Genomic DNA, 57,671 nt, shown 5'->3' with positions numbered 1-57,671 from the left:
CGATTGTGATGATTAGATTATCGCCTGGTAGCGTGTTTTCTTCCAAATAGCTTGCGAGGTCGTCGCCGTTTTTGATGCGGGTCATATTCATCGCGATTATTGTGTCGTTGGCTTGTAGTTTTCCATCCGATGGGCCACCCGGTATGACTTCGGCTATTAGCCATCCGTAGGTTACGTTTATGCCCATTTTTTGGCTTGTTTCGTAGTTCATGTCTGTTCCTCTCACGCCTAAGTAGGAGTGCCCGTCATAGGTACCGTTAGTTACTAGCGAGTAAATTTCTCGAAGGATAGTGTTTGATGGGATGGCGAAGCCTAAGCCTTGAGACTCTGCGACTATTGCGGTTGTTATTCCGATAACCTTGCCGTTATAATTCAATAGTGGACCCCCTGAGTTTCCGGGGTTTATAGGCGCGCTTGTCTGTATTATGTTTGCTATGCCGAAGCCGCCGGTGTATTCCTCGGTTATTGTCCTTCCCAGAGCGCTTATCACTCCCGTGGTCATTGATCCAACTAAGCCGTAGGGGTTTCCTATTGCTATGACTGGGTCGCCGACTTTTAGTGTTGAGGAGCTTACGATTTCGATGGGTTTGAATTCTTCCTGTGGAGCGTCAACCAATAGAACAGCTAAATCCGCGTACGGGTCTGTTCCGTTTACTTCAGCCGCGTAGCCGTTTCCGTTCGAAAACGTTACGCTCACGCTTATTGTGCCATGGACAACGTGGTAATTCGTTATTACAACAGGCAAACCAGAGAAGTTATAGACAAACCCTGAACCTTGTACACTTCCTGAACCTGTTGTTCCACGCACTAAAACAACAGAATCTTTTACGCGTTCATAAATTTCTGTTAAAACCGTGGCGTTTTGATAAATTGTAATATTTTGGTAAGTTACGTTCTGGAAACCCCACAGTTTGGAGACTTGATTTTTGAGATTTGCAATGTCATTATTTAGATTCTCAACTTGCTGGTAGGCTATTAGGTAAGTCGCTAGTCCGCCAGCAATCAATCCCACAATAAGCATTAGCAGTACGAATGTTAAAGAAAACCTTACACCACTTTCGCTGGAAATGCTCAACTGTTTCACCTCTTTTAAACGATAACCGAATGTATTGCAGAAAAATAAAAGTTCCGCAAAACTTACCCTTGGCACTTTTTTACGTCTCAAAAGCTTTAAAAAATATCAGCAAGGATAGGAAGAGTGTTGCCGCCACGGCTATGATAAACAAGTAAGATTGAGAAAAACTGTAGAGAACGCCGCCGACGTAGGGCGCCACGAAAGAAGTGAAAATGCTGACGGTTTGAGGTATGGAAATCCATCGTGCCCTCATATGTTCTGGAGCGAGTGGCCCAATTATGGCGCTCATTAACGACCATAGTATGTAGGAGCCTCCTATTAGGAAAAAGGCGATTATTAGAATGTAGAATTGGCTGAACAGTAAGAGAAGAATTAATGACAAGCTGCTTAGAAACATAGCTATGGCAAGAGCAAACGATTTTCTCCATCTATCTCCAAGCTTGCCTAAGAAGATGCCCAAAACTGCTGAGCTGAAAAAGGAAACAGAACCTAAAATGCCTATTTCAAACTTGCCATAATGATAGACGTCCGCAAGAAACTTGGGGATGAATGGACGAAACATGAGTGTGACGAAAATTAAAGAAGCAAATAGAATCGAAAGTTTAAGCAACCTCTTTGTTTTTAAAAGCTTGAAGAAAGAGTAATTCTTTTCTGGGGGCTCTTGTGTTAAGCGAGTTGCACGTTGACTGTTTATGAAGGCTAGGACTAAGCCTGCGAGAGCATAGAAAATGAAGGCTAAATAGAAAACGGCATGCATTCCGACAGTTCCAGCTAAATAGCCTCCAATCGCCGGAGAAAAAATGTAACCAAGTGACCACGCTGAAGAAATCAAAGTGAAAGTTAATGTTAACTTAGTCTTGTCAGCGGCTGTTACAATGTATGCTGTGTTTGTTGGTCCGCCAAGCCAAACTCCCCATAAAATGATGCCAGGTAATGTTTGAAGCCAATTGTTTGCAATGGAGAAAACTAACGGCGCGGGCACCCATGCTATCCATCCGGCTATCATGATTTTTTTGCGGTCATACTTGTCTGCGAGTGTTCCAGCCACAAGCAGAGTTAATGCTGAAGTCAAAGTCACTATGGCATAGAGTATGCCTACTTCTACATCGTTGGCTCCGAGGCTTTCAGTTAAGTAAACTGGTAAGAGAAAAGCGTAAAGTCCGTCGCCAAAAGAACCTAACAGGTTAGAGGTAAAAATTAATCTCAAGTCTTTGTTTAACACTTCAAACGGAAAGCTTGACCTTAGAATTTTTCTATAGTTGGTTGCTGTCAACAACTTTACTTCCAATTGCTGGAATTTTACTTTAGTATAATTGTTGATGCTTTATGCCTTTCTGCCGAGAAAAATCTGTTTATCTAAGAGTTATCAGGATTATTTTCTTCTGTCAATTATGTCTAAGGCTTCTGGCCCAGTGCCGATTAGCACGACTGGAATGCCTGTGGATTTTTCAATTTCCTTTATGAACTGCTTAGCGTCCTTTGGAAGGTCATCGTATGTTTTCGCGCCTTTGCATGCAGGAAAAAGAACGTCAAGTTTTGTGACTGCAGCCTGAGTTGCGCCATTAAGCGTAACAGCTTTCTTGGCAAGTTCAAAATTGAATGGAGCAGAGCGTCTGTCACGGCCTGTTCCAGCAGCAGTTTCGAACCATCCGCGTTTTATGGCTTCTTCTTTTGTTATTTCTCCAGGTAGTGGGCCTGCGCCGACACGGGTCATGAAGGATTTGAACACTATTAAGACTTCGTCAACTTTTGTTGGGCCTACTCCTGCTTCGGAGCAGATTGCTGCTGCGCTTGTGTCTCGTCCTGTCACGTAGGGGTATGTTCCGTGATAAAGCGAAAGTAGCAAGCCTTGTGTTCCTTCGAGCATGACGTTTTTGCCTTTATCTATTGCCTCGTTAGCCTCTTTAGACACGTCTGTCAAGTATGGCTTGAGTTCTGGAATGTCCCTTGCAAGTTTTGCTGTTCTGCGGACGCGTTCTTCGATTGCTGGGCCTACGCCCCTGCCGGTTGTGCCTACAACTTGTTTGAGATGCGCGCTTGCTTTGTCTTGCATTGAGTGTTTTTCTTCGATTATAGAAGCTTGAGCGTCTACGCCTATGCGGTTTTTGGTGCCTGTCTGTTCTATTTCTTCGAGTAACTGTTTAACTTCAACATTTGAACCCGCGCCAATCAGCAAACGGCATTTCTCATAGACAAAGGCTGCGGGAACCATATGCAACGCGTAACGGTTACCTTTATACCATACTGTGTGGGCGGCGTTAACAGAACCCGTTCTCACGCAAACGTCAAGTTTATCTTTTAAGGCTAGGTAAGAGATTATTTTTCCTTTTCCTTCGTCTCCCCAGAAGGCTCCAGCTATAACTGTGCACGGCATTTTTATCGCCGTTTAGAGAGTCTGCCGAGAATTATTTAAGGTTGTTTAACAACCTCGTTTAAAAACTATCCAAAAAATAGAAGCCTATTACGGCTGCGCCCTAATTGTTATCGCCAATGAGAATCAAGTTGAGATTCAAAAGTTCAGCCCATGCTATGCTCTTTAATGGTATCTTGAACTCGTTTTCTTTCTTGTAGGGCACACATTTAACGAAAGTTACCCTTCCAAACTCGTCTTTTAGAATCTCTGAAAGCAAAACATTCACTATAACTGAACCGTCTTTCAAGTGAAGGTTTACGTTTTTTCCGAGAAAGGACCTCGCCGTGTTCATACTGAATCTTTCCATCAGTTTTCACCACTCCAACTCCTTATCCGAAAGCCTACTCCAGCAACGTCTGCAGATGGGTGTTTTTTCTCCTTTGAAGAGAATGTAAACTTCAATGTTAGGGTTCTTACATTCTTTATTCCACGGGTTTTTACAACGCTCCATACACGCGCACCTCCACTCGCAAACTGCAGTTAAAACGCTTCGCATTTTCTGCTTTTAAAACACTCTATGAACCGACACTCCAACATTCTGGAGAGAGATAAGTTAAAGTGAAAATCTTATACCGTTAGTCATGTTTACTATTAGCTACGGTGAAGTTCGTGGATTTGTTTGTGGCTCAGGTTAACCTTGTCTTTCAGATTGTTGTTTTGGCTGTATTTTCTGTAAGTCTTATGTTGAAAAGTAAGAGAAAGTTGTATTTGCATGGAATCACGATGCTGATTGCGTTGGTTTTTAATACGGCTTCGTTTGCAGTTGTGATGTTGCCTTCTTCTTTAAGACTAAATTACAGTTTTAACCTGTTCTCTCTTGTCACAATAACGCACGTAATCTTAGGAGCTTTGGCTGAGAGCTTCGCTGTTTGGCTTGTTGCTTCATGGCATTTACAATCATCCTTTCAGTCTTGCATGAAAAGAAAGAAAATAATGAGAGTTACTATGGTTCTATGGCTAATGGCATTGCTCCTCGGCATTTTGGTCTATATATTTCTCTACACAAATCTTATACCTTAATCTTGATGGGTAAGAATCAGAAGGTGGAATAATTGAACAAAACAAAAAGACTCATTTACATAATAGCTTTAGGCATGATAATTTTGTACTTCGGGAACTCCACGCCCCGAGCATTTGCGGGAATTCCAGCAGTAACAAACGTGATTGTCTGGAACGACGGCGGTGACACCGTTTTGAACGTCACGGTTTCTCATTCTCCACAGAGCCAAACTATCCCACATTATCTTGACTCCATAGAAGTAAACGTTGACGGAGACATCCAAACTTTTACAGTGAACTTTCGATCAGAAACAACCTTTACAGTCCCCTGCAATTTAGGACCTATTTCTGGAACACTAACAGCAACAGTTCGAGCTCACTGCAATGTTGATGGATATGGTTCATGGTATGGACCAGTGCAAATTCCAGAATTTCCAAATTTCCTGTTGCCATTGATGTTACTCTTTACCCTATCAATTGCAATAATGACTCTTCACAAAACTGGTAAATCCATTAGTTCAATTTTTTCTTACAAGGAGTCGGAAGGTTGAGTCAACACACTATTGAAGAGATTTTAACAAGATACAGAACCGTCGCTGTTGTTGGATTGTCCAAAGATCCTTCAAAAGATAGCCACAGAGTGGCTGAATACCTAAAAGATCACGGCTTTCGCATTATACCAGTCAACCCCTTTGCCGATGAAGTCTTGGGAGAGAAAAGCTATAAGAGCTTGTTAGACATGCCGGCAGAAGTGCAAAAAACTATTGAGGTTGTGGACATTTTTAGGCCTTCCTCTGAAGTTTTGCTATTAGTGAAGCAGGCAATTCAGTTAAGGAAGTTGTATGGTGTGCCGTATGTGGTTTGGATGCAGTTGGGAATAGTCAACGAGCAAGCGGCTGAAAAAGCGAGAAAAGCAGGCTTAACTGTGATTATGGATAAGTGTATGATGCAAGAGCACCGTCGATTAATTGAAAAGCGAAAACTTGCCTAAATCTGAACTATCTCCGGTATTATTTTCTCCTTTGTTATTCTAAGCAAAGCGACAGTGGGTTTGTTAATGAAGGGCGGAATAGGGTTGGTTGGGCTTCCAGGGTTTATGAAAAGAGTGTTTCCTTCCCATTTCATGTTAGAACTGTGCGTATGCCCATAAACAAGCACGTTAAATGCGTTCCGTTCAGCGATCTCACGCATTTTTGCTGAGCCGAAAAGCGCGCCTGGATTGTGCATTACTCCTATTTTCCAGTCGAAAACTTTCACAGAGTTAAGTTTTGGTAGTTTTCCGCGGATTTCTGGTCCATCCATGTTGCCGTAAACAGCCAAGACAGGCGCGAGCTGTTCCAACTCGTCGATGACGGAAAGCTGCACAAGGTCTCCGGCATGCACGATGAAGTCGACTTTGTCGAAGACTTCGAACACTTTTTTGGGAAGTTCTCTGGCTCTTGCCGGAACGTGTGTGTCAGAAATTAAGCCGGCAGTTTTTGTCGGAGAAAACTCGCGAAGTCGAGAGATTATTTCTGGTTGCTGGCTAGCCATCAACAGCGCCTCTCTAACTACTTTTTATGGCTTTCATAAATAAGAACCTTAACATGTTTGCATGTTAGTGTGGCTTGTTTGGATTGTGAGTGTTTGATGACAAGTTTTATAAGCGTCTGTGTGGTGGATGATTGCGTTGTGCAAGAAGCGATTTTTGCACGATAAACGCGTAAGGAGTTGAAATAGTATAATGTCAGAGAAAGAGATGCACAAGGCAGTTTGTGCTGATTGTGGACAGGAATGTGAAGTTCCCTTCAAGCCTGACCCAAATAGGCCCGTTTACTGCCGAGAGTGCTGGTCGAAAAGAAGAGGCCAAAGAAGAAGATATTAGGTTAAGCTAATAGCTTTAATTCGTAACCTAGTTTTCCCACGTTTTTATTAATTTAGTGTAAACTTTTTTCTATGCTTCTTGATGGATTTTGGTTAAGTTGGTAAGATTATGGCAAGGATGACATCCTTATTGTGTACGCTCAAGTTTGCTTAACTTTTATCTGTGTGAACTATCATACTATAAAGTTGAAGGGGCAGTTGTGAAAAGACCGATTGGCGTGACAATAGTAGCTTGGCTAACTTTCTTGAGTGGAATAGCTTTGCTTTTTATTCTCATATTGTTTTGGGTAGTTGCTGTTGTTGGTGGACCATATTCGTCTGGGGCATCCCCTTACCTTTCACCAATATTTTATGCTCCGCTTGTGCTCGCGGCTTTTGCTTTCAGTGTTTCGTTTATGATGCTTGTTCGGGCAAGGTACGCTTGGCACAGCTCAATGATATTTTGGATAGTTTTTGTTTTGTTTTTCATATGGTATTACAGTTTTATGGGAGTATGGCGTTACATGCTTTATTTGGAAAGTGGCGACTCTTGGTATCAATATCTAAGCATAGCAAGAATTCTATTTTTGCCCTTTCCTTTCGTTTATGCTATAGGATGCTCAATCTATTTTTTGACCAGAACACCTAAGGAACACTTTTTGCGAGAGGCAACGACATAGTAACGCACACAAAAGCAAGCAAAGATTTTCTATGCCATTATTCTATGGTTTAGGTATGTGTTAAAAAGAGGAAACAAACTGTATTTACTAAAAATTATAAGCGAAATTCCCATTTGCACCATAGGTTCTTAGGGTGCTTGTCTGGTGGGCAGACGATGCAGTTTACTTCTACGTTTGGGTTGAGCGTCTTCGCGAAGTTTTTTAAGTAGCCGAATCTGACTTTTTTGCATGGAAACTCGCTTAATCCTTTGCTTAAGCGTGTTTCTTGCGTTCTGCAACGGTCAACGCTTAAAGTGGCTCTTTTACTGCTTACTTCAACAGTTTTGAATGGTTGGTCTAAAGCCCAACTTGACTTTCGCAGTAAATCAATAACTGTTGGAACGCCCGGATTTTCGCTAACATTGAACATTTTTTGCAGGCTTTTTGCTTCTATGGCGGCCATTGTTTCCCAAACTCCAGCGTCAATCTCTGTGGCTGCTTCGGTGCCAAACTTTTTCTCTATGCCGAGAAAGTATAAGCCGTCAACTCTCCATAGGTTTCGGATTTGCAGAAAGAAGTAGTCAAGCAGCTTTTCCATGGACATTTTAGCCAGCATTTCACGGTCTTCGCGGCTTCCAAGTGGATACTCACTCATGCGCTTACACCAGCATTGAAGAATTAATGTGTTATATGAATTAATCTTTTAAACGTAACTCGAAAATACAAGAAAGGAGAGCGGCGATAACCTTTGGGTCTTGTGGAAACAGCAGTTCTCGGCACAATACAAGGCTTAACAGAATGGCTACCAATCTCAAGCACTGGACACTTGAAAGTAGCCGAACATTTTCTGCATTTTCTCGACACACAGGATTCTCTGCTTTTCGAGTTTATGCTGCATATTGGAACATTGCTCGTAGTACTGTTCTTCTTCAGAGAGGACATCAAAAAAATCATTGCAGCTCTGGTTCATTTGGATTTCAAAACAGAACACGGCAAACTATTACCTTCAATAATCGTGGGAACAATTCCCGCTGTGGCTGTGGGCGTTTTACTTAAAGAGCCCGTGGAACAAGCGTTCCAAAATCTGCTGCCAATTGCTGTAGCGTTCGTTGTTTTCGGTTTAGTGCTTTACTTGTCAAAGATGGGAAAGGAAGAAAAAGATGGCATAGACTATTTGACTGCGGTAATTGTGGGTGTGGCAGAAGGCTTAGCCATAATTCCAGGCGTTTCCAGAAGTGGAGCAACAATCGCTATAGCACTGTTGTTGGGAATAAAACGTGAGAAAGCCTTCAAATTCTCATTTCTGCTTTCGATACCAGCAATAATTGGCGCCATCGGATACACGGCATACAAGGATTACGGTGCACTTGCAACTGCGGGTTTAGGATGGACAGAAATCCTCGTGGGAGTCGTTGCTGCAATGATTGTTGGCTATTTAACAATAAAGTTGCTCTGGAAAATCCTTGCCCAAAAGAAGTTTCACTTTTTCGCATTATACTGCTGGCTTTTTGGCATTGCATTAATAGCATTGAGCCTAAGCGGGTTCTAACCATTTTGGTTTGCCCGAAAGAAATTCAATTAGAAACTCTGCAAACTCGCTATTTTTGCCGTATATCTCAGCTATTTCTTCGTTTACCAAAACCTTGAAATTATTCTTCAGAACCAGCGAAATTTTTTCAGCCACACCGGCGTTTCTTCCTCCATCCTTCAGCTTTTCCTTAAGCAATTTACGCACGTCAGTGTATTTTCTTTTAAGCTGCACAGCCAATCGTCCATCTGCAATGTATGGCCCAGAGACCACATTAGAATCCCGCATGTATTTTTCCAAAAAATCTCTGCATTCACGTTCTCTCTCTAAAGGAGGACCAAGATGTCTCTTGACTGATGCAATGTGGTGGTTTTCAAGTTCGAAGAGAAAAACGTTGAGGTTTTTTTCGTCGCTCCATGTGGTATCTCTTAAAATTTTGAAATCGTTTAATTCAATAAGCTTGTGGAGAGAACGCTGAGACTTGTAGAGTTGCCCCCATAAAACGTCTGGAACAGCGTTGACGTTTCCAAAGGTTACGAGGACAATGGCGGAGCCACGCTTCTTTAATGTTTGTTTCAGTTCTTTCGCTGTTAAGGCTGTTGTTTTTGGCGGGTAAAAGAAGGCTAAGTGGGGTTTTTCTAGGAAAGCTCGTGCAGCGGCTATGAAAGTGTAGAGTTTCTGCGGCTGTACTGCTGAAGCTACGTTTCTTCCTTTGTCTACTGGGTCGATGATTACTAACGGTTCCGTGAATAATAGTGGTAACTCGTTTTCTCTTTCTTTGTAGTAGCCTTCTATGTCTATGACTTTTCTTTGCTTATATTGCGCGAAGGCTTTGAGTGTCTCTGCAAAGGATTTGTAGTGCAAAATTAGAAGTTCGCATAAGTAGCCGCTGAATCCGCCGACTTTTATTTCAGCGCCATAAACGTCCACTCCTGTCATAAACTTTTTCAGTAAACGCACTTCAGCATGCATTGGCACTTTCAAATGCTCTTTAACATAATCCGTGTGGTAGGGCGTTCGGTCTGTGGCGCTTAACCATTCTCCACGCTTAACGTTATAACAAGGCACAATGTTCACTCTGACACCGTCAATTATCGCCTCCAAATACGGATGCTCAGCAAACCTTTCAATCTGTTCTGCTCCTTCAGTGGCTTTTCTGGCTACTTTCAAGCAGACTTCTCCAAGCGATTTACGCGGTATAGTGGTTGGAACACGCATGAAAACGTCTATGTCTGGCTCTTCGCTGAGCCAAGTGTCTTTAGCAACAGAGCCTTCCACGCGCACCATAGCTTCAACACCCAAAGCTTTTGATGCGTTGGAGACTTTCTTCTCCAGTTTTCTAGCTAAAGCCTCAATTTCAGCACGTCTTTTCTTGTCTGGCGTAACACGTTTTAGAACAGCTTCGCAGATATCCGCCATCTTTCTCTGCATAAACAATGCCCTTTTTCTATTTCTGTGGACAAACCTCTTTAAGTGTTGAGTAAATTGGGCCTTTCGGCGTCAAATCGCTCCTTTTAAGCCTTAAACATTCAGCCCGTACAATTCCAAACTCACAATTTGCATTCTCATTTAAGAATTTGGCAAGTTCAGCCTTGTTTCTCCCAGACTTTACACGGGCAATCGTAAGGTGAGGACTGAAGCCCTTTTGGTCAGGCGTAAACCCTAAACTGCGTAAACGCGGTTCTAGCTGGCTGAAAATGCTTCTCAACTGGTCGGCGCCTTCGGTTATTCCAGCCCACAAAACTCGTGGATAACGCACGTTTGGAAAGGCGCCAACTCCACGAATTTTAATGTCGAAGGGAATGAACTGAACTTTTTTCATTTCTTCAAAAATCTTGTCCACCATGGGGAGGGTTATGTTTCCGAGAAATCGGACGGTAATGTGAATGTTCTTGGGTTCAACAAGTTTTAAGTCTGCTCCAGTTTTGATTAGAAGAGATTGGATGTCTGTGATTTTTTTTAGAACCTGTTCGCTGTCCATGTCAAAAGCTATAAAACTTCTTATGGTCTCAGACATTACGTATTCCTTCGCTTACTTTTCATTTAACTTTCTCATAAATGCTTTTAATGTAAAAGGCTATCTGTTACTGACAAAGTCTATCCAGAGGGAAATGCAAGGTGACTGGCAATAAATTTGTTGTTGGTTTGGCTGGTATGCCTGGAGCTGGAAAATCCATAGTGGTTTCTGCCGCTAAAGAGATGGGTTATGGCATTGTTGTGATGGGTGATGTGGTGCGAGAGGAAACAACGCATAGGGGGTTGGAGCTGAACCCGCAAAACATTGGCAGAGTGATGCTTGAATTGCGAGAGAAAGAGGGAAAAGGCGTCATAGCAAGAAGGTGTATTCCAAAAATAGAAAACGTGCCAGACAGCAAAATTCTTGTGGATGGCATACGCAGCTTAAACGAAGTTGAAGAATTCAAAAAGCATTTTCCAAAATTCACACTCATAGCGGTTCATTCATCGCCTGAAACAAGATTCAAAAGACTTTATCATAGACAAAGAAGCGACGACCCAGCCAATTGGGAAATCTTCCACGAAAGAGACATGCGCGAGTTAAGCGTTGGTTTAGGCGAAGCCATAGCAATGGCTGAACACTTAATAGTAAACGAAGAAAAATATGAGTTTGTAAAACGGAAAGCCAAAGAAGTTCTCGGGAAAGTCGAACAAAAATGGACAAAATAAAAGTCTGCGTGGAAGCTGAAATCAACCCCACAGAAAGCGAAGAAAAAGTAAAACGCGCCATCGAAAACATTTTCGGCAACATTCAAACTAAGGTTCAACCTATATATAAGGGGGCTATAATAACCGCAGAAGCAACAGAACGCGAAGCCCTCACTAAACTTTACAATTTACTCCGCAGAGAACGCATCCGCGACGCCGCAAGAGCAGTATTATTCGAAGGATTAAGCGGAAAGACTATAAACTTCTACCTAAACAAACAAGTCGCATACGCTGGACATGTATCCTTCTCTAAAGAAGTGGCAGAATCACCCTTAGGACCAATAAAAGTCAAAATAGAATGCGAAAACCCCAGAGAATTAATCGACTGGCTCGCGCCCAAAACCACATGACCGGTGCACAACCTTGTCCACACAAGCCACAATAACAGAAACTGGCGCTGTACTTCTAGGAAAACATGTCGCATGCGACGCCTTCGACAAAACAAGACCATTAAGAGTTGTCACTCACGCCCACGCAGACCACATGACCGGCTTAAAACAAAGCCTCCGAACATGCGAAAAAGTGCTGATGACAAAAGCAACAAAAGACTTAATCGATGTCATGATGGGACCACTCTTCCTAATGGAAGGCAACGTGGAAACACACGAATACGGCAAAACCTTCCAATACAACGACGAATACATAACACTTTTCGGCGCCGACCACATCCTAGGCGCAGCACAAGTACTCGTAGAAGACAAAGAAGGAACAAAAACAGTTTTCACAGGCGACTTCAGAATCGACGGAACCCCAATTTTAGACGCAGACACACTCGTCATGGAAGCCACATATGGAGGCCCAACATGCAAACGCTCCTTCGCCAAAGACATCAAAAACCTCCTAATCTCCGTCATAGAACATGGACTAGAACAAGGCACAGTTTACGTTTTCGGCTATCACGGCAAACTCCAAGAAGTAATGCAAATCCTACACAAAGCCAATGTAAAAGCACCCTTCGTCGTGCCGGAAAAAGTCTTTCACGTGTCAAAAGTTTGCGAACAACACGGCATGCGCCTTGGACATTTAATACTCTCTGAAGAACGAGAAGCCAAAGAAATGCTGGAAAAAAACGCGCCTTGCATAGCCTTCTACCATATGGGCTCACGAAGCAAAATAGGTCCCAACGCCTTCAGAGTTTACGTTAGCGGTTGGGAATTCAACTCTCCATGCCGCGAAATAAACGAAAAAGAATACATCATAGCCCTAAGCGACCACTCAGACTTCAACGGACTACTCGAATACGTCAGACGCTCAAAACCCAAACTCGTCATAACAGACAACTACCGCGTAGGACACGCAGAAATCCTTGCAAAAGAAATCCACAAACGCCTTGGAATCTCCGCCATAGCACTGCCAAAAAAATAACCCACAAACACACTCATCTGTCGCATTGACGCTTTTACTGTGTGTATTGCACATTACTATACAACAGATTATTTTCCATTTTCACGCTTTCTATTGTAGAATTCGGATTTGAATTCCGAATTCATATGTCTTAAATAAAAAGAAACCAGACTTTCGGGTGCGGTACCGAAATTGCCTTCCCCACTACAACCAGAGTTCTTCGCACTGCTGGGCATAGATCTTTTTCTAGCCGTAAGCTTGCTAACATGTCTACTGGACCGGCATTTTCCATGGCACCTACCGTACTTGTATCAAGTTGCGGCTTTGGCTGGGTTTGGACAACTAATCGTAAGCAAAGAGTTCATGCTGTCTTTTGGCGAGTACATGCGGTTCTGGTACAGCCTATTGTATCTGGTTGTAGCCTTGGCAAACATCGTCGCAGTCAACGCGTATCTTGGAATAGTAAAGAAGCTTTTGAACTACGCTAAAGTTTTCATGTTCACCGTCACATTGCCCTCCATAGTCTTAGCCACTTTCTTCGTAACCAACTACGCCGACATCGCCGTTCATCCCTTAGTGATGCTTCCACACATGACATGGGAAACAACCTTCATAGCAATAGTCGCGTTCGACACGCTTGTTGTGGGGTTAGGCACATACATATTCTTCAAACCAAAATGGTGGTACATAGCCCTAGGTGCAGGCACAGCAATAACAGGCGCAAGCGTTTACGCAGTTCTTAAGCCTTCTTGGGGGGAGGCAGCCTTCGTAACTTCAGCAGTAGCCTTGGCAATAGCCTGCATCCTCGTTTTGGGCGTAAGCGTCTACGTGCTCGCAAGAATATGGATAGACACGCTTAAAGAAAGAAAAAGAAGAAAAGGAGGTGAAACAACAAAATGAAAATAAACTACAAGAAAAGCCTGAAATTCATAATATTGCTAATATCAACGTTACTCATAGGAACTGTCAGCGCCGCAATCTATTACTCCTTGAGTATTTCAGGTTCTTTGACAACTGCGGTTACTGTGTGCTTCGACCATGGAGTCGATTGGCCATCGGGATCAGTTATGGGAACAGGTAACACGTCAGTTACCTTATCTCTTAAAGCCTATCCTAACACTACTTTGACTTACGAAAAAGCTGTGAACGTGAGCAACACTCAATCTGGCACTCCATCAGTTAGATTGCGTCACATATCAATAACAAACGGTACGGCAGACGTGGCAAATTTCACTTTCCTTAACATTGTCTTGCTCGATGACACAGGTGTACAGAAGGGCTATCTCAACTATACCGTCTCTGGGAACTACTTCATATTAAGTGAGAGCACTACTTATCGGCAGATGGATTCCAACGATGAGTGGACTATTCGAATCGAAACCAAAGCTGTAGCTGATGCGACAGCAGGCGTAACTGCAAGCTTACAAATAGCCATCGATGTACAAGAGTAACACCATTTTCCCCTTTTTATTCTATATCCTTTGTTTGGGTTGAAAAATGAACAGACTTGCTAATGTTAAGAAAATTAGACAATTCGTTTACCTAGTTTTGGCTCTATCTGTCTTATTAGAAACACAGCACACAGTCGCCGGTAACACATTTTTTATTATGACAAAACAAATATCAATGCCCATTGATCCGCCATTAGTAGTTCTTCAAAATGTCACTGCTAATACGGTCATTTATACAAACAGTACAAGTGCTAAAGTCGCAATTTCCAGCGGAACAACCAATTCAGATGTTTTAGAAATACTCAATCAAACAACCGATGACTGGCAGCTTCAGTTAATTAACTCTAATAGTACGGACATAGCCCGTTTAACTAACTGCACAATTTGGTTCCGCAATGGAAGCACAACAAGTATACAAATCGAAATCATTAATGGTAGTTATAACCAAACGAGCGGAGCCCTTTACGATTTTGTCTTGGGTAGTAACAATTACATAAGCATCACAGCATCAGCAAACGCCACAGGCACATCTCTTATTTATACATACTTAAAAATTCTTAAACCTAGCACATCAACTTACATGCTCTACATAATTACGTTTGAAATCACGTAAAAAAATGCAGACTCTAGAAGCATTTTTATTTCCTTATTTCTTGATAATAGGAAGTTGGTGAAAATGCATGAGTAAGTCATCTTTGATTTCAGGTTTTTATAAGCTTAGTCCGAAAGAACGTTTGCAATTTGTCAAAAAGTTCGCTAGTTTAACAGATGAAGAAGCTGCTTTGTTGCTGAATACTGGTTCTTTGTCTTTGGATTTGGCTGACCGCATGATAGAAAACGTTGTCGGTGCAATTCCCATACCTTTAGGCATCGGCGTAAACTTCCTCATAAACAAGCGTGACTATCTGATTCCAATGGCTATCGAGGAACCCTCAGTTGTCGCAGCAGCCAGTTACGCAGCTAAAATGGCACGCGACGGCGGAGGCTTCCACACAAGCAGCACACCACCAATAATGATCGGACAAATACAAGCAGTCGGCATAAAAGATCCATACGCAGCCAAAATGCGCGTTTTACAAGCAAAAGAAGACATCATAAAAAAAGCAAATGACCAAGACCCAGTGCTCGTTTCAGTCGGTGGCGGCGCAAAAGACTTAGACGCAAAAGTAATCCACACAACCCAAGGACCGATGCTCATCACAGAATTGCACGTTGACTGCCGCGACGCCATGGGCGCAAACGCAGTTAACACAATGGCTGAAGCTGTAGCGCCATTAATAGAACGCATAACAGGCGGACGTGTTTACCTGCGAATAATCTCCAATTTAGCCGTTAAACGTTTAGCCAGAGCATGGTGCATAGTGCCGAAAGATTCGGTTGGCGGAGAAGAAGTCGTAGACGGCATAGTAAACGCATCCGCCTTTGCAGCAGCAGACCCATACCGAGCCGCAACCCACAACAAAGGCATAATGAACGGCATAATAGCCGTCATAATCGCAACATGCAACGACCACCGCGCAATCGAAGCAGGAGCCCACGCATACGCAGTAAAAAACGGACACTACACGACGCTTTCAACGTGGGAGAAAAACGAAAACGGCGACCTAGTAGGCTCAATTGAACTGCCAATGGCTGTAGGCTTAATCGGCGGAGCAGTGCGAACCCACCCAATAGCGAAAATAGCAATAAAAATCTTAGGGGTAAAAACCGCAAACGAATTCGCAGAAGTCTTAGCAGCCGTTGGTTTAGCACAAAACCTTGGCGCATTACGCGCATTAGCACACGAAGGCATACAACGCGGACACATGTCACTTCACGCAAGAAACATAGCCGTAGCAGCCGGCGCAACAGGCGAACTAATCGATTTAGTAGCCGAAAAAATGGTTGAAGAACGCAAAATCCGCATGGACAGAGCAAAAGAGCTCATCGAACAATACAAGGCAACTGGAAAAATCTAAAAAGCCAAGATAACCGCACTCTTAACCGCGGCGAACAAAATGAAAATAATACCCGGTCCAGCGTCAAGAGAACTAGGCGAAAAAATAGCTAAACTCTTAGACGCAGAAACAGCTCCGTTGGTTTCTAAAACTTATCCAGACGGAGAATCCTACGTGAGATTAGAAGGTTCAGTGAAGAACGAAGAAGCAGTCATAATCCAAACCACAAGCCCGCCACAAGACACGCGTCTAATACAGCTAGCACTTATTGTTGATGCAGCCAAACGTCATGGTGCAAAAAAAGTAACCGCGGTCGTGCCTTATCTTGCTTACGCACGCCAAGACAAAATTTTCCTTCCAGGCGAAGCAGTAAGCATAGACGCCATAGCACAGATGCTTAAAGCTGTTGGAGTTGATAGCCTAATAACAGTGAATGTACACCAAGAAAAAGTGTTGAATAGATTTCCTTTTCAAGCAAAAAACGTTTCAGCCATTCCGCTCTTGGCAGAATATTTTAAGCAGAAAGGTTTTGCAAAAGCGTTTGCGCTGGCTCCAGACATGGGTGCAATTTACATTGTGGAAGAAGCGAAAAAAGTTCTCGGCGGAGAATGCGGCTACTTAGAAAAGCATAGAGACCGCTATACTGGACAGATTAGCGTTGAAAAGAAAACATTCAACGTTAAAGGAAAAACCGTGATAATCTTTGACGACATAATCAGCACCGGCGGCACAATAGTTGCTGCTGCAAAAATTCTGAAAGAGCTTGGAGCAGGAAAAGTGTTTGCCGCGTGTGCACATCCACTTTTGATAAGTGATGCAGAAAAAAGAATTCTTGAGGCTGGAGTTGAGGAGATAGTAGGCACAGACAGCATTCCAAGTCATGTTAGCAAGGTTTCTCTAGCGCCCTTAATAGCTAAACATTTGAAGGAACGCCAAAGTGGCTAAACTTTTCTTTCTGCTTTCAGGCGAACATGAGACTCTGCCAGTTGCCGAGTTAGAGGCAATACTTGAAGCGGAAAATTTCGCCTTTAAAACGTTGGAGAAACTTGACCAGATTCTGAAACTTGAAGTGGATTCAAAATGCGTCGAAGCCGTAAAGCATAGAGCAGCTTTCACGAGACTTTGCGGGCTAGAATTATTTACTTGCAAAGCCGAAACAAATATGATACTGAAAAATATGCGCATTGTGAATTTGAAAGAGGTTTTGAAAAACGGAGAAACCTTTGTCGTCCGCGTGCACCACGTAAAAGACTACTCACCTAACATTGACAGCATGTTTCTTGAAAGAAAGCTCGGAGAACTCATACTTAATAAAACAGAGAGAACGAAAGTGAACCTTAAAAATCCAAATAAAACCTTTACAGGATTCTTAACTGAAGAAAAATTTGTTTTCGGCGTAGCACTTGCTGAGATTCCGCCAAAACCATTCGTTGAAAGACGACCAAAGAAAAAACCATTCTTCCACCCATCAGCCATGCTGGCAAAACTCGCCAGATGCATGGTAAATTTGGCCAAACCAAAAACTGGAGCGCTCGTTCTTGACCCTTTCTGCGGAACCGGAAGCACACTGATTGAAGCTGCGTTCATCGGATGCCGCGTTTTAGGTTTGGACATTCAAAAGCGCATGGTGAGAGGAACCCTCAGAAACTTAGACTATTTCCGAATAAAGCCCGAAGGAGTAATCCTTGCGGATGCATGCAACCCACCCATAACAAAAGTTGACTGCGTCGTAACTGACCCGCCTTATGGAAGGTCCTCAACAACCCTTAAGCGTTCCACAAAGCAAATAGTTGAGGAAGTATTGGCGGCTGTTCACGGCATACTTAGCAAGGGACAACGAGTTTGCATGGCTGCACCAAAAACGTTAGGCATTAAAAAAACTGGTGAAACTTTAGGCTATAAACATTTAGAATCCCATTTCGTTTATGTTCACAGAAGCCTAACAAGAGAAATAGCAGTGTTTGAAAAGGTGTAGACACATGAGTTTGCATGTTGTTTTCCTAGGCACAGCCGGAAGCGTTCCAACACCAAAAAGAAGCCTACCTGCTGTACTTATTCAACGCAAAGGCGAACAAATAATGTTCGACTGCGGCGAAGGCGTACAAAGGCAAATGATAAAAGCTAAAGCAGGGTTTCACAAAAAAATGAAAATTTTCGTAACACACATGCACGGCGACCATGTTCTCGGCTTGCCCGGGCTTTTGCAAACCATGGCGTTGCTTGACAGAGAAAAGAAACTTGACATTTACGGACCATCGGGAATCAAGCGGTTCCTAGAGAATATTAGGGAAACAGTTCAGTTTGTTTTGACATTTCCAATTGAGGTTCACGAGATATACGAGGCTGGTGTTGTATGCGAAGAAAACGAATATGTAATTCAGGCAGTGTGGGCAAACCATGTAATCCCAAGCCTAGCCTACGCCTTTATAGAAAAGCCTCGACCTGGAAGATTCTTTCCAGAAAAAGCCAAAGCGTTAGGTGTTCCAGAAGGACCTTTATGGTCTAAACTGCAACATGGGCACAAGGTTAGATTGCCAAATGGCAAAGTGGTAAAGCCAGAAGAAGTTACTGGGTTGCCTAGACCTGGAAGAAAAATTGTTTACACGGGCGACACAAGACCGTTTAAAGGTTTTGCAAAGTTTGCGGCTAATGCAGACTTGCTTATTCATGATGCTACTCTGGATGATGAATTGGCTGAAAGAGCGGAAGAAGATGGACATTCAACGTCGAGCCAAGCTGCCAAAAACGCCAAGAAGGCTAAAGTAAAACAGCTGGTTCTTACACATGTTAGCGCAAGATATGAAGACACAAGCAAACTTCTAGCGGAAGCACGGAAATTTTTCAAAAACACGCTAGTAGCGGAAGATTTTATGAAGATAGAGATTCCATTGAAGGAAACAAGTTGAAGTCATGTAAGTAACTGTTTCATTTTTTGCACACTTTCATTAACATGCATAACAGATTCGATTACAACAACTTTGTCATAAGATATTTTTCTCAGCGTTTTTGCAAAGTTCTCCCAGTCTACAGTTCCATAGCCGATGCCTAAGTGTTGGTCGCTTTTTCCATCATTATCATGCGCGTGAACATGCACAATTCTGCTTGCAAAAGTCTCCATGAAACGTTCTATTTGACCATTAATGTTTGCGTGTCCAACATCTAAGACTAAGCCTATGTCTTCGTTGATTTCTTCATAAAACTTGGTAAATTGCTCCACATTTTTCATTAGGAAGGGATATGGTTCTGGCACGTTTTCTACGGCTATCTTCACGCCGTAATCGTTTGCAGATTTGAAAAGCAAACGTACTGTTTTAGTGTTTTGATGCCAGTCCAGGTCTGGATAGAACATGCTGATACCCGTTTTTAATCCAGGATGGAAAACCCACATGTAAGCATCCAAAGCATGTGCATAGGCTATTGATTCTTTCAATCGCTTACAAACAGCTCTCACTATTGGTTTGGATGGCGATGCAATGTTTATGTCTGCGAAGGGTGCGTGCACGGAATATTTCAGGTTGTGCGAGTCTGCAATGTCTTTTAGTGTCTTGATTCGTTGTTTGTTTAGTGTGTGAAATCCGTCGTCAACAATTTCCACGCAGCTTGTTTCTGTTCTTGTAAGATGCTCAGCCATTTTCTCGAAGGGCTCGCTTAAACAGTATAACATGGAAAGCCCGATTTTTGGTTTTGTCATAGACTAATCCCATTTGTGTATGGCAGAAATTTAGACTTCTAACTTCTGGTTTATAACTTAACTTGTTTTGTAATGAAAGTTTCTGTCAAGAGAAACATATGAGGTCCGAGTTGGATTCCAATTATGCATTATTACTAATAATTCAGACTTCGCTTTCATACAAGTTAAATGTAACACTCAAAGAAACTTGAATGAAAGAATAGCATTTACTATGGAAGCTAACCTCATGGCTGCGCAGTATGATGGTGCAAAAGATGAAAATTCAGATAGAATTCTCTTCAAATGTGAACAAGCATTTCGCAGTCTGGTCGAAAATGCATTTGTAGGCATCGCCATTTCAGATTTGAAGGGAAGATTGAAATATGTAAATAAAGCCTTGGCTGATTTGCTGGGTTATTCCGTTTCCGAGTTGCTAAATCAACCATTCAAAAATTTTATACACTCTGCTGATCGAGGAAAAGTAATGCGTCTATTTTTGCGCATTATTGTATTACGAAGAAAACCTGGACATTTAGAGTTTCGGGCAGTAAGAAAGGATGGTAATGTTCTCAATCTTTGGAGCAAGCCTTCACGGTTTACAGTTAATGGAAGGACCGTGGGTTTTCAAGCAATAATCGTAGACATCACTGAGCCTAAGAAAACGGAGAAAAAACTGAAGGAAACTAACAGAAAACTGGAAATGCTGTTGGAAACGGCAATGGAAGGAATAACCATTGCTGATGCAAATGATAACTTATCTTTTGTGAATAAAGCGTTTGCTGAGATGCTGGGTTACAAGCAAGAGGAGCTTATTGGCACAAATTTACGTAAACTCGTAGACGAAGAAGGCTTCGAAAAAATTAGAAAAGAAACAGAGGCTAGAAAGAAGGGCAGTATAAACCGATACGAAATTAAGTTGTACTGTAAGAACGGTGAACCACGTTTTGTTCAGGTATCCGCGTCACCGTTTTGGGATGAAGATGGAAACTTTGCAGGTGCTCTTGCAATTGTCATGGATGTGACGGAACGTAAGCTGATGGAAGAGAGACTACGTGAGTCTGAGGAAAAATTTAGAGGTATGGCGGAAAGAAGTTTTGATGCAATAGCCCTTGTTGATCTTGAAGGAAAAATCACGTATGCTTCTCCTTCTGTAGGAAAAGTTTTGGGTTATCCACAAAGCGAAGTTATTGGCAAGTCTTTTTTAGAATATTTCCCTTCAGACTCGCTTTCCACTGCATCACAATTATTCGCAGATTTAATGCAAGGCAAAAGTTTTGAAGGCTTGCAGCTGGGGCTTCCTAGAATAGACGGAACCACAGCTATTGTAGAGATTAACGTTGCTCCCGTAATCATGAACGGTAAGATAACAGGTTTCCAAGCGGCTTTCAGAGACATTACAGAACGCAAAAAAATGGAGGAAAAATTACGAGAATCTGAAGAAAGGCTGAGTTCATTGATAGAATATGCACCTGATGCAATTTACATTAATGACCTTAATGGAAAGATTTTGGAAGGAAACAAACAAGCAGAAATTTTGACAGGTTACAAGAAAGAAGAATTGATTGGAAAGAGTATATTGGAGGCTGGTCTTCTTCCAGAACAATACGTGTCAAAAGCTATCGAAGCTATACAAAAGAATCTATGTGGACAAAGAACTGGACCAGACGAGTTTGAGCTCATAAGAAAAGATGGAAGCAGAGTTTTTGTTGAAATCTCAACTATTCCAGTAAAAATTGGACAGAGAATCGAAATTTTGGGCATAGCTAGAGATATTACAGAAAGAAAGCAAATGCAGAAGAAACTGGAAGAGTACTCTCAACAACTTGAAACACTTGTTGAACAAAGAACTAGACAATTGAAAGAAGCTCATGAGAAACTAATAAAATCTGAAAGGCTTGCCGCCATCGGAGAAGTAGCAGCCATGGTTGGTCATGACTTGCGTAATCCGTTAACAGGAATAAAAGGCGCTACATATTACTTGAAAACGAAATTAAGCTCCCAAATGGATGCAAAAACAAGAGAAATGCTTGAGTTAATCGAAGCTGACATAGAATATGCGAATAAAATCATAACTGACCTATTGGAATACTCGAGAGAAGTGCACTTGGAATTAACGGAAACAAACCCAAAAACTATCATGACAGAAACTCTGCGTCTAATTAAGGCGCCAGAAAACATTCAGATAATAAACCAAACAGAACCAGAACCCAAAGTAAAGATTGACATAGAGAAAATGACCAGAGTATTTCACAATTTAATCACTAATGCGATTGACGCCATGCCCAATGGTGGCAAACTCACAATAGCAAGCCACAAAACAGATGGCAACGTAGAATTCATTTTCAAAGACACTGGAATAGGAATGACAAAAGAAACAATGGAGAAAATCTTCGTACCGTTTTTTACAACGAAAGCCAAGGGAATGGGATTAGGCTTACCAATATGCAAACAAATTGTTGAAGCACACGGCGGAAAAATTTCAGTTGAAAGTGTAGTTGGCGAAGGAACAACTTTCACACTTACACTTCCTAGAGAACCAAAAATAAAAGAAGAAGGTGAAAAAACATGGATAAACGTGCCAGAATCCTTGTCGTTGACGACGATGAAGGAATCAGAAAAGTCTTAGCAACAATTCTAGAAGATGAAGGATTCGCGGTAGACACGGCGGAAAACGGAAAGACAGCAATTAAGAAGTCAAATGAGAGATTCTACAATTTAGCTCTAATAGACATAAGACTACCAGACATGGAAGGAACAGAACTTTTAACAAAACTAAAAGACACAACGCCGAAAATGCGCAAGATAATGGTTACGGGTTACCCATCCTTGCAAAACGCTGTCGAAGCCCTAAACAAAGGTGCACATGCTTATATAGTGAAGCCCTTTGAGGTAAAAAAGGTCATAGCAGTCATTAGGGAACAGTTGCAAAAACAGCAAGAAGAAAAAGAGTACAGTCAAGAAAAAGTCAAAGAGTTCATTGAAACACGAGTAAGAGAATTAGAAGAAGAAAAACCGGCAGCAAGCAAAAAGTAGCATTGAAAAAGCCTCTTTTATTTTTCGTTTCTAAATATGTGAATAATTAAATCTTCTTTAGAATAACCTGAATTGTTTAGGATGAAAACTGGTTCTTACAAAACTTAAGTCTACAGTAGTCTTTAACTGGTTGTTGCGTGTTCCCAATGCGATTTCTACAAACTCTTTTAATGTATGCTCAGAAAACTCTACTGTTGGTCTTCCATATCTCAAGCCACTACACGTAGAATCAGCATATACAAAAAGTTGATGTTCACCATAACTATAAACCGCATCGTTTGCATATCCATACTGTGGTTTGCCAAGAATTTTAAAAGGCCAAAGCTTGCATGCTTTAGGTTTCATGTGTTGCAAACCGCATAAGTAAATGCCAGATAGATTGTATAGAAAAATGCAAGAACCGTCACTTTTCCTTTTAAGAAACAACTTATCCAAGCCTGAAACTGTCGCTTCGACACCATAATTCTTTACTATTCTCAGCCATTCAGGAAATTTCAGAACTACACTATAAGCTCTGCAACAGATTCCGCAAGAGTTGCATTTCCAATCAGCTAGGTACTGCCATGGAACAAACAACATTTCTGTTTCGCTAAAAATTCTAGGAAAACTTTTTCTTAAAAATTTATTTGCAGAAAGGCTTCAGTTTTTCAATGATTTCTTTTGGAATTTGCACGGCCTTTTCCATATGCTTATCGGCTGCTACAATCACTACGTATCCCTTAGCCAACAAAATCGCTGATTCCTTGTTGAAAATTTTAAACTCGTATTTTATGGATTTTTCCTTTAACTCCTCAATTGTCAATTCCACTTCGATTAGGTCGCCGAATCTTGCTGGTTTTTTAAATTGGCAGAAAGATTCAACTCTTGGAAGCCAAATTCCCATTTTGTTAATGTCGGTGAAGCTGAAGCCTAAATGTCTGTAAAATTCTTCTTCTGCTCTTTCGAAGAATCTGAAATAGTTTGAATAGTGCACGACTTGAGCAGCGTCCGTGTCTGCCCATGTGACTCTAAAAGAAGTTTTAAAAGTGGTACGCGGCATGTCTATCACTAAAGAAGGCAACATTAAACTTTCTTATACAAATAGATAGTGTGCGAAGGATACCCTAATGTTTGGTTTTCACAGAAATTCAAAACCTTAATGGGTTTCCAACCAACGATTTCGTAATCGTGAGAAACCACGCGAACTCCCTTTTTGAGTTCAGCTTCGAGTTTCGGCTTAACCTTTTCATTGGCGCTTGTTGTTAAGTAGAGAAAGACAACGTCCGCCGAGGTTAGGTCTACGTTAAACATGTCACCGTTTACTATTGTTACTCTATCTTGCAGTCCTTGTTCGTAAATGGAGCTAAGCGCTTTCTTAACAAGGTCTTCTCGCAACTCAACACCGACAGCCCTTGCTCCAAAGTCCTTCGCAGCCATAATGACTGTTCTGCCGTCTCCTGCGCCTAAATCGAAGAATATTTCGCCGGGTTTTAGTTCGGCGAGAATGAGCATTTGGCGTATTACTTGTGGCGGACTTGGAACGTATGGTGCGATGAACAGTTCATTTGCCTCCGTTTAAACTCAATTGTAACCTATGTTTTGTAATTTTAAAGGCTTTTGCGCTGTTTAAGCGACGTATGTGGCTTTTTTGGGTTGCGGTCTTCTGGCTTCTCCGCATTTCATGCAGCTTTGCGCGCATAGTTCAAGGTATTTTGCTTCGTCTTTGGAATTAACCGCTTCAGCTGCTTTGCGGCATAGTTCGCTTTGTTCTTCGCATCCTTCTTCTTTGCATAAGCTAGATATGTAAGAGCAGATGTCACGCACGTCTTTGGGTTCCAATACGGCTCTGTTTGTGCGAACCAGAAGGCATAATTCTCTGGCTAGAACACAAGTTTTAACGTACTTTATTCTTTCAAGAACTTCTTCGCGGAGTTTTTTTCGGCTTATTTCCAAACTTTTAATCTCCCTAATTAGCAAGCAGATGGTGCTTAGGCAAAATAGGATAAGCCTTCATTTAAAAGTTGTTGTATGTCTTAAAGTGTTACCAGAATCTTTTGCTTAGGGCTTTGCGTTCTGCTTCAAGAACGAGTTCGTAGAATCTGTCGTTGAGTTTAGGTTCTTCTTCGAGAACTTCTTTAACATCGGAAGGCTGAACCTTTCGAGCACATAAGGCTACAGCTGCAGCTTTTCCATATTTGGTTATTAACTGTGCTGTTTGCGTTGCTTGTTTGTGCAGTTTTTCCTCGCTTTTCGCTAGTTTTTCGCCTTTCTTTTCGATGAGTGGCATAGCCTTTTCTTCTTCTACTTTTAGTAAGCCTATGGCTGTTGAGCCGCATCTTGGACATTTGGGCTTGTCTGGCAAGTCTTTAGCGCGTATCATTTCCATGTAGTTCCAGCAGTTTGTGCAGATGTAATTGCATGTTTCGTTTAGTAATCGCGCTTTGGTGGATTCGATGAGGACAGCGCGCATTCTTTCTGGTGGAATCAAGTCGGTTTTCATGCTTACACGTTCGATGCCGACACGCGCTATTGGCGTTGCGTTTCCGCCTGTTTCTACTTTCTGCAGTTGGATTTCGCCTTCTCGGATTTTTCTTAAAACAAAGAGTAGTTTTTCCAAGTCTAAGTCTTTTGTGAACACTTCTTTTAGGGCTTCTTCGTAGATTGGTGTTTCTTCGAAGCTTTTTATTAGACGTTGTGGACTTACGCTGCTGAAGTCTGCCCATTTTTTGAGTGCGCCGAAGCGTCTTGCAACGTGAATCATTCTGCGTTTGAAGAGTCCGGTTTTTACGGCTGCGCGTGTTAGTGTGCCTCTTATTGTTTGGTCTGGCATGGTGCGGATTTCGTTGAGTAGTTCGATTGTTTGGTCTGCGTTTGTGGCGCCCATGGTTTGGATGAATATGCGGTAGGGGTCGTGTTGGACTACGATGCCAGAGCCGATTTTTTCGGAGAGTAGTTGACCGAGTAGCTGTGCGAGGGCTCTGTTCGTAAGTGAACCGAAGTTGGCGTGGATTATTACGAATTCTTTCCAGTCTTCGATGGTTATTCGATTTTGTGTGGGCACTGGAAATCTTGCTGAGACTTGTTCTATTGTTTCTGTTATTGCGCGGAGTATCGTGTCTTTGTCTGCTGGGTATTCTTCGCTTAGTTTAGTGGCAATTTCGTCTGAGGATGCGCCTTTCTGCAGTTGTTCTTCGACAAAGCTGCGGATTTTGCCTACTTCTTGTGCGACTTCGAATGGGACGGGGATTTCTTCTCCTATCCAGCTTGGTATTGCGCCTGTTGGGTCGTCGACTGGTTTTACGTGAACCTTTTCTTCAGAGACGTGTTGGATTCGCCATGGTGTTCCGCGGATTATGAATTTTGTTCCTGGTTTGCCGTATTCTGCCATGAAGGCTTCGTCTAATACGCCTATCGCTGCGTCGCTTGATTCGTCTACTACGAGGAACTGTTTTTCTTCGGGTATCATTGATAGGTTTTCAAAGTAGTATTCGAAGAGTGCTTTTGTTCTGCGTGGTTTTAGGACGACTTTGTCTTCGAAGGAAACCCATGCTAAGCGTGGGAAGCGTTGGTGCATGTAGCGTAGGATTTTTTCTATGTCTTCTATTGTTAGGTTTTCGTATGGATAGGCGTTTTTGAACATTTCTAGGATTTCGTTGAATTCTAATCTGCGGTTTTTAAGTAGCAAGCCCGCGATTTGGTGTGCTAGGACATCGTAGGGTTTGGGTGGAATGTCAACGGGTTCTAAGTCTTCTTTTAGAGCTTTTTTTGCTATGGCTAAAGCTTCTAGTGTATCGTCGGAGTCCATTGCGACGATTATTCCTTGGGCTATTTTGCCTATTCTGTGTCCGCTTCTGCCGACGCGTTGGATTAGGCGGGTTACTTGTCTTGGGCTCATGTATTGTATGACGAGGTCTATTCTGCCGACGTCTATGCCTAGTTCTAGACTGCTTGTGCATACTAAGCCTTTTAGTTCGCCGTTTTTTAGTCCTCTTTCTGCGGCTATGCGTGATGGTTTTGCTAGTGAGCCGTGGTGTATGGATACTGGATAGTCGATGTCCCAGACTTTGAATCTGCTTGCTAGGACTTCGGATATTGCGCGTGTGTTTGTGAATAGGAGTATGGATTTGTGTTTGCTTATGTAGTCGCGGATTATGCGCAAGCGAGCGGCGACTTCTGGATGCGTGTAAAGTTGGTCTGCGAGTTTAGCGTCGTCTTCTTCTGGTTTGGGATAAACGGTTTTTAGGTGCATTGTTCTTGCGACTGGGACGCGGATGATTTCGACTGGTCTGTGGTTTCCTACGAGGAACTGTGCAACTTTTTCTGGGCTGCCGATAGTGGCGGATAAGCCTATGATTTGAAAGTCTTTACCTATCATTGCGCGCAGGCGTTCAAGAGCTAGGGCGAGCTGACTTCCGCGTTTGCTGTCTGCCATTTCGTGTACTTCGTCGATGATTACCCATTTTACGTTTTGTAGGTGTTGGCGCATTATCCAGCCGATGAGTATTGCTTGTAGTGTTTCTGGAGTGGTTATTAGGATGTCTGGCGGGCTCATGCGTTGTCTTGTGCGTTCTTTTGTTTCTGTGTCGCCATGTCTTACAGCGAGTTTTATGTCTAGGTTGTTGCACCACCATTCGAGTCTTTCAAGCATGTCGCGGTTTAATGCGCGTAGGGGCGTGATGTAGAGGACTTTTATGCCCGGAGTTCCTTGTTGTCCTTGGAGGAGCATGCTTAGGACTGGTAGGAATGCGGCTTCTGTTTTGCCTGTGGCTGTTGGCGAGATGAGCAGAACGTTTTTGCCTTCAAGGATTTTTGGTATGGTTTTTTCTTGTGGTTCTGTGGGTTTAGAGAATCCTCTCTGCTCAACAAGCCTTCGAACGGGCTTGACAAGAAGTTCAAAAGCGTTTTTGGGGGAATCTTTCAATGGAGGTTATGCCTCGATGCTGAAGGAAATAAGCATTGAAACAAGGGTAAAAGCGTTTTGCATTAATATAGTAGCAACATTGCATTATCTGGGCATTGTTGACGTTTTCTTTTTAGGCTTGTGAAAGTTATAGCTCCCCTTATAAATAGGTTCAACCCAGAATACTCGTTGGTATATAAGCGAAAATTTAAGATTTTGCTAGAAGATAAAATCGCAAGTTTTATAAGGCGATTTTCGATTAGTAGTTTTATTGAACTTTGCGAATAATGTAGAGGAATACTATTTGGAGATTCCAAACTTTAAAACTTGGAAAACTGTGGTTTTGCTGTCAATAATAGTGGTGCCGGTGGGTTTGTTTGTGGCGTTTAAATTGACAGAGAGAACAAGCGAAGCGCCGACAATAGCGGAGACGATAACGTTGGAGCCGGTTAGGTGGGAGTTTGAGAGACCCAGTTATAGCACAAAAATTACTGAAAACGTCACGTCGGAGAACATTACAGGCGTATACTCTAGCGAAGATTTTTTGATGAATTCAATAATAACAATTGATTGTTGTAGTGGAGATTGGCGTGATGGTGAATGGTGGTCCGCGTTTGGTTCTCAATATTTAACAATGAATGTTTCAGCAACGGCTTTTGTTCCCGTGGGCTACATGGTCAGTGTGAACGTGAGTTTTCAAGAGGATTATACGGCTTCGCAAGTGGGCCTATACGGTAATGAGTGGAGTTTTAGTTTTAACAATCTTTCCCTCATTGACTACACCTCTGGCCTAGTTGGAACGCAAAAAGCCTTTTTCAACATGAAAAGCCTAAACAACCCAGCACAAGCGAGTTTCTGGAGACTCGCCGAGTGGGTTTTGCGCAGCCTCTATAACCAGTCACATTTATTGAGGATAAACGTGGAATTTACATATTTTAATGGCACAGTCTACAAAAGGGTTATTCAGCCTTTCGTGCTGAAGGTTTTTCCAGACGATAACAACAGCTTCGAAACTGCTGAGGAATTAAGCGTAAACCAAACCCGCAGAGCCTACATAGGAAGCCCAATTGACCCTTTTGATCAAATAGACTATTATAAAATTTGGCTGGAAGAAGGCACCACAGTCATACTCAATCTTAATTATTTAGGAGGCGGCGGGATTGAGACATACGTTTATGGTCCAAACGGAACGCTTGAGGCTTGTCTGCTTAACAGAGGAAATTCTTCGTTAAAACAACTCATGTTAAAGATAACCAAAACAGGCTGGCGGTGCATAAAACTAGCTGCACCAGATGGGGGCCATTTCATATACACTGTTACAGTTACAACGCAAAGTGATGAAGCGTGAAAAGTCGCCATAGAATATCTGCCTTTACCATAATCACAATGCTTCTGTTACAAGTATTGCCCTTAACGTATGCGGCTGTTGAGTTTGAAAGACCGCATAGACCCATCGAGCTAGGGGACCAGAACGTTTATGGTGTGAATTCGGATGACAACGCTTCCATAGCCTTAGGTGCTTGGTTGACTAGTTATACCGCGAATGATTTGAGATATGGTGGCTCTGGTCATGATTGTGTGCGTTTTAATGTTAGTGTGATGGCTAATTCGCGTAGGCTTGATTATTTTGAAATGTGGGATACTCCATATTTTTGGATAGACGAGTCTGATTATGACCAGAAGGTTGTTTACACGGGTGTGGGCGACGAGTGGGGCACGTAGCTTAACCTTTCAGTGTTCTGGGGCGTTTTAGGCAACGATTTCAGGTTCAAGTTTTACCACGCCAAGTACAGAAGTGTCGAAGCGGATGGCGAGTGGACTTGCGTTTGGATAAGCAGCAACGGGTTCATAAGCTTTGACGTTTCAGAACATAAGGGTGGCGAGCCTGCCTCGCTGTCTAATCCGCAAGCGCCGAACGCGTTTATAGCGCCTTTGTGGACAGACCTTGTGGTTGACGAGCAAGCCTCAATAATTGTTGGTTATCACTATCACGTTCCGCCCTACCCGCCGATAAGTTACAGAAACTATTTTGTTGTAACATGGAGAAACGTGCGTGTGAAAAACACAGCAACCCGCCTAACATTTCAAACCGTTCTTCTGATGTACACAGCTTGGGAAGATGAACAAGACCGCCAAGGACTCGAGACATCAGTCAATGGCCTAGTCTACTTCAACTACAACCACGCAGAAAACATTAACCGCCCATTCACCTACGGCATCGAAAACCACGACGGCTCCTTAAGCAAAGGCGCAGGACGCCTCGGCGGATCCAACCTCGCAAGCTTCAACGGAAAAACAATAAAATTTGAAGCAGAAGGCTATTACAACTTCATAAAAAATCTATACTTGGAAGCGCAGGATTCAAATCCTAATTCACGATGCGGCATACCAGACGCTTTTGGTTTCCCCAGAGGACACAACGTTAAAACAAAAACTGATCCTCCACCACAGCCAGACGACACTGGCAGTTGGTACAGATTGCTTGCCAGCACAAGCAATTGGCTGTTGGGCTTTGGCGGCTACTTAGCGCAGAGATGGGAATTGATAGAGTTTAGCATCACTCCAATAACGATTCCTGTAGGCGCGGTTATATTAGCTTGGGGATATTACGACCAATTTGCAAAAGCCCAATACAATTCCACCGATGTTGTCGAGCGCATGGATGGACAACGCGCTTACATCAAAGTTCCAGCAAACCATACAGATGGTTACCCATCATACGTTCAAGACGCCACCTTAGATGTAATCCTCTATTGGTTGCTTACCGACTCTGCGAGAGACCAGCCTCACACTCTAACAATAAAAGCCACCGTAGAGTATGGTTACGCCGCGTATTCATGGAACCTAACCACAACAATAACCGATATCAAAGTAAACCCGGACAAAGGCAAAAACTCTTTCGACCTAGCAGAAGAAATACATGAAGGAACCTATAATTGGCTCTACATAGATGACCCCCACGACCACGATGACTACTATAGAGTCTATGTTCCTTACTATAGACGTGTATGCGTAACTGTTGCACCAACACTGCCGAACAATACAAATTACGACCTCTACCTTTACAATTCAACTCGCCACATCATTTCCATATCTGAAAATCCAGCAGGACAAGCAGAACTCGTTCAAGGAGACGAGTTAAGAGAAAGCAGCTGGTGGTATATAAAAGTCAACGCGACAAACGGAGGCTTCGGCTTTTATAGCATGTCGGTAAGCTTTCAGCAGTTGAGACAGTTAAATGTCAGCGCCTCTGATGGTGGCACAACCAACCCGCCTCCTGGAACATACGCGTATGTGGAGGACGCGTATGCAACGGTCACTGCTTTTCCCGACACAGCCAACGGCTACTATCTTAAATGTTGGGTTCTGGACGGCACTGCCTACTACAATTTTAGCAACACCATAAATGTTCTGATGAACACAGATCACTCTCTAACAGCGGTCTTCAGCAACTTCACTGGAGGCGGTCCAAGCGAACCGTGTCCAACCTTGTTTGTTTGGAATGGCACGGCATGGATAGATTACGGCGTCATAGACATTCATAATCCAACCGGTGAGGATGTGGTCCGCGAGGTGCAAGTTTCAAAGGAGGACGTTGGCGTAAGCAGTTATACGGTTAAGTTTCGTTTGCGAGAAGGCTGGCTGGGTTTGAACTTTTCTGAATCCGTCATAGACCAAGTGAAGCTGTACGCCATTATAAATGGAAGCCGCTACCTATGCCCGCTCATAAGCGCAACACATAGCACGCAAGGAAACGTCTGGTTAAGGCTAATCCTAAGCGATGATTATAAAGCGCAAATGCTTCTTCTAGAAACAATAGACCTAACCTTTCTAATGCCCTACCCAACAAGCCAAACACAAGCCTATGTCTTCACAATCAAAGGATGCAACATGCTAAAACAATGATTTCCAGCATAAAGATTTAATGAACAATCATAACTGTTTTAGAATAAAAAAAGAAAAACCGTTGGGTTCCAAGAAGTGAACAAACGTAAAAAATCTATAAAAAAGCCTAAATCAAATATCGAAATCCGACAGATGACCTTGGAAGACGTTCCGAGTGTTTGGCATTTGGGCGAGAAAACTTTCACTCCGTCAAGTTTGCAATATACTTACAGAACGTGGAACACTGACGAGTTGCTTTCGCTTTTCAGCAACGACCCGGAACTGTGCCTCGTAGCCGAACATACCAAAACAAACAAAATAGTCGGCTTTGCTTTGGGAACAATTTTGAAACGTCCATTTAGTCCGTGGACGTATGGCTATTTTGTTTGGGCTGGCGTGCAGAAACGCTTCCAGAAAACTGGTGTGGGAAGAAGACTCTACAGAGAACTGGAGAAACGTTTCAAAGAGAAAGGCGCACGCATCGTCATGGTTGACGTGGAAAGCAATAATCCAGCGGGAATACGCTTTATCAAAAAATTAGGCTTTAAAGAGGCACAAACCTACGTCTGGTACAGCAAAAACCTTGAACAATGAAAGAAAAAGAGAAAAAGGCTAATCTATTGGTGTAATGTGCGCTTTTGTACGGATTACTGGCGTGTGCGTGTAGTCTCCCCAGCCGCCTGCAACAACCAGTTTATCTGAAACAGCGTCAACATTCGCCAGCATGCTCAGCAAATTATCCAGTAGTCTTGACTTCGCAACAGCACCTACTATTTCGCCGTTCTTCACAGTCATCAAGCCCATCCGCAGAATACTCGTAAAATCGCCACGCGTCGGATTCGTCAACCGCGTATAATGAAAACGTCTAATAAGCAAACCATTCTTTGTCTCTTCCAAAATTTCCTCTCGCTTCCATTTTCCAACTTCAAAATAGGCGTTTCTAGGCACTGGAACATTCTCGCAATTGTAGTTTTTGCCTGGAAAACTGCTAACGCCAACAGCCAGCGACGCCCGAACAGCGCTTGCGGTTGTTCTTTTCTTTTCCATAGTTCCATAAAAACTGTCGTATACGAAAGTTTTCAGAACGCCTTTATCAATTATAACATTCTTTTTGGACGGCGTTCCCTCATCATCCACAGGCGCCGAGCCTACACCGTTCGGCATTAAAGGGTCATCAACCAAAGTCAACTGTGAACTAGCCACTTTCTTGCCTACTTTGTCCAACAAAAGCGGAGAGAAAAGCTTCGCAAACAATGGACTAACCAGCATGGAAAGATAGCCGATTAATGCGTGAGTTGGCTCATAATCCAAAATCACCGTATAAGTGTCCGCCTTTAACCTCTTCGCCTTTAATCCACAAACAGCCATCTCCGCCGCTTTCTCGCCGACGCCTTTTGGCTTAAGCTCTTTTAAGCTTCGCCCGGCAGTCGCATCTGAGCCTTCAGAAACGTCTTTTCCACTTTTAGCCGTCGCACTTAAGCTAGCCTCAAAGAATGTTCCACAGTTTTCTGCAGAAACCCCATGCGTGTTCAAAACGAGCGTTTCATAATTCACGATGTTCAGTACACCAGCATTGTCCACAACCTTCTTGCTATACCCAAGCGACGCCTCAACCATATCATACGCAAGGTCAACAGCTTTCTCCGAAGGAAGCTCAGCCAACCGCTTATCATAAACTCCAGAAACCTTCGGAACCTTGCTTGGCTTAGGAAAAGAGTATTTGAACGGCAATTTTCTGGCTTTCGCAGTAGCCAAAGCCGAGTCAACAAGCTTCTCCAAAGACCCTTTCGACAAGTCTGCCGTAGAACTAAAGCCCAGCATATTGCCCTTAAGGACGCGTAAGCCAACACCAACATCATGCACGCCCTTAGACTCAAAAACCGCATTATTCACAAGCCTAACAGTTAACACCCTGTTCGAAACAAGAAAAGCCTCCGCTTCGCTTAATCCTCGCTTCTCAGCAATCCTCAAAACAGCTTCCCCAGCTTCCTTCAAACAATCCAAAGCAGACGCCATAATCATTGCACCCCCAAAACAGTGGCAACCCCACGAATGTAAGGACCACCATTCCCCACATACAACGCTTGCATCGGGTCGCCTTTGCCACATCCAGGCAACGGCACAAGCTCCACATCTTTGGTAGCAGCGTTTATACTTTTGAAGAATTTAGGCGCAGTAGACGTTAAGGCTACGTCCCGCAAATGCGTTGTTAACTCGCCGTTCTTTATCTCATAAGCCTCCTGCGCACTAATTGTCCAGTTATACCGCTTATCATCTATGGACGGATGCCGCATACACGAAATCAAATATCCACGCTTAGTGTCCTCAATAAGCTCATCCCTCTTCCATTCACCCTCGCCCAAAAAAGTGTTAGACATGCGAATCAACGGGATATACTCGAACGTTATCGCCCGCATCCCCGCGTTCGGCTCAACACCAAAAATGGCAGCGGTCTCGCGGCTGTGCATGTGCCCTTTTAAAACACCCTTTTCAATGAGCACTTTCCGCTTGGCTTTCACGCCTTCGTCGTCGTAAAGAAAGTAGCCAAGAGTGCCAGCAACCGTAGGGTCATCATACGCCGTGAAATAGTCTGAGCCTATTTTCTCGCCAATCTTGTCAGCCCACCATGTTGTCCCAGCCCAAGCAGCCTCACGTCCAAGAACTCTGTCCGCCTCGCTTGGATGCCCAACAATCTCATGCGTAAGCAAAGCAACATAATTGCTGTCTAGAACAACCACCGCGTCCTTCTCTGTCTTGACAGCCTTAGCCTTCAGCAAACTCTCTGCTTTTCTTCCAGTCTCCGCGCTTATTTCTTCCATGTCTTTTTTCTGAAATATTTCATAACCGCCAGAATGCCCCGTCATTTTCTCATAAAACTGCGTCACATCGCCTTTCTTAGCGTCAGCCTTCAAACCAACCCACGCTACAGAATTAGAAAAACGAATGTTTGCGCCTTCACTGTTCACGAAGACTTTGTCAATTTTTATTCCCGTATAGTCAACTGTGCCTCGAACAATTCTTTTTGAAGTGTGCAGTTTTTTCTCCCATGTCATCATCTCTTTAAGCTTATCCTCAAAAGCCACATTTTCCAAGTCAACCTTTACCTTAGTCTCGTAAGAAATCTTGTACGCTTTGGTAGGCGCAAGCTTGACTGGCGCATGGACATGCCGGCTTGATGCTTTTGCTATTTTGAATGCAATTTCCACCGCTTGCTTAACTCCATTTTTACTTAAATTTGTCGTTGACTGAAAACCCCATGCACCATTAACCAGCGTTCTAACGCCCAATCCACGCTTCCGATTAATGACTCCACGTTGAACCTTGCCATCAGCAACGGTTATAAGCTCATTATAATGGTCTTCAAGCCTCACATCCACGTAATCCGCGCCAAATTTAACCGCATAACCCACAGCAAACAGCGCCAAATCTTCTTCCATAAGCGATTCCAACCAGCCACGTACCCATTTTTAGGCTTTAATTTAAAAGTCTTTGCCAAATCATCACCATGCTTTTGCAATAAAAATGTTTAAACAAAATGTCCAAGCGCAACTTTTCTATCCGAAAACAATGGAAAGTTTTTTATCTACCATCATATGAAACCATGGATACTGAGAATATTGGAGGAAATTAAATGGCTAAATGTCCAAAATGCGGAACCGTCGTCTCATCGCCAAAGAAGAAGTGGACAATGGCTGGACGCCCAGACAAATCAGGAAAAAGAATGCAGTTGGAAATCGGACTTTTCGACTGCCCCAAATGTAAGAAACCATTCCGAGAAGTCCTAAGCAAGAAGAAAGTTTAAACTCCACTCATCAGCGCTTCGCACTTACCCCCTCCTCCCCCCTATTTTTCAACTGCTTAAAAAGCGGTAAGTTTTAAAGCATAGAAGCCTAAAACAACAAGAACTCCCAATACAAAGAAGGCACAAAATTGGCAACGGCAACACTCAAGAAACTGTGGAAAAACGAGTATGTCCAAACTATAATAACGATTCTCTTAATGTTGGGCATAGTTTTCGGGTTCTGGTATGGTGTACAGTTTGCGCTTAACACTGAACACCCCGCATTAGCAGTAGCCTCCACAAGCATGCTGCCAACACTAAAGGTAGGCGACCTAATAATAGTCCAAGGTGTACCACCAGAACAAATCCACGCCAACTACCTCGACGGAGACATCGTCGTCTTCAGAAACAAATCTAAACCAGAAGACCTTATTGTCCACAGAGCCGTCAGAATAGAAAACACCAGTAGCGGCTACATCATCTACACAAAAGGAGACAACGTTCCCGGAGAAAGAGACCAATTTTCTCCTTGGCCCGCATCCCTACTTGTTGGAAAAGTTGTGGGAAAAATTCCTTGGGTTGGCAATTTAGCGCTGCTTATGCAGTCGAAGGCAAACATGTATCTGTTCACAATTGTAATCATCATTATAATTGTGTTGTTTCTGACGTTTCCCTTTGAAAGTGAAAAAGAAGAGAAACAAGGTGAAAAGACAGTGATATGGAAAGAGAAGAAACTGTTTGGAAAAATCAGCCTAAACATGGTTTATCTTCTTGTCATAAACATGCTAATCATAACTTTTATAGCCTTTAGTTTATGGGGAGCCTTCACTTTTTGGCAGCCCGGAGCCAACCCAGCGCAAAATGTTCCAATCCAGGGAATGTATCCTGACGTAGAGTTTCACGACAACTTCAGCAACGTTCACGAAGTTTATCTTATTTCCAACTTCCTATCCTACACAATCAATGCCAACGTAAGCGACGGTGCACATGAGGGAATACGATTGGGTGTTCCAACCTTCTCGTGGGCTCAAGCTGCAATAATTCTCTTGATAATGGTGGACGTTTGGGAACTGGTGAAATTTCTGAGACGTAGGAAAAAGGTGGAAACCGTTGTTGAGGCTCAAAAGCCTATATTAACAAAATAGTACACTTAGGAATATGCAGTCAAAGCCACGCAAACTAGGTTTTGCAAAACTTCAAGACGTCTGCAAAAGAAGACTTCTAAAGATTGTTATATTCCTTTTAGTGTTGACTGTTGGACTTTTAGGTTTTTGGTTCGCATTAAAATTTGCGTTGAACACAGAGCAGCCTCTGCTTCTTGTTTCTTCAGGCGACATGTGCGCTGTGCAAGGCTCATGTGATGGTTTTACGCATCCGTTTGAACATACGCTGCATAGAGGAGACATAATAGTGGTTCAAGGAGTAAGCGCAGAGAACGTTAACTCTGAATATCCAAACAGCGACATCGTAGTTTTTCGTACACCACAAGCTGGTTCTTCTCAAGAAAGCGGAATAATCATAACACGGGTTGTAGCTAAAATAGAAGTGGACGGCGTAATCTATTTTCAGACGAAAAGTGACGGAAAAGGAATACACAAATGGCCTGAACCGCTGGGCGAAAGGGAATACGACGTTTGGTCTGATTACGCTGGAAACTGCACTTGGAACGGCATGATTTCGGAAAAGCTTCTGGTCGGTAAAGTTATTTTTCGAATTCCTTGGATTGGTCACATAGTATTTTTTGTATCTAACTATTCGGGTGTGTTAATAATAGTGGTTTTGATAATTCTTTTCATAATTGTTAAGTTTTGTATTCCCAGATTCAAAAAGAACATGAAACCACACATTAACATTATTCAGAAAGCACTTGCGTATTCTCTTCCATAAATATTTTTTAAAGACAAAAATGCATACAATAACCAAAATTATTATTGGAGTGACTATTCTGGAGTCTTCATACCATGGCTTTTCTATTGTGGAATTATATGGGATATTTGACCATAAAATGAAAGCGGTTGTTTCAACATTCGTATCTGAATAGAGATCTTCAGACCAAAGTTTATCTCCAGAGCGCCTGTAATGAGTGTGGATTCCTCCAGTAGACGCATTTTGTTGTCTCCATACCATTGTGACAAGTTTATCTTCAAAAGGCAGAATAGCATAGTCTAAGATGTTTTTTGCAATGTAAAGGAGACCTAACTTGTATGTTTCGTAGTGGTGATTCATTTGGTAGATTTTGTCTGCGATGCCGTAACCGTCCCACATTGAGATTACACGGTCAACGTATTGTCGGGCTTTGGTGTCGTTGCCTTTAAGGTGCTGGTCTAATGCTTCATAAATGCACAGGTCGGCATATTCATCCCAATCATTTATTATTTCTGTGGAGTTTGCAATATCATGTTTTATTTCATAACCAGATTGATTGAAAAGACTAATTTGAATGGAAAAATTAAATCCATTATGACTTGGAAGCGGAACACCAAAAATAGGGTCATGCTTGTAAGTTATGGGGAGTTTACAATCATCCTTTGGAAGATTATAGGTTTCAGTTATATTCTGAAGTTGGTTTCTTATTTTGTATGCAATGTCTGGTGCATAAGACAAAAGGCTGAAATAGGCAATCTTGTTATCTGTAATCCAAACCCATTTTGGGGCTACAGTAGGAGCATCGAAACAAAAATTTAATTCCGATACAAAACACCACTGCAGATAAGCAATGCACCCTTCTTTTCCACTTAGTGACGCTGAATGTGCATGATTTGGAATTAGTGACAAGACTAGTAGAAAACACCATAAAGGGGTTACTTTGAGCATCATAGCAGTTCACTCAGAAGCAACATTGTTTTATGAACTTTAATGAAAATCCAAGCGTAGTAAACACCATAGTCATTAGATTCCATTTTAATCATCACTAGACATATCGCTGGATACTTTGCAAATTGATACAGTTGTATGAGCATTTAAAAACATTGGGATTTTCCGAATCTCAAGGCATAATTTTCTCGAAGAATTGTTGACAAGAAATAGGTGTTTCCACTTTTCAGAACCTAATGCTTTATAAAGGGTATTTAAGCATTCACTATAAGAAGTGATGTTCATGCCGAAAGTTAAAGCTCAAATAAACATAGAAAACGTGGTTGCCTCCGCAACCTTAAACCAGAAAGTAGATTTGAACGCTGTTGTGAAAGGCTATCCAGGCGTGGAATATCGCCCAGAACAGTTTCCAGGGTTGGTGTTTAGGCTTAAGCGGCCGAAGACGGCTACCTTGATTTTTAATTCTGGAAAGATGGTTTGTACCGGAGCAAAATCAGAGAAGGAAGCGCGCAGAGCTGTCATGAAAGTTATTAAGGAACTGAAGAAGGGCGGAATAATAATCATTAGCAAGCCGGAGCTGAAAATACAGAATATTGTGGCTTCTGCAAGCTTAGGCGGAATGATTGACTTGGAGAAGTCAGCGTACACGCTTGGCAAGACAATGTATGAGCCTGAACAGTTTCCAGGGCTCATTTATAGGATGGATGGGCCGAAGGTTGTTATATTGTTGTTTGCAAGTGGAAAGCTGGTTTGCACTGGTGCGAAGAAAGAGCAGGACGTTTATGACGCGGTGCATAAACTCCATAATATACTGGAAGAGCAGCAATTAATATTCTACGAGTAAACCATTAAAAGCTACATTTTTTGACTGCTTTTTTATCTCTTTTTAATTTGCTTCAGAATGGTTTTTAGTTGTTCCTCATCTATTGCGCCGGTTTCATATAGCTTGTTAGCTATTTCGTGAATGGTGATAAGCGAGTGCAGTTTTATTCCACTTTTCGCCAGTTTTTCTTTTCCGCCTTCTTCTCTATCCAGAAGCACAACAGCATCAGTCACAACACCACCTTCAGCAGTTATGGCTTTTGCCGCTTTCTTTAAAGATAAACCGGTCGTGATTAAGTCGTCAACCAACAGTATGCGGTCTCCAGGCGCTAGGATTCCTTCGATTCTTCTTTGTCTTCCGTGTAAGCGTGCGCCTTTACGGACGTAAATGAATGGTTTTTGTAAACTGTAGGAGATTATGGATGCGAATGGAATGCCTGCTACTGGAATGCCGGCTATTCTTTCAAAGTTTTTTGTGTTCACTTCGGTTTTGATGAAATCTACGCAGAAGTTGCAGATTTCTTTGAAAGCGTCTGGAAAGCTTGGCACTATGCGCAAGTCTATGTAGTATGGGCTTATTTTTCCGCTTGTAAGCTTGAAGGCTCCAAACTGCAAGGCACCTATTTTGTTTAGAATTTTGCAGATTTCGATTTTGACGGTTTCTTTGTCTTTTGTTGCGGGCACTGTGTCACGTCCTTTTTCCCACTTGGTAGATTTTGCCAACCTCCGGTATTAAGCAGTTGACTTTGGGCATTTCCTTCTTTAATAAGTCAGCAAATTTCTTTTGGTCTGCGGGTGAGCCCGTGTGGTATGGAACGGCTACTTTGGGCTTTGTCAATCTTGCAATTTCCACGCCCGTTTCGGGTGATGCGCCGGGCGCTATTCCAACTGTGCAGAATACCACATCAAATTTTTCTTTTTCGCTCATAGTTGCCATTTCTGGAAAGGGTAGGCTGTCTGCGGTGTGGAAAACTTTGACGCCGTCCTCGCTTGTGATTATGAAAGTTGTTGGTGTGGCTGCTGGTGGATGGTTGCATTTTTCCGCTTTTACGGAGACTTCGCCAATTTTGACTTCTGAGCCGGGCTGAACTTCTTGCAGTTTTTCTGAAGGAATTGCGTTTCGCAGTTTTCTTGCGGATGTTGGGTCTGCCACGACCATGCACTGTGTTAGTTTGTGAATTTCTGAAATTAACGGCTGGTCCAAGTGGTCATAATGTTCATGCGTGATTAATATTGCGTCTACGTTCTGAAAATTTTTGGCTTTTACGTCAACTGGGTCTATTACGAATGTTTTGGATGGAGTTTTTAGGGTTACTCCAGCGTAGCGATTAAACCATACGAATAGGATTTCGTTTTTTGCGGGAGATTTTTCGATTGACATGCGTGATTCCTCACAATCATATAATTAGCGTGTTTATGTTTTTAAAGAACTTGTGCTGTTGATAAAGGCTTAATAGTTGCTGTTTGCGTGTTTCAATATTCAAAGTGGTGTCCTGATGGTTGATGTTTGGCTTCCTTACGGAAAAACAGAAGTCTGCGTAAGAATCCCCACCAGAAATTTTCTGGGTACAATAGAGCCACACGAGAAGCCCGGCGTGCCAGACGCTAAGGCTGAAATTGAAAGAGCCTTAAAAGAACCCGTTGGCTCCAAAAGGTTAAGCGAAATTGTTAAGCCAGAACATAAGGTGGCGATAGTTGTTGATGACGCAACCAGACCCGCACCGAGCCATCTTATGGTTCCGCCAATTTTAGATGAGTTGAACGCTGCTGGAGTTAAAGATGAAAATATAACCGTAATTTTTGCTTGCGGAACCCATAGGGCGGTAACTCAAGAAGAAGCAGTCAAGTTGTTAGGCGAAGCAGTGGTTAACCGCGTGAAAACAATAAGCCACAATTGCAGAGCCCAAGATTTGGTTTATGTTGGCACAACACCGAAATACGGAACTAAAGTGTATTTGAATCGTGTTTTCGCCGAAGCACACGTGAGAATACTGACTGGCGACGTGGGTTTTCATTATTATGCTGGTTATGGCGGCGGAAGAAAAAGCGTCTTGCCCGGAGTTTCAGGTGAAGAAACAATAAAGAACAACCACGCCATGATTCTACACCCGGATGCAAAAACGGGCGTTCTAAAGGGAAACCCAGTCCACGAGGACATGATTGAAGCCGCAAGATTAGCCAAAGTAGATTTCATTTTAAATGTTGTAGCAAACAGCAAAGGCGAAATCGTCAAAGCCTTCGCAGGCGACTTAGAACAAGCCTTTTACGAAGGAGTCAAGGTCGTTGATGAAATGTACCGCGTAACCGTGGACCGCAAAGCGGATATAGTCGTCGTCAGTCCCGGTGGCGAACCAGCAGACTTGAACCTTTTCCAAGCTTACAAGGGCGTTGACAGCGCTTTAGAAGTAGTTAAACGCGGCGGCGTGATAATTTTGGTTGCCGAATGCCCAGAAGGACATGGAAACCAAGTGTTTTATGATTGGATGGTTAAGTTTAAGGATTTAAAGGCTGTTGAGAAGGAGATTAAACGCAATTTTGTTTTAGGCGGACATAAAGCCTATTATCTTATGAAGGCTTTGCAAAAGGTTCAGATAATTTTGGTTTCTGCAATGCCAGACTATTATGCCACGAGCATTTTCAAGCTGAAAACCGCCAGAGCAGTGAATGACGCTTTGAATGATGCTTTCAACATTGCTGGAAAGAACGCGAGAGTTTGGGTCATGCCCTATGGAAACTTCACCCTACCAGAAGTCAAAATAACCGAAGAACAAACCATTCCTGCAAGCAGTTAAAAACGGAAAATTGATTAACCCTTCTCTGGTTTATGCAATAAGACAAACTGGGAGACGAAAATTTGCAGCAAACCTTTAAACTACGCAAATTCACAATGGACGACCTTCGCAGTGTAGTGCATATTAACATGGTTTGTCTGCCAGAAAACTACACAGACTTCTTCTTCATCGATTTGCACCAGAGATTCCCAGAAACTTTCATTGTTGCAGAGGAAAATGGCGAAGTTGTAGGTTACATAATGTGCCGCATGGAGTTGGGCTTGTCAAATTTTGGGTTTAAGGGCTTAGTGAAGAAGGGACACATCGTTTCAGTGGCTGTTCTGCCTCAATACAGACGCAAAGGCATCGGAGAAGCTTTAGTCACCAAGGCCATTGAAGGCATGCGATTATACAATGCAAAACAGTGTTTTCTGGAAGTTAGAGTAACTAACACTCAAGCAATAAACCTTTACAAGAAACTTGGTTTTCAAGTAACCCGCACAATTCACGGTTACTACGCTGACGGAGAAGACGCTTACCTAATGAGCCTCGAGCTTAAGCAAGGCAAGGACGAGTAAAGCTAAACGTATGCAATTTCTGCTTTTTCACTCATGAAGTTAATAGCGCCAAGCACAGACTTTGCCAATCCCAAAAGGCTGAGCAGTATAGCGATTGACAGGAATATGCGGAGGTCGACAAGCAAGTTCATGTTTTCGAAGGAAAAGTCAATTACGCCGCCTTTTAAGGAGAAAATCAAGTAGCCTATGACAAACAAGGCTTTGGCTGCGTCGAAAAAGAATCGGTAGATTGTTCCAGAAGTAAGCTCGCCAATAACCATCAAAATAACGTACACCATAACAAAAGCTTCGATAACTTGTTGCAAGCCCGGAACCAGAGCGGCTGCTTGAGCCAAAAACATTGTCCACAAAACAAAGTATACAACGTAAAAAATGACGCCTTTTACTGTTGCCTTTAAGGCTTTGAACGTGAACTTCTTAAGTTTTGTCTTCAGATTATCGGTTGTTTCAACCATATGGAATCACCAAAGGTCCATAATTGAAAATGGGAGTTAGAAAGTAAACTTCGAAATATCCGCTGCGGGTCAGCTTTGTTGCTGGTACGTAAAACTTCACGTAACCATTATAGAAGGAATGTTGTAAAGCGTCAATAGCGGTTTGGCTTTCGCCCACAAGCAACTCAGCGTTATTATACATTTTAACTTGCATTGTTCCTGTGACATCGAAAAATGCGTGATTCTCAAAGCTCACCGGCACCGTAACTCGTACGTTTGTTGAGTTAAACGCGACATGCTCGGGTGTTCCTAACATGAAATTATAGAATGGCGCGCCCCACGGGATAGACATGTTTGTTGAGGCTTGAACTGGAATCACTTCTGCAACACCCATGCCTAATGCCGTGAAGATTTTCAGTTCAGTGTCGTTGAAAAGGTAGTTTTGGTTGCTCTGCATCAAATCGTTAAAATTAACTGTCATGTTGTGGGTTGCAGTTACTTTTTCACCGCTCTTAATAAGCGGTGTAGATGAAGAACCTTCAGCAATTACGTGTCCATTTTCGTCTGAAACTTTGGTTGTTACGTTGAAGAAGCCAATGTTGTAAAAGCCCTTGTTTGTGATGGTTACTGGAAGAGAAAAAACCATTTCGCCATCCTCGGCGAAGTTCATTTGTGGTTCGCCGAATTCGAAACTCACATCTTTAACTGAGTAAACTGCGGTTATTGCAAATATTATTAGAAAAATCCAGAAAATTGTTGTGGCTATGCCTATCATTCGAATTGGTATTTGCATAGTTATTCCTTTTCCGGCATTTTGCAAAGGTGCTTATTGACTGGGTTGTTGGGGAGAAGAATTGTTTTTCTGCTGTTCCTTTTGTTCGGCTTGTGGCTGTGATTGCGGTTGCGGTTGTGTCTGGGCTACTTGTTCAGGCGGTATGACGACAAACTCTGGCTCTGAAGGCTTAGTTTCTGGCTTCTGTTCTTTTTGCGGTTCAGCTTTTCCTTTCTGAGGAGTTAGTTTTGGTTGAGGTATGGCTATGGCTGGCTTTTGAGGAGCAGCAACTTCAGTTTTTGGCGCGTTGACTAGTAATGTTACGCCTCTTATTGTGAGCAGTGAGCCTATCCATCCCATTACTCCAAGATACATTATTCTTATACACGTCGCAATAAGAGGAGCTAATGCCTCGCCGAATACTCCAACCAAGTCGCTTGAAGTCAAAATCGCGAGGCTTTGTGTTAAGAATCCGTAGGCGCTTATGAAAGTGGCTATTAACAGGGCTACGCCAATCATTAGCACGATTATTCCGGAAAGGGTCATCTTTTCTTTAAAGTTCTTGAGCATGACTCTGGCCCCGTTTAGGTGATTGTTGGAAAACATATTAAATCTTCTGATATACTAAACAAAATCGTAATTAACTATCAAAAATCAAAAACAGAAATTAAGAAAAATGGAGAGGCGTTAAATTCCAAGTTTCTGATAAATCTTCTGCTTGTTCTCTTCGACCTTCTTTGCAACATCCATGAAAATGTTGTTTCCATGCGAGTCAATAGCCACAGCCAAAGGTCCAAAATCTTCAACCTCAAAAATCCACAGGGCTTCTGGCGTGCCTAAATCAAGCCACTCGGCGCTTTTGACGTTTTTTATGGCTTTCGCAGCAAGTATTGCGGCTCCGCCGGTGAAAGCGCCATAAACAGCGCCATACTTTGCCATTGCGTCTGTTGTTTTTTTGCCCATTCCACCCTTGCCTATTACAACTCGCACTTTGAAGTTTTTGATGAACTCGTCCTCAAAAATGTCCATCCTCGTGCTTGTTGTTGGTCCTGCGGCAACGGCAATCCATTTTTCGCCTTCTTTGCTCACGACTGGACCGCAATGGAAAACGGCTAGTCCTTCAAGGTTAAGCGGTAAAGGCTTGCCTTGGCTGTGATATTCAAGGGCTCTTCTGTGTGCTTGGTCACGTGCGGTTACTATTGTGCCAGTTATGTATATTACGTCGTTCACTTTGAGTTTGCGAATCTCTTCTTCTGATATTGGCGTTTTAAGATGGTAAACAGCCATGCTTTTCACCTCACTTTTTCATTTTGTGAGTTAAGTATTCTACGGTTCCGTCTGCATTAATCCTTGCAGAGGCTTGTCTTGCAGCCCAACAGTTGAACGCGACGGCTGCGGGAAACGATGCTGGATGTCTAAAAGCGTAGTCGATGTGCACGCCTAGCACTGTGGTTTTGCCGCCAAGCCCCATCGGTCCAATTCCAGTCATGTTTGCAGCTTCGAAAATTTCCTTCTCAAGCTTGGCAATTTCCGGGTTTGGATTTGGCTCGTTCAAGGGTTTCAGAAGCGCCTTCTTAGCCAGTTTCATGGATATGTCGGCTCCGCCTCCCATGGCGATGCCTAAAATTGTTGGCGGGCACGGTTGCGCTCCAGCCTTAATAACAGCATCTATAACGAACTTTTTAAGTCCCTTTATTCCTTCGCCGGGCACAAGCATTCCTGTTATGCAGACATTTTCGGAGCCTCCGCCCTTCGTCATAACGGTTAATTCTATGCTGTCGCCGGGCACAATTTCCCAGTTCACGTGTGGTATGAATCTTCCAGTGTTGTCTCCGCTGTTTTTCTGTGTGAATGGGTCAACGGCGTTTGGGCGCAACGGAATTTCTTTTGTGGCTTTTCGCACAGCGTTTACGAGTGCCTCTTCGATTTTGTCAAGGTCTTTAGCTTTCGAACCAGCTTTTACATAGAATATTATTGTGCCTGTGTCTTGGCAAACTGGCGCTTGATATTTTTCGGCGAGTTCAATGTTGTCCAGAATTGCCTTCAGCTGAGTCTTACCAGTTTCGCTTGTTTCTTCTGCGTAAGCCTTCTTTAACGCTTGTTTAACGTCGTCTGGCAAGTAAATCACGGCTTGTTTTAGAATGTTAAAAGCGACATTTTCCACAATTTTCGTTTTCTCCATGCTTTTTCTCCTCTTGCGTTTTCGGTTTTATGAACAATTCACGTACTTATACCTTATCTTGAGTTGCAAGCAAAATAGAAGATAATTTTAGGCAAACTAGGCAGCTTTCTTTGTAACATCTGACCTTGCGAACCTTAGATAAGTTAACACAACAAAAATGGCTGTGTACACCGCTATGATGGCAGTTGCAAGTTTAACGTCTCCAACATTCGTAAATGTTAAGCCACTTACAAGCCAGCTGTTGGGAAGTAAATTAAGATCCATCGCCAAACTTGGAGGAAGAGCCGTTGCACTCCATGTTGGAAGCAGTTGACTGATATCCTTGTAAAACTGTCCAGGTAAGAAAAGCAGATAGGTGCCTACTATTTGCGAAACTAAAAATACACCGAAGCCAGCAAACATGGCAAGGTTGCTTCTTCTGAGAACTTCGCTGAACATGAATGTTAAAGAGTAGAATACAAGTGAAGCATATATGATTGCTGCAAATATGAGCGGAACAAAATGAATGTTCCGCTGAATCCCGAAGAAAACAAAAGATAAAACCACGCCAGTAATTGTTGTGATAGTCTCCACTAAACATAATAAGAGAAAACCACCAAAGAATTTTCCGGCAAGATACTCTGCTCTCGTAATGGGTTTTGAAAGCAATACATCAGCTGTTCCTTGTTCATATTCTTCTGACATTGAGCTTCCAGCAATCTGTATTGCTATGAGTTGGATGAAAAGGCTTTGACCACTTAAAACCCCAACGACCCACATGTTTTCCCTAGCTTCTCTTTGGAGATAGGACAATGGAATTTGAGATAGGGCGATGAACGGTAGCGCTTCAAAAACTATAGCTAGAATAGACAGCACTATTACCCACTTCTTTGCTAAAGCTCTTCTCCATTCATACCAAAGTATCACAGCTATCCTTTGCATGGCGCTCATCTATTCGCCTCCTTTCAAAGCCTGAAGATATGCGTCTTCTAAGGTAGCTTTTTGAAAGTTTAAGCCCAGCAAAACTCCTTTGTGTTTAAAGATTTCTGAGGATATTTCACCACGCAAATCCTTCTTTTCCCTCAGCAATATCATTAACTTATTTCCGTTAATCTTCACATTCTCAACATAATCAAGTCTTCTGACGGCTGAAACTACCTCTTCAGTAACCTTTTCCAGCTCAACTTCCACAATCCACTTTTCTGTGAACGCTTCCAAAACCTGCGATATAGGACCACTAAATACTATCTTTCCCCTATTAATCATTCCAACATGAGTGCATATACGTTGAACCTCATCCAAAAGATGAGAAGAAATAAAAACTGTTTTTCCCTCTTTAGAAAGACCTGCAAACAAATTTCGGAAGTGTGCCGTAGCTTCTGGGTCCATTCCTATCGTGGGCTCATCCATAATAAGAACTAACGGGTCACCAACAAGAGCCAAAGCTACTGACAATCTCTGAACCATGCCTTTACTGTACTTTCCAATTTTTACGTTTCCCCAATCTTGCAAGCCCACAGTTTCGAGAAGTTTGCTTATTCTTTCCTTTCTTTGTTGCGTTGATAAACCATACATCTTACCCATTAAATCTAACAATTGTTCTCCGGTGAAAAAAGCTTGAAGAGTTGGCAACTCCGGAGCGTACCCCACGATTTTGAGAGCATTAACCGGGTCTTCTGATGGGTTGACGTTTGCTATTTGAACTTCGCCTTGGTCAGGTTTTAACAAACCCAGCATGGTTCTTATTGTAGTTGTTTTTCCTGCACCATTTGGACCCAGATAACCGTAAACCCAACCTTTATCCACCGTGAAAGAAACATTGTCTAGTGCCTTAAATTCTCCATAATATTTTGTCAAATCCGAAACTGTTATGACTGGCTGAGACACCAAAGATTCACCAAACTTAAACAGTCAAGCGTGACGTTCTAAGATATTTAAGAATTTCCACAGTTCACTTTAACTTATCTCTCTATGGTTTCAGCGTTATTGCACTTCGCTTGTTTTAAATATGTCTTATCGTAACTCTCTTTTGGGCTGTTGGAAAGGAGAGTTTGTTTAATGGCTGAGGAAGAAACGAAAGAATGCGAATGCTCAAGCACACCGAGGAAAAAATTTGAGTTCCTAGAAGATTTACCAGGCATTGGTCCAGCTACTGCGCAGAAATTGAAGGAGCTGGGCTATCATACTGTTGAGTCTTTGGCTATGGCTACCGCCCGCGAGTTGGAACCAGTGGGAATAAGCGAGAAAAAAGCCTTCGCCATAATTGAAGCTGCACGGTCTTCTATAGGCATCTCATTCATCCGAGCCGATGAGCTTCTCAAAATGCGCCAGAATGTTTTGCGTTTAACATCGGGAAGTAAAGCCTTAGACAGAATACTCGACGGCGGATTGGAAACGCAGACAATAACCGAGTTCTACGGCGAATATGGCAGCGGAAAAAGCCAAATCTGCCACCAACTCTGTGTCAACGTGCAGCTACCTCCAGAGCGAGGCGGACTTAACGGTTCAGCCTTATACGTGGATACTGAAAACACGTTTAGAACCGAACGGATTGTGCAGATGGCAAGACACTTGGGACTAGACCCAACACAAGTGGTTAAAAACATCATTTACGCTGAAGCATACACTTCAGACCACCAAATATTCCTACTTGAAAACGCTGACCAAGTGATAAAAGAAAACAACGTGAAACTCATAATTGTCGACTCCTTAACAGCGCATTTCAGAAGCGAATACATCGGACGCGAAATGCTAGCTTCCAGACAACAGAGACTAAACAAACACATGCACAAACTCATTGGACTGGCAAGAGCCTTCAACGCAGTAGCTGTCGTTACAAACCAGGTTATGGCTAAACCAGACGTGTTCTTCGGAGACGCTGTCCACCCAATCGGCGGTCACATAGTAGGGCACACGAGCCACACGCGCGTTTACTTACGAAGAGCCGCTCATGGTCCTGTGCGGATTGCCCGCTTAGTTTCTAGTCCCTACTTGCCAGAAGGAGAGGAAATATTTAAAATAACTGAGAACGGCATAGAAGATGTTTCCGAAGAAGAAAAAACAAAGTCTCGTGGGCGCTAAAAATGCCTATTCCCTCAGCCTTAGTCACACGTTACTTCCAACTTTTAGTTAATAGACAATTTTCAGAAGCAGAACGCGAACTGGAAAGGCTCAAACAGAAAATACACAAAACAGAATGGAACCGCGGCTACTTCAGAGCCTTGTATGGAATGCTGCTTGCAAGACGAGCAAACAACAATGACTCTTATGCTTTCTTTTCAAAATTAGACTTAAACGATGTGCAAGCGCTACAGAGTTATCGGCGAGAGTTTCTAGGTCACGTGAAGAGTGGGCTTCACGGAGATTTTGACAGAGGCTTCTTCTCCGCTTGGGCTGACTGTATGCGCGTACTCAGCAGAATTGACATTGCAAACAACCCAAAAGCGAATAATACAGTGCCGGAAAAAGCGAAACCCGAAGCTTTAAGCGTTGAAAAGAGTCAAGTAACTATGGAGAAGTTTCTCGGCGAAAAAGCTTAGACTAAAGTAAAGTGCTTATTAACGTGTAGAATAGAATCCAGGAAACCAGCCACGTTAGAAAGTATATGCCTATTCCTGTCATGAAGAGTTTTCGTGGTTTCTCAACCACATGCATAAACTTCATTTTTATAACGTAATAGGACAGTATGTAAACAACTATTGCCAGGGATATGCCTGTCAAGAGTTTTGAAGATAATCCGAGGCTTTGGGGTAATGTTTCTGGCTGTTTTATTTCGAAATCGTCTCCGTACAGGTCTCCAGTGGCGTTTGTTGCACCGAACACTATTGCGCAGCTTTTTGTTCCTTGCGGTGCGGGAAACTCTTTTTCAATTAGTGTCCAACGTGAATAATTGCCTACTGATATTGGAATGTTGTCTTGTGCTAGTTGATTATTTCCTTCCGTGTCAGAGAACCATCTTATTGCCAAGAAAAACTGGTCCGCTAGGACTTCTCCTTTGAAAAAGCCCAATAGATGATACGTGTATTTTTCTTGGACTTGCTTGACTGTGCCAACCCATTCAGCGCTTGAATTAGCAACGTTTATTCTTAAACTCCTTGTTCCCGTTCGTGCATAATTTGTGCTCCATTCTGTAAGCGTTTGGTTTGAGGAAGACCAGTATTGTGGCGTTGTGTCTCCGTCTTCCCCAGAGCGATTGAAGACGAGGTTTGTGTAAATGAATCCAGTGGCGAAGCCGTAGCCTATGCAGATTAAAGCGGCTATAATGCCCAGCGCGAATCTTGACCAGTAAATTTTTGTTAAAGGCTTCATAGGGTCTCAGCGTCTTTGCATTTTATATTTTGGATTATGATTTAAAGTTGCCTATTTATAGTTTAGTGGTATTAGTTTTCTGGAGTGATGCCGTGTTGTTGGTGAAGCGGGAGTTTACGAGTTTTGATGTGGCGGCGGTGGTTCGAGAGTTAAGAGAGGCTATTTTGGGTTCTCGTGTTAACAATGTTTACCAGTTAGATGAGAAAACTTTGATTTTTAAATTGCATAAGCCTGATAAGCCTGCGTTTCGGTTGGTTTTGGAGGCTGGTAAGCGGTTGCATTTGACTTCTTATGTTTTGGAGAAGCCTGTGGTGCCGCCTGCTTTTTGTATGGCTTTGAGGAAGTATTTGCGGAACAGTTGGCTTATTGGTGTTGAGCAGTATGAGTTTGAGAGGGTTGTGGTTTTTTCGTTTAAGTCGAAGGCTGGTGGGTTGCGGCTTGTTTTGGAGGTTTTTGGTGATGGTAACGTTGTTTTGGTTGATGAGAAGGGTGTGATTTTGCATGCTTTGAGTTATAAGCGTATGCGGGACCGTGATGTTGTTCGGGGTGGGGTTTTTCGTTTTGCGCCTTCGGGTGGAAAGAACCCGTTTAGGGTGAGTAAAGCGGAATTTAGAGATGCGCTTGCGAAGTTTGGTGATGTTGAGGTTGTTAGGGCAATCACGCGTCTTTTAAGCATTGGTGGGCTTTATGCGGAAGAAGTTTTGTTAAGAGCGGGAATAGACAAGACCAAGCCATGTAATGTTCTTGGCGATGCTGAAGTTAGCTTGATTTTTGATTTGTTGCATGAGATGCTTTCTCAGGTTTTGGATGGTAAGCTTGAGCCTTTGGTTGTTTTGGATGAGGGAGGCGGGTTGGTGGATGTTGTGCCGGTTAAGCTTAGGCGTTATGAAAGTTTTAGGTTTGAGTCTTATGGGAGTTTTAATGAGGCTTTGGATGAGTTTTATGTTAGAGTTGCGGCGGTGGAGAAGGCTGCGGCTGGTGTTGATGTGGAGGTTTTGCGTCGTGAGGCTGAGAGGCTTAGGCGTGTTGTTGCTGGTCAGGAGGAGATGATTGTTGAGGGTGAGGGTAAGGCTGAGAGGGATAGGCGTGTTGGCGATTTGATTTATGCGCATAGTGGTGAGCTTCAGAGTTTAATGGAGTGGTTTTTGGCTGCTAAAAAGGGTGGAAAAGAGTGGGATGAGATTGTTGCGCAGGCTTTGGCTGAGAAGCGTTCTGGGGTTAGTCCTTGGTTGTTTTTTGAGTCTTTTGATGCTAAAAATATGGTGTTGTGGGTTTGTGTGGATGGTTTGCGGTTTGATTTGGATTTGTGTAGTAGCGTGTTTGGGAATGCTGCGAGGTTTTTTGAGAGGAGTAAGCGTGCTAGGCAGAAGTTGGAAGGTGCTAGGGCGGCTTTGGAGGATACGCGTAAGAAGTTGGTGGAGGTTGAGGCTAAGATTGGGGAGGCTGAGATGTTCGAGGGTGCGAGGCCGGCTGAGGTTTTGGAGGATATGGTTAGGCGTAAAGTTAAGCATAGGGAGTGGTTTGAGAAGTTTAGGTGGTTTGTTTCTTCGGATGGTTTTTTGGTTGTTGCGGGTAAGGACGCGGTGAGTAATGAGGTTTTGGTTAAGAAGTATGTGGAGGCGGAGGATGTGGTTTTTCATGCTGATGTTGTTGGTGCGCCGTTTGTTGTTGTTAAGACTGAGGGTAAAGTGCCGGGTGAGCAGACTTTGCGGGAGGCTGGGGAGTTTGCTGCTGCTTTTTCGCGTGGTTGGCGTGAGGGTTTTGGTGTGGTTGATGTTTATTGGGTTAAGCCTTCGCAGTTGAGTAAGGGTGGGTCTTCTGGTGAGAGTGTGCCTCGTGGGGGTTTTGTTGTTCGTGGTGAGAGAAATTGGATGCGTAATGTTCCGCTTAGGGTAGGCGTTGGTGTTGCTGTGAATGAAGAAGAAGGACGGATTCGCGTCGGCGGTGGTCCAGTGGATGCTGTTAAGGCGAAGAGTGACGCGTATGTTGTTGTTGTGCCTGGAGACATGGCGGGTAAAGAGTTGTTTAGGCGGATTTTGAGGAGTTTGGCTGCGAAATTGCCGAAGGAATATCGGGAGATGGTTGCGGAGGCTTCTGTTGAAGCGATTAGAGAGTTTATTCCTTATGGTAAGGGTAGAATTTTGGTGGAATGATTTTTAACGGTGATGCAGTTTTGTGTTAGGTTGGTGTTTGAGTAAATTCTAATATATGTTTAATTTATGATATAACGGTAGGGTATGGTTGATGCTGGATGAGTTTGGGTAAGCCTACAGAAATGACACTGCGAGATTTGCTTGTTGAAGAGCTTAAGCGTAGAGGCGTGGTTGTTGAGTTATTTTCAATTGAAGATAAATTGAAATAAGAAAACTGAAATATAGTGGCTGGGAACCATTATGATTAAGTGGTGGGCGCTTCAAGGAGACCCTCGAGACTGGTGGCGTAGTCTTAGAGATATTAATAGTGAAACACATGAGATATTATGGGCTTTCAGCGAAACTGGGAAACATTTTTACGACGATGTCAGTGAAGGTGATAAGGTTATTTTGTTTACAACACGAGGCAAAGGCCCAGATAAAAAACCAGAACGTGGTGTAATCGGCGTAGGTGTAATATCACAAAAATTAGGGCACGACAATTCTCCCTACTGGCCAAGGTCAAGTCCAAGTGGAGATAACTGGCCTTGGAGATTTAAAGTTAAAATAGAGTTGCTTTCTCCGAAAGCACAAAAAGGACTCAGCCCTAATTTTTGGGATGATGTGGTACCAATAAGTCCGCCTTACATTATACAATCTTCTCTGGCCCCAGTTGAAAACAGGACTGCTAACTATATTTTAGAAATTCTCAAAAAAGAGTGGGCTGTCCAGTTGTCATTTGAGAGCAAAGTCTCAATAGATGAAACACTTTCAAAGCATAAGCTGTTAATAAACAAAGAAACTGCCAATGAGATTCTTGCTCATCTTAACTCCGGAAAGCACGTTATAATTGCAGGTCCGCCAGGTACCGGAAAAACCGAGCTGGCAACATGCGTGGCTGAAACTCTTAACAAAGAGCCCTACCTGGTTACAGCAACGTCAGAATGGTCAAGGCATCATGTCATTGGTGGCCCTGTAGTATACGGCGACAAGGTGTTATGGGAGTCCGGCTGCCTTCTCATTGCATTATCAAAACACACTATGAACAGAAATAAAAAAGAGGGGTATACTGGGTGTCTCTTGATTATCGATGAATTTAACAGAGCTAATATGGACAAAGCCTTTGGAGAACTTTATACGATATTTTCTTCGACTGATCAAGCGAAGTGGTTCATTCCAGAAACGGTTTTGCAACAAATAAAAATGTATTATGATAAAGGCAAAGATCTTTGCGATGAGCCCGCAAGGGTTATAATCGAAAATGGATTAAAGGTTGTGCCTAGCGACTTCAGAATAATTGGTACTATCAATACTTTTGACAAAAGTTACCTCTACACGGTGTCTTATGGATTAATGAGAAGATTTGCAACAGTTTATTTGGACGTTCCCAAAGATTCAGAAGCTGAAAAATTAATTGTAAAGGACAAAGTAAAGGAACTTTTGCAAATTTCTCTCGAAGCAGATGTTGCGATAGATGAATTTTTCGGGATAATTCAAGAGATAAGAAGCATTAGGAGCATAGGAACTGCGCAAATAATTGATGCAGCGAAATTCGTAACTAGTTACATGAGTGAATATAAAGGAGTAGATAGGCGTCAAATTATTGATTCTGCGCTTGTTTCGTATGTTGCGCCTCAACTCGAAGGACTACTTGAAAATCAATACAAAAAGGTGAAAGAAATACTCGACGCACGTGAAATGCATTTAATATTACGCCAACTCCAAGAGATGTATCCTACATATGAGTAATACATTACAAATCTCTGAACAATATAGCGAAAAATCATATGCTGAATACATGGCTAACCGTATTTGGCAATTCCTTTTGTATTACTATCATCGAGAAGAGCTTCGAGAAAGGCTTATTCTAAATATTTATGGAAAACCTATGGAAATCGCAGCAGAATTCATAAGCGCTTTGCGCCTACACGTCTTTTTTCATGAACTCGTTACTACAATAATTCCTTTAATTAAAAGGCGAATTAACTTTGAAGAAAACGAAATTTATGTGCCGGTTACCGAAGGTTTACTCAAAGGCAGAATCTCATGGCCTGAGACATTACTAAAGTGGAAGAATATACCGCGAGAGATACACTGCTTAGAACCTTTTAAGGTCTTTACAATTCCGGAAAATATCCTAACAACATTAACAATCCTCGAAGTTAAACAGAATTGTTATGAGCTTAAAAGAATACTTGATGTTGCCTTGGCTACCCCGAACTTTTTCATGCACAGAATTCTCGAGCAATTGCTCGGTGAGGCACGTAGAGCAATTGCGCTGTTAGATGGGGTCTTACAAACTCCACAACTGAGAGCGGCTGTTGATGATGCTAAAAAATATCAAGGCAACGAAATGTTAATTAAATTTCTTGAGGCTTCGGTCGAAAAGAGCGTATATTCTCGCACAAAAACAAGCATAGGTTATATCTTATTATTGAGATGGAGACGTAAATTTAAGCAACAAATATCTTTCTTGCAAAAAGAGCTCCGTAGTCATTATGCTGTTCTTCGCATACCTGTTCCTAAGCTCTATGAAATTTACGGTCTCCTTGAGATTGTAAATGCATTCTGTCGTATTTTGGTACCTTATGAAATACGATTCGACGCAAATCAAGCCACGGTCAGCATAAAGAGCAAGTACAAAGTGTGCTCTATCAAAATCTACTACAACAAAACATTCGATGCCCTTAACAGTTGGGTGGCAAATGCGACACGAGAAGGCTTAATTAATGGACCAATAGAAACAGGGTTTACGAAGGGCATACCCGACACTATCCTAGAAATTCAATTCAACGGGGACAAGAAACAATTTGTTGTATTAGATTACAAATTTAGTTCAGCTCCAACATACATTACTATGTCAAGATACAAAATTCTTGGTTATATGAATGAATACGATATCCCCGTTGGCGTCTTAATTATTAGAAAACCAAGCATAGAAAGCGAAAAAATACCCGAAGAGCTCAATGAGGAAGAAGTAAGAGACACTATTCAAACAGTGTCTCGAATCGATGAAAAGGGAGGAGTTCTTCTTGCTGACCCAGGAGAGAAGAGAAAGCTAATCTTAGTTATTTTGGAGCCAAGAAACGATTATGAAAAACGAAATGAAGAAGCGTTACGGAGAGCAATGGATAAAATATTATCACTAGAAACATAAGAACGAAAACCAATAGCTTAAGGTACTTGATTTTGATGATGAAGAGATTAACCTCATTCTTGGCAATCTCTATCTAGCTTTAGCAAGAACAATAGAACAACTAAAAATCCTAATGCAAGAATAAACCTTCATAATAAATGATTGAGAGTTTAAAAACAAACGATAATCAAGAGCGGGGTACATTGCAAGAAGACAAACAAATCATCCAAAAGCAAGTTCTAACCACCACTTCAACCTATTTATAAGGGAGGGGCTATAGCTTCCGCACAGCACAAAAACACACTAACTAGTAAATGGGCTTTGACGTTCCCACCATGACATTGCTCCTCACCCTTTCTCCTCCAGCCAGCCTTGCAAGGCCATATATTACATAGGAGGTGATCCGGCCGCAGGTTCCCCTACGGCCACCTTGTTACGACTTTTCCCCCCTCACGAAACTTGGATTCGACGCAGCCAACAAAGACCACGCCTCACCCAAAAGTCGCTCGGGTGGAACGACGGGCGGTGTGTGCAAGGAGCAGGGACGTATTCACCGCGCGATGATGACGCGCGATTACTAGGGATTCCATGTTCACGAGGGTGAGTTACAACCCTCGATCCCAACTACGGCAGGCTTTCGAGATTACCTCCCCCTTTCGAGGTCGGAACCCATTGTACCTGCCATTGCAGCTCGCGTGTGGCCCGGGAGATTCGGGGCATACTGACCTGCCGTGGCCCGCTCCTTCCTCCGCCTTATCGGCGGCGGTCTCCCCGGTGTGCCCAGCACAAGACTGGTAGCAACGGGGGATGCGGGTCTCGATCGTTGCCTGACTTAACAGGACACCTCACGGCACGAACTGGCGACGGCCATGCACCTCCTCTCAGCTTGTCTGGCAAGACCTTTAATCTGGCCTTCACCCTGCTGTCGCTCCCGGTGAGATTCCCGGCGTTGACTCCAATTAAACCGCAAGCTTCACCCCTTGTGGTGCTCCCCCGCCAATTCCTTTAAGTTTCAGCCTTGCGGCCGTACTCCCCAGGCGGCAGGCTTAACAGCTTCCCTGCGGCACTAGAGCGGCACGTGGCCGCTCTAACACCTAGCCTGCATCGTTTACAGCTGGGACTACCCGGGTATCTAATCCGGTTCGCTCCCCCAGCTTTCATCCCTCACCGTCGGGCGCGTTCTAGCCGACAGCCTTCGCCACTGGTGGTCTTCCCGGGATTATAGGATTTCACCCCTACCCCGAGAATACCGTCGGCCTCTCCCGCCCCCTAGCCGAACAGTATCCCCCGCAGATCAACGATTAAATCGCTGGATTTAACGGAGGACTTGCTCAGCCAGCTACGGATGCTTCAGGCCCAATAAACGTCCCCACCACTCGGAGAGCTGGTATTACCGCGGCGGCTGACACCAGACTTGCCCTCTCCTTATTCCCCCAGCTATCTACACTGGGGAAAAGCCATCCTCAGCGGACGGCACTCGGGATAGCTCCGTCACGCTTTCGCGTATTGCGAAATTTTCGTAACTGCTGCGCCCCGTAGGGCCTGGGTCCTTGTCTCAGTACCCATCTCCGGGCTACCGCTCCCACGGCCCGAACCGGTTAAAGGCTTGGTGAGCCGTTACCTCACCAACAACCTGATCGGCCGCGGCCCCATCCTTGGGCAACGCCTAGAAGCATGATCTAAGCGCCTTTTGGGCGAAGATCCATTCCAGGAGTCTTCACCTATCGGAAATTAGCCCCAGTTTCCCGGGGTTGTTTCCGTCCCAAGGGTAGGTTGGCCACGTGTTACTGAGCTGTGCGCCGCGTCTCCATCATGGCTTGGAGACGCACGACTAGCATGTCTTAGTCCCATCCCGATAGCAGTGGGGTCCGGCAGGATCAACCGGAGTTGTTGCTCCGTGCTGACCACAAGCCAGACGTTTATTGTGGTACAGCCGGCAAAGCCGACTGGATTTGGAGGGGAAATTGCCACTGAACGTCAAAGCCCATTTCAGACCTAACGTGTGAGCGTGTCAGGTCCACATGTTTGTCCCCGCAATTGGAGGCCAACCGTCCTCATCCTGTAGGGCGTTTAAACGCCTTTGTAGTTGGGGTTGAGCCGCCGCCGAGAATTGCGGGGCTTGGCTAATTAGTCGCCAAAATGAATTTGAAGGCGACTTAGCCGATATAAACATTTCTTTTCGCTCTAATATATGTTCTTATTTACTGCTCAACAATCTTCAAGATGGAAAGTAATTCACTTAAGCGTGCGATAACCTTGTCTAGTTTAACATTAGCATATTCTCCCCTGGGAACTTCCTTTGTCAATATGGTAACTATTTTAACACTCTGAGAACCTGCAACATCCAAATCCTAAAGTATCGCCGACAAAACCGCTTTGAAAGTTTCCGCATTTAAGACTTCAAGTACTATTCTGAAAATTTTGATACGCCTTGACGTTTTTATCTCAGGTTTATAGTTTGGAGATGTATGAAAAATGTTGAAAACAGGGTAAAATTAGCTCTTAACGCTATGCCAATTTCCG

60 protein-coding genes and 1 rRNA gene (2 of these 61 only partly in view) are annotated in these 57,671 nt (G+C 43.0%); 31 read left to right on the top strand and 30 right to left on the bottom strand.

Annotated elements, in window-relative coordinates; all coding sequences use genetic code 11:
• The 5 genes from QXW63_07970 to QXW63_07950 form a co-directional block, all read right to left on the bottom strand.
• Positions 1–1,075, bottom strand: the 5' portion of a protein-coding gene (locus QXW63_07970; GenBank protein ID MEM3461829.1) for a trypsin-like peptidase domain-containing protein. The gene continues 65 nt to the left of window position 1, outside the view; 1,075 of the gene's 1,140 nt are visible here — the first part of the coding sequence; the start codon lies at positions 1,073–1,075; the stop codon falls past the left edge of the window.
• Positions 1,076–1,154: 79 nt separating this feature from the next.
• The gene (locus QXW63_07965; protein MEM3461828.1) at positions 1,155–2,348 is read right to left on the bottom strand and encodes an MFS transporter; all 1,194 of its coding nucleotides are present in this window, start codon (positions 2,346–2,348) and stop codon (positions 1,155–1,157) included.
• A gap of 99 nt (positions 2,349–2,447) precedes the next feature.
• Positions 2,448–3,449, bottom strand: a complete 1,002-nt coding sequence (locus QXW63_07960) for an adenylosuccinate synthetase (protein MEM3461827.1) — start codon at positions 3,447–3,449, stop codon at positions 2,448–2,450.
• A gap of 100 nt (positions 3,450–3,549) precedes the next feature.
• Entirely contained in the window at positions 3,550–3,795 is a 246-nt protein-coding gene (locus QXW63_07955; GenBank protein MEM3461826.1) for a hypothetical protein, read from the bottom strand.
• Positions 3,796–3,801: 6 nt separating this feature from the next.
• Positions 3,802–3,939: a hypothetical protein gene (locus tag QXW63_07950; protein MEM3461825.1), complete on the bottom strand. Its 138-nt coding sequence runs from the start codon at positions 3,937–3,939 to the stop codon at positions 3,802–3,804.
• A gap of 601 nt (positions 3,940–4,540) precedes the next feature.
• Here QXW63_07950 and QXW63_07945 point away from each other — a divergent pair.
• Positions 4,541–5,038: a hypothetical protein gene (locus tag QXW63_07945; protein ID MEM3461824.1), complete on the top strand. Its 498-nt coding sequence runs from the start codon at positions 4,541–4,543 to the stop codon at positions 5,036–5,038.
• A complete protein-coding gene (locus QXW63_07940) occupies positions 5,035–5,478 on the top strand; it encodes a CoA-binding protein (GenBank protein MEM3461823.1) in 444 nt (147 codons plus the stop codon). The genes QXW63_07945 and QXW63_07940 overlap by 4 nt, the downstream gene beginning before the upstream one ends.
• Here QXW63_07940 and QXW63_07935 read toward each other — a convergent pair.
• Positions 5,475–6,020 (bottom strand): metallophosphoesterase, encoded by a 546-nt coding sequence (locus QXW63_07935; GenBank protein MEM3461822.1) that lies wholly within the window; start codon positions 6,018–6,020, stop codon positions 5,475–5,477. The genes QXW63_07940 and QXW63_07935 overlap by 4 nt on opposite strands.
• Before the next feature lie 190 nt (positions 6,021–6,210).
• Here QXW63_07935 and QXW63_07930 point away from each other — a divergent pair, with 190 nt between their 5' ends.
• Complete coding sequence (locus tag QXW63_07930; GenBank protein MEM3461821.1) at positions 6,211–6,351, top strand: CxxC-x17-CxxC domain-containing protein; 141 nt, start codon at positions 6,211–6,213, stop codon at positions 6,349–6,351.
• 199 nt (positions 6,352–6,550) lie between these two features.
• A complete protein-coding gene (locus QXW63_07925) occupies positions 6,551–7,009 on the top strand; it encodes a hypothetical protein (protein MEM3461820.1) in 459 nt (152 codons plus the stop codon).
• Between the two features lie 94 nt (positions 7,010–7,103).
• Here the strand turns inward: QXW63_07925 and QXW63_07920 are convergent, their stop codons facing one another.
• Entirely contained in the window at positions 7,104–7,643 is a 540-nt protein-coding gene (locus tag QXW63_07920; GenBank protein ID MEM3461819.1) for a DUF6125 family protein, read from the bottom strand.
• Between the two features lie 102 nt (positions 7,644–7,745).
• Here QXW63_07920 and QXW63_07915 point away from each other — a divergent pair, with 102 nt between their 5' ends.
• Complete coding sequence (locus tag QXW63_07915; protein ID MEM3461818.1) at positions 7,746–8,537, top strand: undecaprenyl-diphosphate phosphatase; 792 nt, start codon at positions 7,746–7,748, stop codon at positions 8,535–8,537.
• Here QXW63_07915 and cca read toward each other — a convergent pair.
• The gene (cca, locus tag QXW63_07910; protein ID MEM3461817.1) at positions 8,523–9,947 is read right to left on the bottom strand and encodes a CCA tRNA nucleotidyltransferase; all 1,425 of its coding nucleotides are present in this window, start codon (positions 9,945–9,947) and stop codon (positions 8,523–8,525) included. The two genes, QXW63_07915 and cca, sit on opposite strands and share 15 nt — an antisense overlap.
• A gap of 16 nt (positions 9,948–9,963) precedes the next feature.
• Entirely contained in the window at positions 9,964–10,533 is a 570-nt protein-coding gene (gene thpR, locus QXW63_07905) for an RNA 2',3'-cyclic phosphodiesterase (protein ID MEM3461816.1), read from the bottom strand.
• Between the two features lie 101 nt (positions 10,534–10,634).
• Here thpR and QXW63_07900 point away from each other — a divergent pair, with 101 nt between their 5' ends.
• The 10 genes from QXW63_07900 (at position 10,635) to rnz (ending at position 18,878) form a co-directional block, all read left to right on the top strand.
• Positions 10,635–11,201 (top strand): AAA family ATPase, encoded by a 567-nt coding sequence (locus QXW63_07900; protein ID MEM3461815.1) that lies wholly within the window; start codon positions 10,635–10,637, stop codon positions 11,199–11,201.
• Positions 11,189–11,590, top strand: coding sequence for an RNA-binding domain-containing protein (locus tag QXW63_07895; GenBank protein ID MEM3461814.1), 402 nt, complete (start codon positions 11,189–11,191; stop codon positions 11,588–11,590). Before QXW63_07900 ends, QXW63_07895 begins: the two co-directional genes overlap by 13 nt.
• 13 nt (positions 11,591–11,603) lie before the next feature.
• Positions 11,604–12,605, top strand: coding sequence for an MBL fold metallo-hydrolase (locus QXW63_07890; protein ID MEM3461813.1), 1,002 nt, complete (start codon positions 11,604–11,606; stop codon positions 12,603–12,605).
• Between the two features lie 171 nt (positions 12,606–12,776).
• On the top strand, positions 12,777–13,484 hold the full coding sequence (locus QXW63_07885) for a hypothetical protein (GenBank protein MEM3461812.1): 708 nt from the start codon (positions 12,777–12,779) through the stop codon (positions 13,482–13,484).
• Positions 13,481–14,035 carry a hypothetical protein gene (locus QXW63_07880; GenBank protein ID MEM3461811.1) on the top strand — a complete coding sequence of 185 codons (555 nt, stop codon included), beginning with the start codon at positions 13,481–13,483 and terminating at the stop codon, positions 14,033–14,035. Before QXW63_07885 ends, QXW63_07880 begins: the two co-directional genes overlap by 4 nt.
• A 46-nt stretch (positions 14,036–14,081) precedes the next feature.
• The gene (locus QXW63_07875; GenBank protein ID MEM3461810.1) at positions 14,082–14,648 is read left to right on the top strand and encodes a hypothetical protein; all 567 of its coding nucleotides are present in this window, start codon (positions 14,082–14,084) and stop codon (positions 14,646–14,648) included.
• Positions 14,649–14,715: 67 nt separating this feature from the next.
• Entirely contained in the window at positions 14,716–15,993 is a 1,278-nt protein-coding gene (locus QXW63_07870) for a hydroxymethylglutaryl-CoA reductase, degradative (GenBank protein ID MEM3461809.1), read from the top strand.
• Between the two features lie 39 nt (positions 15,994–16,032).
• Positions 16,033–16,917 carry a ribose-phosphate diphosphokinase gene (locus tag QXW63_07865; protein ID MEM3461808.1) on the top strand — a complete coding sequence of 295 codons (885 nt, stop codon included), beginning with the start codon at positions 16,033–16,035 and terminating at the stop codon, positions 16,915–16,917.
• Positions 16,910–17,947 (top strand): DNA methyltransferase, encoded by a 1,038-nt coding sequence (locus QXW63_07860; GenBank protein MEM3461807.1) that lies wholly within the window; start codon positions 16,910–16,912, stop codon positions 17,945–17,947. The genes QXW63_07865 and QXW63_07860 overlap by 8 nt, the downstream gene beginning before the upstream one ends.
• Before the next feature lie 4 nt (positions 17,948–17,951).
• Positions 17,952–18,878, top strand: a complete 927-nt coding sequence (gene rnz / locus QXW63_07855) for a ribonuclease Z (protein MEM3461806.1) — start codon at positions 17,952–17,954, stop codon at positions 18,876–18,878.
• A gap of 2 nt (positions 18,879–18,880) precedes the next feature.
• Here the strand turns inward: rnz and QXW63_07850 are convergent, their stop codons facing one another.
• Positions 18,881–19,663, bottom strand: a complete 783-nt coding sequence (locus tag QXW63_07850; protein ID MEM3461805.1) for a sugar phosphate isomerase/epimerase family protein — start codon at positions 19,661–19,663, stop codon at positions 18,881–18,883.
• 211 nt (positions 19,664–19,874) lie between these two features.
• On the opposite strand from QXW63_07850, the gene QXW63_07845 reads away from it, so the two are divergent.
• Together QXW63_07845 and QXW63_07840 are read left to right on the top strand one after the other, a co-directional pair.
• Positions 19,875–22,268, top strand: a complete 2,394-nt coding sequence (locus tag QXW63_07845) for a PAS domain S-box protein (GenBank protein ID MEM3461804.1) — start codon at positions 19,875–19,877, stop codon at positions 22,266–22,268.
• Entirely contained in the window at positions 22,208–22,675 is a 468-nt protein-coding gene (locus tag QXW63_07840; protein MEM3461803.1) for a response regulator, read from the top strand. Before QXW63_07845 ends, QXW63_07840 begins: the two co-directional genes overlap by 61 nt.
• Positions 22,676–22,732: 57 nt before the next feature.
• Here QXW63_07840 and QXW63_07835 read toward each other — a convergent pair whose 3' ends face one another.
• From QXW63_07835 to QXW63_07815, 5 genes are all read right to left on the bottom strand, one after another.
• Complete coding sequence (locus QXW63_07835) at positions 22,733–23,254, bottom strand: YkgJ family cysteine cluster protein (protein MEM3461802.1); 522 nt, start codon at positions 23,252–23,254, stop codon at positions 22,733–22,735.
• Between the two features lie 43 nt (positions 23,255–23,297).
• On the bottom strand, positions 23,298–23,714 hold the full coding sequence (locus tag QXW63_07830) for a thioesterase family protein (protein MEM3461801.1): 417 nt from the start codon (positions 23,712–23,714) through the stop codon (positions 23,298–23,300).
• A 23-nt stretch (positions 23,715–23,737) separates the two neighbouring features.
• Positions 23,738–24,208, bottom strand: coding sequence for a methyltransferase domain-containing protein (locus tag QXW63_07825; GenBank protein ID MEM3461800.1), 471 nt, complete (start codon positions 24,206–24,208; stop codon positions 23,738–23,740).
• Positions 24,209–24,280: 72 nt separating this feature from the next.
• Positions 24,281–24,607, bottom strand: a complete 327-nt coding sequence (locus tag QXW63_07820; GenBank protein ID MEM3461799.1) for a hypothetical protein — start codon at positions 24,605–24,607, stop codon at positions 24,281–24,283.
• An 88-nt stretch (positions 24,608–24,695) separates the two neighbouring features.
• Positions 24,696–27,575, bottom strand: coding sequence for a DEAD/DEAH box helicase (locus tag QXW63_07815; protein ID MEM3461798.1), 2,880 nt, complete (start codon positions 27,573–27,575; stop codon positions 24,696–24,698).
• A 250-nt stretch (positions 27,576–27,825) separates the two neighbouring features.
• Between QXW63_07815 and QXW63_07810 the strand changes: the two genes are divergently transcribed.
• From QXW63_07810 to QXW63_07795, 4 genes are all read left to right on the top strand, one after another.
• Positions 27,826–28,902 carry a hypothetical protein gene (locus QXW63_07810; GenBank protein MEM3461797.1) on the top strand — a complete coding sequence of 359 codons (1,077 nt, stop codon included), beginning with the start codon at positions 27,826–27,828 and terminating at the stop codon, positions 28,900–28,902.
• Positions 28,899–29,276 carry a hypothetical protein gene (locus tag QXW63_07805; GenBank protein MEM3461796.1) on the top strand — a complete coding sequence of 126 codons (378 nt, stop codon included), beginning with the start codon at positions 28,899–28,901 and terminating at the stop codon, positions 29,274–29,276. Before QXW63_07810 ends, QXW63_07805 begins: the two co-directional genes overlap by 4 nt.
• Positions 29,277–29,288: 12 nt before the next feature.
• The gene (locus QXW63_07800) at positions 29,289–31,460 is read left to right on the top strand and encodes a hypothetical protein (GenBank protein MEM3461795.1); all 2,172 of its coding nucleotides are present in this window, start codon (positions 29,289–29,291) and stop codon (positions 31,458–31,460) included.
• A gap of 75 nt (positions 31,461–31,535) precedes the next feature.
• A complete protein-coding gene (locus QXW63_07795) occupies positions 31,536–32,033 on the top strand; it encodes an N-acetyltransferase (GenBank protein ID MEM3461794.1) in 498 nt (165 codons plus the stop codon).
• An 18-nt stretch (positions 32,034–32,051) separates the two neighbouring features.
• On the opposite strand, the gene QXW63_07790 is transcribed toward QXW63_07795, so the two are convergent.
• Together QXW63_07790 and QXW63_07785 are read right to left on the bottom strand one after the other, a co-directional pair.
• Positions 32,052–33,455 (bottom strand): TldD/PmbA family protein, encoded by a 1,404-nt coding sequence (locus QXW63_07790; protein ID MEM3461793.1) that lies wholly within the window; start codon positions 33,453–33,455, stop codon positions 32,052–32,054.
• Positions 33,456–33,457: 2 nt separating this feature from the next.
• Positions 33,458–34,888, bottom strand: coding sequence for a TldD/PmbA family protein (locus tag QXW63_07785; GenBank protein MEM3461792.1), 1,431 nt, complete (start codon positions 34,886–34,888; stop codon positions 33,458–33,460).
• Between the two features lie 182 nt (positions 34,889–35,070).
• Between QXW63_07785 and QXW63_07780 the strand changes: the two genes are divergently transcribed.
• On the top strand, positions 35,071–35,241 hold the full coding sequence (locus QXW63_07780; protein MEM3461791.1) for a chorismate-binding protein: 171 nt from the start codon (positions 35,071–35,073) through the stop codon (positions 35,239–35,241).
• Positions 35,242–35,369: 128 nt separating this feature from the next.
• Positions 35,370–36,365 (top strand): signal peptidase I, encoded by a 996-nt coding sequence (locus QXW63_07775; GenBank protein ID MEM3461790.1) that lies wholly within the window; start codon positions 35,370–35,372, stop codon positions 36,363–36,365.
• A 619-nt stretch (positions 36,366–36,984) separates the two neighbouring features.
• Here the strand turns inward: QXW63_07775 and QXW63_07770 are convergent.
• Entirely contained in the window at positions 36,985–38,034 is a 1,050-nt protein-coding gene (locus QXW63_07770) for a hypothetical protein (GenBank protein ID MEM3461789.1), read from the bottom strand.
• Between the two features lie 283 nt (positions 38,035–38,317).
• On the opposite strand from QXW63_07770, the gene QXW63_07765 reads away from it, so the two are divergent.
• Positions 38,318–38,878, top strand: a complete 561-nt coding sequence (locus tag QXW63_07765) for a TATA-box-binding protein (GenBank protein ID MEM3461788.1) — start codon at positions 38,318–38,320, stop codon at positions 38,876–38,878.
• A 32-nt stretch (positions 38,879–38,910) separates the two neighbouring features.
• Here QXW63_07765 and pyrE read toward each other — a convergent pair whose 3' ends face one another.
• Positions 38,911–39,540 (bottom strand): orotate phosphoribosyltransferase, encoded by a 630-nt coding sequence (gene pyrE / locus QXW63_07760; GenBank protein MEM3461787.1) that lies wholly within the window; start codon positions 39,538–39,540, stop codon positions 38,911–38,913.
• 4 nt (positions 39,541–39,544) lie between these two features.
• On the bottom strand, positions 39,545–40,237 hold the full coding sequence (locus QXW63_07755) for an MBL fold metallo-hydrolase (protein ID MEM3461786.1): 693 nt from the start codon (positions 40,235–40,237) through the stop codon (positions 39,545–39,547).
• 115 nt (positions 40,238–40,352) lie between these two features.
• Here QXW63_07755 and larA point away from each other — a divergent pair, with 115 nt between their 5' ends.
• A complete protein-coding gene (larA, locus tag QXW63_07750) occupies positions 40,353–41,648 on the top strand; it encodes a nickel-dependent lactate racemase (protein MEM3461785.1) in 1,296 nt (431 codons plus the stop codon).
• A gap of 62 nt (positions 41,649–41,710) precedes the next feature.
• Positions 41,711–42,205 (top strand): ribosomal protein S18-alanine N-acetyltransferase, encoded by a 495-nt coding sequence (gene rimI, locus QXW63_07745; protein ID MEM3461784.1) that lies wholly within the window; start codon positions 41,711–41,713, stop codon positions 42,203–42,205.
• A 2-nt stretch (positions 42,206–42,207) separates the two neighbouring features.
• On the opposite strand, the gene QXW63_07740 is transcribed toward rimI, so the two are convergent.
• From QXW63_07740 to QXW63_07710, 7 genes are all read right to left on the bottom strand, one after another.
• Positions 42,208–42,660: a hypothetical protein gene (locus tag QXW63_07740; protein MEM3461783.1), complete on the bottom strand. Its 453-nt coding sequence runs from the start codon at positions 42,658–42,660 to the stop codon at positions 42,208–42,210.
• Positions 42,653–43,432, bottom strand: coding sequence for a hypothetical protein (locus tag QXW63_07735; GenBank protein MEM3461782.1), 780 nt, complete (start codon positions 43,430–43,432; stop codon positions 42,653–42,655). The genes QXW63_07740 and QXW63_07735 overlap by 8 nt, the downstream gene beginning before the upstream one ends.
• A 33-nt stretch (positions 43,433–43,465) precedes the next feature.
• A complete protein-coding gene (locus QXW63_07730) occupies positions 43,466–43,981 on the bottom strand; it encodes a hypothetical protein (protein MEM3461781.1) in 516 nt (171 codons plus the stop codon).
• A 117-nt stretch (positions 43,982–44,098) separates the two neighbouring features.
• Entirely contained in the window at positions 44,099–44,698 is a 600-nt protein-coding gene (locus QXW63_07725) for a FumA C-terminus/TtdB family hydratase beta subunit (GenBank protein MEM3461780.1), read from the bottom strand.
• A gap of 10 nt (positions 44,699–44,708) precedes the next feature.
• Positions 44,709–45,593, bottom strand: coding sequence for a fumarate hydratase (locus QXW63_07720; protein ID MEM3461779.1), 885 nt, complete (start codon positions 45,591–45,593; stop codon positions 44,709–44,711).
• 96 nt (positions 45,594–45,689) lie between these two features.
• Positions 45,690–46,523: an ABC transporter permease subunit gene (locus tag QXW63_07715; GenBank protein MEM3461778.1), complete on the bottom strand. Its 834-nt coding sequence runs from the start codon at positions 46,521–46,523 to the stop codon at positions 45,690–45,692.
• On the bottom strand, positions 46,524–47,459 hold the full coding sequence (locus QXW63_07710; GenBank protein MEM3461777.1) for an ABC transporter ATP-binding protein: 936 nt from the start codon (positions 47,457–47,459) through the stop codon (positions 46,524–46,526).
• A gap of 171 nt (positions 47,460–47,630) precedes the next feature.
• On the opposite strand from QXW63_07710, the gene radA reads away from it, so the two are divergent.
• Complete coding sequence (gene radA, locus QXW63_07705) at positions 47,631–48,653, top strand: DNA repair and recombination protein RadA (GenBank protein ID MEM3461776.1); 1,023 nt, start codon at positions 47,631–47,633, stop codon at positions 48,651–48,653.
• Between the two features lie 2 nt (positions 48,654–48,655).
• Complete coding sequence (locus QXW63_07700; protein MEM3461775.1) at positions 48,656–49,111, top strand: hypothetical protein; 456 nt, start codon at positions 48,656–48,658, stop codon at positions 49,109–49,111.
• A 1-nt stretch (position 49,112) separates the two neighbouring features.
• Here the strand turns inward: QXW63_07700 and QXW63_07695 are convergent, their stop codons facing one another.
• Positions 49,113–49,880: a hypothetical protein gene (locus QXW63_07695; GenBank protein ID MEM3461774.1), complete on the bottom strand. Its 768-nt coding sequence runs from the start codon at positions 49,878–49,880 to the stop codon at positions 49,113–49,115.
• Between the two features lie 92 nt (positions 49,881–49,972).
• Here QXW63_07695 and rqcH point away from each other — a divergent pair, with 92 nt between their 5' ends.
• The 3 genes from rqcH (at position 49,973) to QXW63_07680 (ending at position 55,169) form a co-directional block, all read left to right on the top strand.
• A complete protein-coding gene (gene rqcH / locus QXW63_07690; protein ID MEM3461773.1) occupies positions 49,973–52,033 on the top strand; it encodes a ribosome rescue protein RqcH in 2,061 nt (686 codons plus the stop codon).
• Positions 52,034–52,273: 240 nt separating this feature from the next.
• Positions 52,274–53,761 (top strand): AAA family ATPase, encoded by a 1,488-nt coding sequence (locus QXW63_07685; protein ID MEM3461772.1) that lies wholly within the window; start codon positions 52,274–52,276, stop codon positions 53,759–53,761.
• Entirely contained in the window at positions 53,754–55,169 is a 1,416-nt protein-coding gene (locus tag QXW63_07680) for a hypothetical protein (GenBank protein ID MEM3461771.1), read from the top strand. Before QXW63_07685 ends, QXW63_07680 begins: the two co-directional genes overlap by 8 nt.
• Before the next feature lie 372 nt (positions 55,170–55,541).
• Here QXW63_07680 and QXW63_07675 read toward each other — a convergent pair.
• Together QXW63_07675 and QXW63_07670 are read right to left on the bottom strand one after the other, a co-directional pair.
• Positions 55,542–57,036, bottom strand: a 16S ribosomal RNA gene (locus QXW63_07675).
• Positions 57,037–57,643: 607 nt separating this feature from the next.
• Positions 57,644–57,671 carry the final stretch of a glycosyltransferase family 2 protein gene (locus tag QXW63_07670; GenBank protein ID MEM3461770.1) on the bottom strand. It continues 1,454 nt past the right edge of the window, so the window shows 28 of its 1,482 coding nt (coding positions 1,455–1,482); the start codon falls outside the window, past its right edge; the stop codon is at positions 57,644–57,646.

This window comes from Candidatus Bathyarchaeia archaeon (assembly GCA_038873195.1).
Lineage (GTDB): Archaea > Thermoproteota > Bathyarchaeia > Bathyarchaeales > Bathycorpusculaceae > DSLH01.
The sequence above is the reverse complement of the archived record's forward strand: the minus strand, read 5'-3'. Positions and strand labels throughout refer to the sequence as shown.

Coding starts and splice junctions, on each gene's coding strand:
- QXW63_07960 (MEM3461827.1), bottom strand. CDS start 3,449: ATGCCGTGCACAGTTATAGCTGGAGCCTTCTGGGGAGACGAAGGAAAA.
- QXW63_07955 (MEM3461826.1), bottom strand. CDS start 3,795: ATGGAAAGATTCAGTATGAACACGGCGAGGTCCTTTCTCGGAAAAAAC.
- QXW63_07950 (MEM3461825.1), bottom strand. CDS start 3,939: ATGGAGCGTTGTAAAAACCCGTGGAATAAAGAATGTAAGAACCCTAAC.
- QXW63_07935 (MEM3461822.1), bottom strand. CDS start 6,020: ATGGCTAGCCAGCAACCAGAAATAATCTCTCGACTTCGCGAGTTTTCT.
- QXW63_07930 (MEM3461821.1), top strand. CDS start 6,211: ATGTCAGAGAAAGAGATGCACAAGGCAGTTTGTGCTGATTGTGGACAG.
- QXW63_07920 (MEM3461819.1), bottom strand. CDS start 7,643: ATGAGTGAGTATCCACTTGGAAGCCGCGAAGACCGTGAAATGCTGGCT.
- cca (MEM3461817.1), bottom strand. CDS start 9,947: ATGCAGAGAAAGATGGCGGATATCTGCGAAGCTGTTCTAAAACGTGTT.
- thpR (MEM3461816.1), bottom strand. CDS start 10,533: ATGTCTGAGACCATAAGAAGTTTTATAGCTTTTGACATGGACAGCGAA.
- QXW63_07895 (MEM3461814.1), top strand. CDS start 11,189: ATGGACAAAATAAAAGTCTGCGTGGAAGCTGAAATCAACCCCACAGAA.
- QXW63_07880 (MEM3461811.1), top strand. CDS start 13,481: ATGAAAATAAACTACAAGAAAAGCCTGAAATTCATAATATTGCTAATA.
- QXW63_07875 (MEM3461810.1), top strand. CDS start 14,082: ATGAACAGACTTGCTAATGTTAAGAAAATTAGACAATTCGTTTACCTA.
- QXW63_07870 (MEM3461809.1), top strand. CDS start 14,716: ATGAGTAAGTCATCTTTGATTTCAGGTTTTTATAAGCTTAGTCCGAAA.
- QXW63_07865 (MEM3461808.1), top strand. CDS start 16,033: ATGAAAATAATACCCGGTCCAGCGTCAAGAGAACTAGGCGAAAAAATA.
- rnz (MEM3461806.1), top strand. CDS start 17,952: ATGAGTTTGCATGTTGTTTTCCTAGGCACAGCCGGAAGCGTTCCAACA.
- QXW63_07850 (MEM3461805.1), bottom strand. CDS start 19,663: ATGACAAAACCAAAAATCGGGCTTTCCATGTTATACTGTTTAAGCGAG.
- QXW63_07845 (MEM3461804.1), top strand. CDS start 19,875: ATGGAAGCTAACCTCATGGCTGCGCAGTATGATGGTGCAAAAGATGAA.
- QXW63_07840 (MEM3461803.1), top strand. CDS start 22,208: ATGGATAAACGTGCCAGAATCCTTGTCGTTGACGACGATGAAGGAATC.
- QXW63_07835 (MEM3461802.1), bottom strand. CDS start 23,254: ATGTTGTTTGTTCCATGGCAGTACCTAGCTGATTGGAAATGCAACTCT.
- QXW63_07830 (MEM3461801.1), bottom strand. CDS start 23,714: ATGCCGCGTACCACTTTTAAAACTTCTTTTAGAGTCACATGGGCAGAC.
- QXW63_07790 (MEM3461793.1), bottom strand. CDS start 33,455: ATGGCGTCTGCTTTGGATTGTTTGAAGGAAGCTGGGGAAGCTGTTTTG.
- QXW63_07780 (MEM3461791.1), top strand. CDS start 35,071: ATGGCTAAATGTCCAAAATGCGGAACCGTCGTCTCATCGCCAAAGAAG.
- QXW63_07770 (MEM3461789.1), bottom strand. CDS start 38,034: ATGCTCAAAGTAACCCCTTTATGGTGTTTTCTACTAGTCTTGTCACTA.
- QXW63_07765 (MEM3461788.1), top strand. CDS start 38,318: ATGCCGAAAGTTAAAGCTCAAATAAACATAGAAAACGTGGTTGCCTCC.
- QXW63_07755 (MEM3461786.1), bottom strand. CDS start 40,237: ATGTCAATCGAAAAATCTCCCGCAAAAAACGAAATCCTATTCGTATGG.
- larA (MEM3461785.1), top strand. CDS start 40,353: ATGGTTGATGTTTGGCTTCCTTACGGAAAAACAGAAGTCTGCGTAAGA.
- QXW63_07740 (MEM3461783.1), bottom strand. CDS start 42,660: ATGGTTGAAACAACCGATAATCTGAAGACAAAACTTAAGAAGTTCACG.
- QXW63_07735 (MEM3461782.1), bottom strand. CDS start 43,432: ATGCAAATACCAATTCGAATGATAGGCATAGCCACAACAATTTTCTGG.
- QXW63_07730 (MEM3461781.1), bottom strand. CDS start 43,981: ATGCTCAAGAACTTTAAAGAAAAGATGACCCTTTCCGGAATAATCGTG.
- QXW63_07725 (MEM3461780.1), bottom strand. CDS start 44,698: ATGGCTGTTTACCATCTTAAAACGCCAATATCAGAAGAAGAGATTCGC.
- QXW63_07720 (MEM3461779.1), bottom strand. CDS start 45,593: ATGGAGAAAACGAAAATTGTGGAAAATGTCGCTTTTAACATTCTAAAA.
- QXW63_07715 (MEM3461778.1), bottom strand. CDS start 46,523: ATGAGCGCCATGCAAAGGATAGCTGTGATACTTTGGTATGAATGGAGA.
- radA (MEM3461776.1), top strand. CDS start 47,631: ATGGCTGAGGAAGAAACGAAAGAATGCGAATGCTCAAGCACACCGAGG.
- QXW63_07700 (MEM3461775.1), top strand. CDS start 48,656: ATGCCTATTCCCTCAGCCTTAGTCACACGTTACTTCCAACTTTTAGTT.
- QXW63_07695 (MEM3461774.1), bottom strand. CDS start 49,880: ATGAAGCCTTTAACAAAAATTTACTGGTCAAGATTCGCGCTGGGCATT.
- QXW63_07685 (MEM3461772.1), top strand. CDS start 52,274: ATGATTAAGTGGTGGGCGCTTCAAGGAGACCCTCGAGACTGGTGGCGT.
- QXW63_07680 (MEM3461771.1), top strand. CDS start 53,754: ATGAGTAATACATTACAAATCTCTGAACAATATAGCGAAAAATCATAT.